General features: G+C 72.5%; 53 protein-coding genes (2 of these 53 only partly in view). 29 read left to right on the forward strand and 24 right to left on the reverse strand.

The window, feature by feature from the left end:
* Together ABD126_RS06710 and ABD126_RS06715 are read right to left on the reverse strand one after the other, a co-directional pair.
* On the reverse strand, positions 1-352 hold the 5' portion of the coding sequence (locus ABD126_RS06710) for an SRPBCC family protein (RefSeq protein WP_343932749.1). The gene continues 356 nt to the left of window position 1, outside the view; 352 of the gene's 708 nt are visible here — the first part of the coding sequence; the start codon lies at positions 350-352; its stop codon lies off the left edge, out of view.
* Positions 352-939 (reverse strand): ArsR/SmtB family transcription factor, encoded by a 588-nt coding sequence (locus ABD126_RS06715; protein ID WP_343932750.1) that lies wholly within the window; start codon positions 937-939, stop codon positions 352-354. Before ABD126_RS06715 ends, ABD126_RS06710 begins: the two co-directional genes overlap by 1 nt.
* A gap of 129 nt (positions 940-1,068) precedes the next feature.
* Here ABD126_RS06715 and ABD126_RS06720 point away from each other — a divergent pair, with 129 nt between their 5' ends.
* The gene (locus tag ABD126_RS06720) at positions 1,069-1,797 is read left to right on the forward strand and encodes a DUF2306 domain-containing protein (protein WP_343932751.1); all 729 of its coding nucleotides are present in this window, start codon (positions 1,069-1,071) and stop codon (positions 1,795-1,797) included.
* Here ABD126_RS06720 and ABD126_RS06725 read toward each other — a convergent pair.
* Positions 1,746-2,237: a methylated-DNA--[protein]-cysteine S-methyltransferase gene (locus ABD126_RS06725; protein ID WP_343932752.1), complete on the reverse strand. Its 492-nt coding sequence runs from the start codon at positions 2,235-2,237 to the stop codon at positions 1,746-1,748. The genes ABD126_RS06720 and ABD126_RS06725 overlap by 52 nt on opposite strands.
* Before the next feature lie 10 nt (positions 2,238-2,247).
* Positions 2,248-3,705: an AlkA N-terminal domain-containing protein gene (locus tag ABD126_RS06730; RefSeq protein WP_343932963.1), complete on the reverse strand. Its 1,458-nt coding sequence runs from the start codon at positions 3,703-3,705 to the stop codon at positions 2,248-2,250.
* Positions 3,706-4,288: 583 nt separating this feature from the next.
* On the opposite strand from ABD126_RS06730, the gene ABD126_RS06735 reads away from it, so the two are divergent.
* Positions 4,289-8,329, forward strand: a complete 4,041-nt coding sequence (locus tag ABD126_RS06735; protein ID WP_343932753.1) for an nSTAND1 domain-containing NTPase — start codon at positions 4,289-4,291, stop codon at positions 8,327-8,329.
* A gap of 243 nt (positions 8,330-8,572) precedes the next feature.
* Positions 8,573-9,064: a DUF2165 domain-containing protein gene (locus ABD126_RS06740; protein WP_343932754.1), complete on the forward strand. Its 492-nt coding sequence runs from the start codon at positions 8,573-8,575 to the stop codon at positions 9,062-9,064.
* Between the two features lie 56 nt (positions 9,065-9,120).
* Here ABD126_RS06740 and ABD126_RS06745 read toward each other — a convergent pair whose 3' ends face one another.
* Together ABD126_RS06745 and ABD126_RS06750 are read right to left on the reverse strand one after the other, a co-directional pair.
* Positions 9,121-10,545: a carboxylesterase/lipase family protein gene (locus ABD126_RS06745; RefSeq protein WP_343932755.1), complete on the reverse strand. Its 1,425-nt coding sequence runs from the start codon at positions 10,543-10,545 to the stop codon at positions 9,121-9,123.
* Positions 10,546-10,648: 103 nt separating this feature from the next.
* Positions 10,649-11,236 (reverse strand): TetR/AcrR family transcriptional regulator, encoded by a 588-nt coding sequence (locus tag ABD126_RS06750; protein WP_343932756.1) that lies wholly within the window; start codon positions 11,234-11,236, stop codon positions 10,649-10,651.
* A gap of 82 nt (positions 11,237-11,318) precedes the next feature.
* On the opposite strand from ABD126_RS06750, the gene ABD126_RS06755 reads away from it, so the two are divergent.
* Both ABD126_RS06755 and ABD126_RS06760 read left to right on the forward strand, forming a co-directional pair.
* Positions 11,319-11,828, forward strand: a complete 510-nt coding sequence (locus tag ABD126_RS06755; protein WP_343932757.1) for an RNA polymerase sigma factor — start codon at positions 11,319-11,321, stop codon at positions 11,826-11,828.
* A gap of 368 nt (positions 11,829-12,196) precedes the next feature.
* Complete coding sequence (locus ABD126_RS06760) at positions 12,197-13,108, forward strand: VOC family protein (protein WP_343932758.1); 912 nt, start codon at positions 12,197-12,199, stop codon at positions 13,106-13,108.
* A gap of 90 nt (positions 13,109-13,198) precedes the next feature.
* On the opposite strand, the gene ABD126_RS06765 is transcribed toward ABD126_RS06760, so the two are convergent.
* Together ABD126_RS06765 and ABD126_RS06770 are read right to left on the reverse strand one after the other, a co-directional pair.
* Positions 13,199-15,571: a helix-turn-helix transcriptional regulator gene (locus tag ABD126_RS06765; protein WP_343932759.1), complete on the reverse strand. Its 2,373-nt coding sequence runs from the start codon at positions 15,569-15,571 to the stop codon at positions 13,199-13,201.
* Positions 15,572-15,579: 8 nt separating this feature from the next.
* Positions 15,580-16,860 (reverse strand): Hsp70 family protein, encoded by a 1,281-nt coding sequence (locus tag ABD126_RS06770; RefSeq protein ID WP_343932760.1) that lies wholly within the window; start codon positions 16,858-16,860, stop codon positions 15,580-15,582.
* A gap of 230 nt (positions 16,861-17,090) precedes the next feature.
* Between ABD126_RS06770 and ABD126_RS06775 the strand changes: the two genes are divergently transcribed.
* The 3 genes from ABD126_RS06775 (at position 17,091) to ABD126_RS06785 (ending at position 21,294) form a co-directional block, all read left to right on the forward strand.
* Complete coding sequence (locus ABD126_RS06775) at positions 17,091-18,023, forward strand: IniB N-terminal domain-containing protein (RefSeq protein ID WP_343932761.1); 933 nt, start codon at positions 17,091-17,093, stop codon at positions 18,021-18,023.
* Positions 18,024-18,130: 107 nt separating this feature from the next.
* A complete protein-coding gene (locus ABD126_RS06780) occupies positions 18,131-19,930 on the forward strand; it encodes a dynamin family protein (RefSeq protein ID WP_343932762.1) in 1,800 nt (599 codons plus the stop codon).
* The gene (locus ABD126_RS06785; RefSeq protein ID WP_343932763.1) at positions 19,927-21,294 is read left to right on the forward strand and encodes a GTPase domain-containing protein; all 1,368 of its coding nucleotides are present in this window, start codon (positions 19,927-19,929) and stop codon (positions 21,292-21,294) included. The genes ABD126_RS06780 and ABD126_RS06785 overlap by 4 nt, the downstream gene beginning before the upstream one ends.
* A 70-nt stretch (positions 21,295-21,364) precedes the next feature.
* Here ABD126_RS06785 and ABD126_RS06790 read toward each other — a convergent pair whose 3' ends face one another.
* Positions 21,365-22,180 carry a LysR family transcriptional regulator gene (locus tag ABD126_RS06790; RefSeq protein WP_343932764.1) on the reverse strand — a complete coding sequence of 272 codons (816 nt, stop codon included), beginning with the start codon at positions 22,178-22,180 and terminating at the stop codon, positions 21,365-21,367.
* A 74-nt stretch (positions 22,181-22,254) separates the two neighbouring features.
* Here ABD126_RS06790 and ABD126_RS06795 point away from each other — a divergent pair, with 74 nt between their 5' ends.
* The gene (locus ABD126_RS06795) at positions 22,255-23,070 is read left to right on the forward strand and encodes a PhzF family phenazine biosynthesis protein (protein WP_343932765.1); all 816 of its coding nucleotides are present in this window, start codon (positions 22,255-22,257) and stop codon (positions 23,068-23,070) included.
* On the opposite strand, the gene ABD126_RS06800 is transcribed toward ABD126_RS06795, so the two are convergent.
* Entirely contained in the window at positions 23,067-23,492 is a 426-nt protein-coding gene (locus ABD126_RS06800) for a nitroreductase family deazaflavin-dependent oxidoreductase (protein WP_343932766.1), read from the reverse strand. The two genes, ABD126_RS06795 and ABD126_RS06800, sit on opposite strands and share 4 nt — an antisense overlap.
* Positions 23,493-23,812: 320 nt before the next feature.
* Between ABD126_RS06800 and ABD126_RS06805 the strand changes: the two genes are divergently transcribed.
* On the forward strand, positions 23,813-24,802 hold the full coding sequence (locus ABD126_RS06805; protein WP_343932767.1) for a LysR family transcriptional regulator: 990 nt from the start codon (positions 23,813-23,815) through the stop codon (positions 24,800-24,802).
* Here ABD126_RS06805 and ABD126_RS06810 read toward each other — a convergent pair.
* Positions 24,799-25,614, reverse strand: coding sequence for an NAD(P)H-binding protein (locus ABD126_RS06810; RefSeq protein WP_343932768.1), 816 nt, complete (start codon positions 25,612-25,614; stop codon positions 24,799-24,801). The genes ABD126_RS06805 and ABD126_RS06810 overlap by 4 nt on opposite strands.
* A gap of 95 nt (positions 25,615-25,709) precedes the next feature.
* Here ABD126_RS06810 and ABD126_RS06815 point away from each other — a divergent pair, with 95 nt between their 5' ends.
* The 4 genes from ABD126_RS06815 (at position 25,710) to ABD126_RS06830 (ending at position 28,757) form a co-directional block, all read left to right on the forward strand.
* Positions 25,710-26,084 (forward strand): winged helix-turn-helix transcriptional regulator, encoded by a 375-nt coding sequence (locus ABD126_RS06815; RefSeq protein ID WP_343932769.1) that lies wholly within the window; start codon positions 25,710-25,712, stop codon positions 26,082-26,084.
* Between the two features lie 152 nt (positions 26,085-26,236).
* Positions 26,237-27,298 (forward strand): gamma-glutamylcyclotransferase, encoded by a 1,062-nt coding sequence (locus ABD126_RS06820; protein ID WP_343932770.1) that lies wholly within the window; start codon positions 26,237-26,239, stop codon positions 27,296-27,298.
* 91 nt (positions 27,299-27,389) lie between these two features.
* Positions 27,390-27,971, forward strand: coding sequence for a DUF4232 domain-containing protein (locus ABD126_RS06825; RefSeq protein ID WP_343932771.1), 582 nt, complete (start codon positions 27,390-27,392; stop codon positions 27,969-27,971).
* A complete protein-coding gene (locus ABD126_RS06830) occupies positions 27,972-28,757 on the forward strand; it encodes an alpha/beta fold hydrolase (protein WP_343932772.1) in 786 nt (261 codons plus the stop codon).
* On the opposite strand, the gene ABD126_RS06835 is transcribed toward ABD126_RS06830, so the two are convergent.
* Positions 28,745-29,491 (reverse strand): SDR family NAD(P)-dependent oxidoreductase, encoded by a 747-nt coding sequence (locus ABD126_RS06835; RefSeq protein WP_343932773.1) that lies wholly within the window; start codon positions 29,489-29,491, stop codon positions 28,745-28,747. The genes ABD126_RS06830 and ABD126_RS06835 overlap by 13 nt on opposite strands.
* 120 nt (positions 29,492-29,611) lie before the next feature.
* On the opposite strand from ABD126_RS06835, the gene ABD126_RS06840 reads away from it, so the two are divergent.
* The 5 genes from ABD126_RS06840 to ABD126_RS06860 all read left to right on the forward strand — a co-directional run bounded on the left by ABD126_RS06840 (position 29,612) and on the right by ABD126_RS06860 (position 34,375).
* Positions 29,612-30,523: a hypothetical protein gene (locus ABD126_RS06840; protein ID WP_343932774.1), complete on the forward strand. Its 912-nt coding sequence runs from the start codon at positions 29,612-29,614 to the stop codon at positions 30,521-30,523.
* Between the two features lie 134 nt (positions 30,524-30,657).
* Positions 30,658-30,918, forward strand: coding sequence for a hypothetical protein (locus ABD126_RS06845; protein ID WP_343932775.1), 261 nt, complete (start codon positions 30,658-30,660; stop codon positions 30,916-30,918).
* 16 nt (positions 30,919-30,934) lie between these two features.
* Positions 30,935-31,186 carry a hypothetical protein gene (locus ABD126_RS06850; RefSeq protein WP_343932776.1) on the forward strand — a complete coding sequence of 84 codons (252 nt, stop codon included), beginning with the start codon at positions 30,935-30,937 and terminating at the stop codon, positions 31,184-31,186.
* Between the two features lies 1 nt (position 31,187).
* A complete protein-coding gene (locus tag ABD126_RS06855; RefSeq protein WP_343932777.1) occupies positions 31,188-33,953 on the forward strand; it encodes an FtsK/SpoIIIE domain-containing protein in 2,766 nt (921 codons plus the stop codon).
* Complete coding sequence (locus tag ABD126_RS06860) at positions 33,950-34,375, forward strand: hypothetical protein (protein WP_343932778.1); 426 nt, start codon at positions 33,950-33,952, stop codon at positions 34,373-34,375. The genes ABD126_RS06855 and ABD126_RS06860 overlap by 4 nt, the downstream gene beginning before the upstream one ends.
* Here the strand turns inward: ABD126_RS06860 and ABD126_RS06865 are convergent.
* The 3 genes from ABD126_RS06865 to ABD126_RS06875 form a co-directional block, all read right to left on the reverse strand.
* Positions 34,372-35,103 carry a hypothetical protein gene (locus ABD126_RS06865; RefSeq protein ID WP_343932779.1) on the reverse strand — a complete coding sequence of 244 codons (732 nt, stop codon included), beginning with the start codon at positions 35,101-35,103 and terminating at the stop codon, positions 34,372-34,374. The two genes, ABD126_RS06860 and ABD126_RS06865, sit on opposite strands and share 4 nt — an antisense overlap.
* Complete coding sequence (locus ABD126_RS06870) at positions 35,096-35,611, reverse strand: class I SAM-dependent methyltransferase (RefSeq protein WP_343932781.1); 516 nt, start codon at positions 35,609-35,611, stop codon at positions 35,096-35,098. Before ABD126_RS06870 ends, ABD126_RS06865 begins: the two co-directional genes overlap by 8 nt.
* 66 nt (positions 35,612-35,677) lie before the next feature.
* Complete coding sequence (locus ABD126_RS06875) at positions 35,678-36,082, reverse strand: GNAT family N-acetyltransferase (RefSeq protein WP_343932782.1); 405 nt, start codon at positions 36,080-36,082, stop codon at positions 35,678-35,680.
* A gap of 34 nt (positions 36,083-36,116) precedes the next feature.
* On the opposite strand from ABD126_RS06875, the gene ABD126_RS06880 reads away from it, so the two are divergent.
* Positions 36,117-36,824, forward strand: coding sequence for a GNAT family N-acetyltransferase (locus ABD126_RS06880; RefSeq protein ID WP_343932783.1), 708 nt, complete (start codon positions 36,117-36,119; stop codon positions 36,822-36,824).
* A 38-nt stretch (positions 36,825-36,862) separates the two neighbouring features.
* Positions 36,863-37,876 (forward strand): NADP-dependent oxidoreductase, encoded by a 1,014-nt coding sequence (locus tag ABD126_RS06885; RefSeq protein ID WP_343932784.1) that lies wholly within the window; start codon positions 36,863-36,865, stop codon positions 37,874-37,876.
* Positions 37,877-38,241: 365 nt separating this feature from the next.
* On the opposite strand, the gene ABD126_RS06890 is transcribed toward ABD126_RS06885, so the two are convergent.
* Both ABD126_RS06890 and ABD126_RS06895 read right to left on the reverse strand, forming a co-directional pair.
* Positions 38,242-39,438 carry an amidohydrolase gene (locus tag ABD126_RS06890; protein ID WP_343932785.1) on the reverse strand — a complete coding sequence of 399 codons (1,197 nt, stop codon included), beginning with the start codon at positions 39,436-39,438 and terminating at the stop codon, positions 38,242-38,244.
* Positions 39,435-41,051, reverse strand: coding sequence for an FAD-binding oxidoreductase (locus ABD126_RS06895; protein ID WP_343932786.1), 1,617 nt, complete (start codon positions 41,049-41,051; stop codon positions 39,435-39,437). The genes ABD126_RS06890 and ABD126_RS06895 overlap by 4 nt, the downstream gene beginning before the upstream one ends.
* Positions 41,052-41,067: 16 nt before the next feature.
* Between ABD126_RS06895 and ABD126_RS06900 the strand changes: the two genes are divergently transcribed.
* Complete coding sequence (locus ABD126_RS06900; protein ID WP_343932787.1) at positions 41,068-41,634, forward strand: TetR/AcrR family transcriptional regulator; 567 nt, start codon at positions 41,068-41,070, stop codon at positions 41,632-41,634.
* Entirely contained in the window at positions 41,631-43,064 is a 1,434-nt protein-coding gene (locus ABD126_RS06905) for a glycerol-3-phosphate dehydrogenase/oxidase (protein ID WP_343932788.1), read from the forward strand. The genes ABD126_RS06900 and ABD126_RS06905 overlap by 4 nt, the downstream gene beginning before the upstream one ends.
* Before the next feature lie 66 nt (positions 43,065-43,130).
* On the opposite strand, the gene ABD126_RS06910 is transcribed toward ABD126_RS06905, so the two are convergent.
* The 3 genes from ABD126_RS06910 to ABD126_RS06920 are packed head-to-tail and all read right to left on the reverse strand — an operon-like array spanning position 43,131 to position 45,523.
* Entirely contained in the window at positions 43,131-44,747 is a 1,617-nt protein-coding gene (locus ABD126_RS06910; protein ID WP_343932789.1) for a WXG100 family type VII secretion target, read from the reverse strand.
* The gene (locus tag ABD126_RS06915; RefSeq protein WP_343932790.1) at positions 44,744-45,052 is read right to left on the reverse strand and encodes a type VII secretion target; all 309 of its coding nucleotides are present in this window, start codon (positions 45,050-45,052) and stop codon (positions 44,744-44,746) included. Before ABD126_RS06915 ends, ABD126_RS06910 begins: the two co-directional genes overlap by 4 nt.
* A gap of 18 nt (positions 45,053-45,070) precedes the next feature.
* Complete coding sequence (locus ABD126_RS06920) at positions 45,071-45,523, reverse strand: YbaB/EbfC family nucleoid-associated protein (RefSeq protein WP_343932791.1); 453 nt, start codon at positions 45,521-45,523, stop codon at positions 45,071-45,073.
* Positions 45,524-45,716: 193 nt separating this feature from the next.
* On the opposite strand from ABD126_RS06920, the gene ABD126_RS06925 reads away from it, so the two are divergent.
* The 5 genes from ABD126_RS06925 to ABD126_RS06945 all read left to right on the forward strand — a co-directional run bounded on the left by ABD126_RS06925 (position 45,717) and on the right by ABD126_RS06945 (position 49,833).
* On the forward strand, positions 45,717-45,974 hold the full coding sequence (locus tag ABD126_RS06925; protein ID WP_343932792.1) for a helix-turn-helix transcriptional regulator: 258 nt from the start codon (positions 45,717-45,719) through the stop codon (positions 45,972-45,974).
* Between the two features lie 19 nt (positions 45,975-45,993).
* The gene (locus tag ABD126_RS06930; RefSeq protein WP_343932793.1) at positions 45,994-46,905 is read left to right on the forward strand and encodes an ABC transporter ATP-binding protein; all 912 of its coding nucleotides are present in this window, start codon (positions 45,994-45,996) and stop codon (positions 46,903-46,905) included.
* A complete protein-coding gene (locus tag ABD126_RS06935) occupies positions 46,902-48,089 on the forward strand; it encodes an ABC transporter permease (RefSeq protein ID WP_343932794.1) in 1,188 nt (395 codons plus the stop codon). Before ABD126_RS06930 ends, ABD126_RS06935 begins: the two co-directional genes overlap by 4 nt.
* A 67-nt stretch (positions 48,090-48,156) precedes the next feature.
* Positions 48,157-48,936: a hypothetical protein gene (locus tag ABD126_RS06940; protein WP_343932795.1), complete on the forward strand. Its 780-nt coding sequence runs from the start codon at positions 48,157-48,159 to the stop codon at positions 48,934-48,936.
* Between the two features lie 27 nt (positions 48,937-48,963).
* Positions 48,964-49,833, forward strand: a complete 870-nt coding sequence (locus ABD126_RS06945; protein ID WP_343932796.1) for a hypothetical protein — start codon at positions 48,964-48,966, stop codon at positions 49,831-49,833.
* Here ABD126_RS06945 and ABD126_RS06950 read toward each other — a convergent pair.
* From ABD126_RS06950 to ABD126_RS06965, 4 genes are all read right to left on the reverse strand, one after another.
* On the reverse strand, positions 49,823-51,094 hold the full coding sequence (locus tag ABD126_RS06950; protein ID WP_343932797.1) for a cryptochrome/photolyase family protein: 1,272 nt from the start codon (positions 51,092-51,094) through the stop codon (positions 49,823-49,825). The genes ABD126_RS06945 and ABD126_RS06950 overlap by 11 nt on opposite strands.
* A 117-nt stretch (positions 51,095-51,211) precedes the next feature.
* On the reverse strand, positions 51,212-52,525 hold the full coding sequence (locus tag ABD126_RS06955; protein WP_343932798.1) for a citrate synthase: 1,314 nt from the start codon (positions 52,523-52,525) through the stop codon (positions 51,212-51,214).
* A gap of 271 nt (positions 52,526-52,796) precedes the next feature.
* Positions 52,797-53,732: a carbohydrate kinase family protein gene (locus tag ABD126_RS06960; RefSeq protein WP_343932799.1), complete on the reverse strand. Its 936-nt coding sequence runs from the start codon at positions 53,730-53,732 to the stop codon at positions 52,797-52,799.
* Positions 53,729-54,328: a TetR/AcrR family transcriptional regulator gene (locus ABD126_RS06965; RefSeq protein WP_343932800.1), complete on the reverse strand. Its 600-nt coding sequence runs from the start codon at positions 54,326-54,328 to the stop codon at positions 53,729-53,731. The genes ABD126_RS06960 and ABD126_RS06965 overlap by 4 nt, the downstream gene beginning before the upstream one ends.
* Positions 54,329-54,441: 113 nt before the next feature.
* On the opposite strand from ABD126_RS06965, the gene ABD126_RS06970 reads away from it, so the two are divergent.
* On the forward strand, positions 54,442-55,383 hold the 5' portion of the coding sequence (locus tag ABD126_RS06970; protein ID WP_343932801.1) for an acyl-CoA dehydrogenase family protein. It continues 201 nt past the right edge of the window; the window shows 942 of its 1,143 coding nt (coding positions 1-942); the start codon lies at positions 54,442-54,444; its stop codon lies beyond the right edge, outside the window.

The following is a 55,383-nucleotide window of genomic DNA, read 5'->3' on the forward strand; positions in this document are numbered from 1 at the left end:
TCGCCTCGAACTCGTCGTGCCAGTCGTCGCCGGGCAGGAAGCCGCTGACCACCATGCGCAGCACGGTGCTGCCGTGGTCGCGGCCCTCGATCAGGAACTCGTAGGCGAGCTTGCGGCCGTCGGGCGCGGGTTCGCCGCCGTAGGCGAGGTGCTTGCCGGGCTCCCAGCCGGTGATCGGGTGCGCCGGCTCGTAGCCGCCGAACGCGCCGCGGATCGTCGCGCCCGGCTCGACCTCGTTGCGGCCCATGAACCACGAGTCGATGCCCGGGCCGGTCGCGATGGCGTCCCACACCTGGTCCGGCGTGACACCGGCCAGCTCGACCTCGTTGACCTCTTCGAACGCGTGGCCCATCAGGACTCCTTGGGGACGCTGGGGTGGACGGCGACGACGACGCGGTGCGGGCGCCCGCCCTCGGCCGTCTCGTCGTGGTACTTGGCGACCAGGCCGGCGACGGCGGTCGCGAGCTCTTCGGCGAAGGCCGCGCGGTCCCGCGCGGAGGCGAACCGGACCTCGCCGTCGATGGCGAACGTGGCGACCTTCTTGCCGGCCTGGGAGGCGCCGGTCAGGAGGTTCCCGACGTCCTTCACCAGCCGCGCCGCGACCGCCAGCAGCCACCGCGCGGACAACCGGTCCGGCGACCGCTCGGGGTCGGGCTGCACGGCGGCGAGCGCGACGGGGGAGATCACGTAGGAGGCGGCGGTCGCGCGCATGACCCGCTCGGTCATGTTGCCCTTGCGGCGCTCCTCGGCCAGCTCGACCAGGCCGTGCTGTTCGAGCGTGCGCAGGTGGTAGTTGACCTTCTGCCGGGGCAGCCCCACCTTGGCCGCCAGCGTGGTCGCCGAGCCGGGTTCGACCAGCTCGGCCAGCAGTCGCACCCGCACCGGGTCCAACGTCACCTCGGCCGTAGCCGGGTCCTCGATCACCGCCACTTCAAGCATGGGAGAACCTTCGCACCGACAAGCTGTGTTGTCAAGACAACTGAAGTTGTCGGTGGCTGACGCGGGTCGCCCGCCGCTCGTCAGCGTTCGGTGCGCGGCCCGTCAGCCTCCGCCGCCAGAGTCGGGCGCATGGTGCACACACAGGGGAAGAAGACGTGGTGGCGGCGGCCGTGGGTGGTGCCGCTCGGGTTCCTGGTCCTGCTGTTCGTCGCGTTCTCGCTGCCGCCCTACCTCAGCGGCGACCGCGCCCGGTCGCGCGTGCCCGACCCGGGCTACGACTGGTACTACCCGGCCCTCGTCGGGCACGTGGTCCTCGCGACCGTCGCGATCCTGACCGCCGTCCTGCAAATCTGGCCGTGGTTCCGGCAGCGCCACCCGAAGTGGCACCGGTACGCCGGCCGGGCCTACGTCTTCGCGGGCGTCCTGCCCGGCGGGGCGCTGGCGGTGGTGATCGGCGCGGTGAGCCCGTTCGGGCCGGTCAACGCGCTGGGCAACGTCCTCATGGGCACGCTGTGGCTCGGCTTCACCGTCACCGCCCACCGCCGGGCCCGCCAGAAGCGCTACGTCGAGCACCGGCGGTGGATGCTGCGCAGCGCCACGCTGACGTTCTCCATCATCACCAACCGGCTGTGGGCCGTCGCGATGATCATCATCCTGCCGTCGTTCAAGGACACGGCGTTCGGCGGCAGCGAGGTCGCCCTGATGCAGGCGACCTCCGCCATCTCCGCGTGGATGGGCTGGGTGCTGCCCTTCCTGTTCGTCGAGTGGTGGCTGGAGCGCGACGTCACGCGCAAGCAGCGCCGCGTTCAGCGGCCGGTGGAGGAGGCCAGGGTCGCGGTCTCGAACGCCAGCAGCTGACGCTTGCGGTCGATGCCGCCGCCGTACCCGGTCAGGTCGCCGGTCGACCCGACCACCCGGTGGCACGGCACGATGATCCCGACCGGGTTGCGGCCGTTGGCCATGCCGACGGCCCGCGCCGCCGTCGGCCGCCCCACCGCGGCGGCCAGCTCGCCGTAGGACACCGTCTCCCCGTACGGGATCGAGCACAGCGCCCGCCACACGGTCCGCTGGAACGGCGTCCCCAACAGGTCCAGCTCCAGCTCGAACGTCGTGCGCGTGCCCGCGAAGTACTCCTCCAGCTGCGCGACCACGTCCGCGAACGGCGCGGCGTCCACCGGCCCGAACGACTCGTCGTCGGGCCGGTACCGCTGGTCGGTCATGTAGAGCCCGGACAGCACGCCGTCCGTGGCCACGAGCGTCAACGGGCCGACGGGGCTGTCGACCGTGGTGTGGGTCATGGGGGTCCTTTCACGCGGGCAGCCGGTTGACCTCGTGGTCACCGGTCGCCCAGAGGTGTTGGACGGCGTAGGCCCGCCAGGGGCGCCACGCTCGTGCGCGCTCGACCAGCGCGCCGGGGGTGTCGGGCAGCCCGAGGTGCCGCGCGGCCAGCCGCACGCCCAGGTCGCCCGGGATGAACGCGTCCGGGTCGCCCAGCGCCCGCATCGCGATGACCTCGACGGTCCAGGGGCCGAACCCCGGCAGGGCCAGCAGGTCCGCGCGCGCCTTCGCCCAGTCCGCGCCGACGCCCAGGTCCAGCGCGCCGGACGCCAGCGCCCGCACCAGCGCGGCGAACGCGGTCTTGCGCGCCCGCGGCATGGCCAGCACGGCCGGGTCCAGCTCGGCGAGCTGCTCGGGCGTCGGGAACAGGTGGGTCAGGCCGTGGTCCTCGACCGGGGTGCCCGCGGCGGCCACGACCCGCGCGGCGTGCGTGCGGGCGGCGGCGGTGGACACCTGTTGGCCCAGCACGGCGCGCACCGCGAACTCGGCGGCGTCCACGGTCCCCGGCACCCGCCGGCCCGGGTCCTTGGCGACCAGCGGTTGCAGCACCGGGTCGCTGCCCAGCAGCTCGTCGACGGCGACCGGGTCGGCGTCCAGGTCCAGCATGCGGCGGCACCGGGCGATCGCGAGCGACAGGTCCCGCAGGTCGGTCAGCGCCAACTGGCACGCCACGTGGTCCGGTTCGGGCCGCAGCGACACCACCGCGTGCCCGTGCGGGGTGCGCATGGTCCGCCGGTACGCGCCGTCGCGCCACTCCTCCACCCCCGGCACGGCGGTGGCGGCCAGGTGCCCGAACAGGTTGTCCGGGCACAGCGGCGCGCGGAAGGGCAGCCGCAGCGACAGCGCCCCGGGCGCGGCGGACGGCGCGGACCGCCGCATCCGCAGGTCGGTGGGGGACATCGCGAACACCGCGCGCACGGTCTCGTTGAACGCCCGGACGCTGGCGAACCCGGCGGCCAGCGCCACGTCCGCCATCGGCAGCCCGGTCGTCTCGATCAGCAGGCGGGCGGTCTGCGCGCGCTGCGCCCGGGCCAGCGCGAGCGGTCCCGCGCCGAGTTCGGCGAGCAGCTGCCGCTCCACCTGCCGGACGCTGTACCCGAGCCGCGCGGCCAGCCCGGGGACGCCCTCGCGGTCCACGACGCCGTCGGCGATCAGGCGCATGGCCTTGGCGACCGAGTCCGCGCGGTGGTTCCACAGCGGCGATCCCGGACTCGCGTCCGGGCGGCACCTCTTGCACGCGCGGAATCCCGCTTGTTGGGCCGCCGCCGCACTCGGGTAGAACCGCATGTTCTCGACCTTCGGCGGCGCCACCGGACAACTCGGCCGGCAATAGATCCGCGTGGTGAGCACCGCGGTGAAGAACCACCCGTCGAACCGCGCGTCCTTGGACTGCACGGCTCGAACACAACGTTCGGCGTCTTGGTGCACGGCATCCAGCATCGGTCAACGCCACGCCGTTGGCTGGCGGAAAAGCGACATGAAGACAACGCCCGGCCGCGCCGCACGCCGTTGTGCGACCGCCGGCCTCAGGCGTGCAGGGGAGCCGCGAGCCTGGCCAGTGCGACCAGGTTCACCTCGGCCCGCTCCCGGTCGTGCGCGTCGAGCACGGTCCGGAGGATCGGGCACACCCTCGACTCCCCGGGGCAACCCCGGTCGTCACGGTCGGTGACCGGCGCGGGGCCGGTCGTCCGCGGCTCAGTCCCGGTCGGCATGGCAGGTCGCCGCGCCGTTCCACCGGCCGGGCCGGTTCTGTGCGCCCCGCTGAGAAGACCCCCAGGACTCCTCAGCGGCGAACGTTCTGCCACTCGCGTTAGTTGCCTGCGAAACCACTTCGACCGGTCCCTTCGCACAACCTGGCGACGTCAGCGACAACGTCACGCGCAGCTTGGCAGCGCAAGTCGTTAGGGTGGACTGCCCGGTGTCGCACCGGTCCACAAACGACCTGTTCACGCGCTCTCAGCCGGTTTTCCGGTCCGGAACTCGCGCAACCCGACGAGGAGGTCCGCCGCGGATGGCTGGTTCTGGTCAGGGGGCGGGTCCCCGTGCCGTTTTCGCGGAGCGGTTCGCGCTGCTCTACGCCGCGGCCGGCGACCCACCCCTGAAGCGGGTGACCGAGTCGGTCGGCCGCGCCCGGCGCACCGACGACCGGGGCCGCCCGGTCCGGGCCACCGCGCAGCGGGTCAGCGACTGGCGGCGCGGGCGCAACGTGCCCGCCCGGTTCCCGGCACTCTCGGTAGTGCTCGAAGTGCTCATCGGCGAGGCGCGCAAGGCCCGGCCCAAGCCGACCGTGCCCGGCCTGTACGACCTGGAGGCGTGGCGCGCGCTGTGGGAGGAGGCGCTGGCGAGCCCCGCCGCGTCGCCCGAGGACGAGGACCCGCCGAGTTCCGACGAAATCGGCGTGTGCCCTTACCGCGGCCTCGCCGCATTTCAACCCGAGGATTCTTCGTGGTTTTTCGGCCGGGAACGCAGCACCGCCGCACTGGTGTCCCGATTGGGCGCCGCGGTGGACACCGGGGGAATTGTCATGTTGGTCGGCGCCTCGGGCGCCGGCAAATCGTCGTTGGTGCGCGCGGGCGTGATCCCGTCCATTCGTGACGGCGCATTGGCGGTGCCCGGTTCGGAGAAATGGCCGTCGATCGTGCTGACGCCCGGCGCGGACCCGGTGAAAGAACTCGTCGGGCACGTCCCGGAACTCGCCGAGGTCCTCGACCCGGCGGCGGCGGACCCGCCGGAGCACCCGGCGGAGACGTTCGTCGGCCAGTCGATGATCGGGGTGCTGCGGTTCGCGGGGCGCATCCGGGACGCGTTCGCGGCCCACGCGGCCAACCACGGCGGTGACCGGGTGGTCGTCGTGGTGGACCAGTTCGAGGAGGCCTTCACGCTGTGCCCCGACGAGGGGCTGGTGCAGCTGTTCGTGCAGGCGCTGCACGCGGCGTGCACGCCGGCGATCCCCGGCGGCGACGCGCCCGCGCTGGTCGTGCTGGGCGTGCGGGCCGACTTCTACGGCCGCTGCCTGGCCTACCCGGAGCTGGCCGACGCGTTGCAGGACCGGCAGATGGTGCTGGGGCCGATGACCTCCGCCGAGCTGCGCGAGGCGGTGTCCCGGCCGGCCAAGGCCGCCGGGCTCCAGCTCGAACCGGGCCTGATCGAGCTGATGCTGCGCGACCTGGGCGTGCGCAGCGGGCGCGCGCCGGGGCGGGCGTCGCAGGGCGCGTACGACGCGGGCGCGTTGCCGCTGCTCTCGCACGCCCTGCTGGCGACGTGGCAGCGCCGCGCGGCGGGCAAGCTGACGATCTCCGGCTACCGGGCGGCGGGCGGCATTCAGGGCGCGGTCGCGGCGACCGCCGAACGGGCCTGGGCCGACCTCGCGCCGGAAGCGCAGGCGGCGGCCCGCCCGCTGCTGCTGCGCCTGGTCCGGGTCGGCGAGGACACGCAGGACACCCGACGCCGGTCCACCCGGCACGAGCTGGTCGAACAGGCCCCGAACCGCGCCGCCGGCGAGGAGGCCCTGGAAGTCCTGGCCCGGGCCCGCCTGGTGACCCTGGACGCCGGTTCGGTCGAGATCACCCACGAAGCGCTGCTCCAGGCGTGGCCCCGGCTGCGCAGCTGGATCGACCAGGACCGCGAGGGCCAGCTGCTGCGCCAGCGGCTGGAGGAGGACGCCGCGAGCTGGGCGCACCAGGACCGCGACGCGTCCCTGCTCTACCGGGGCGCCCGGCTGGAGACCGCGCGGCACTGGGCCGACGCCGCCGGCCCCGGTGGGCTGACCGGGGTCGCGCAGGACTTCCTGGCCGTGTCGACGCAGTACCGCAGGCGGGCCCTGTGGGGCAGGCGCAGCGCGGTGTCGGTGGTCGTCGTGCTGGCGATCATCGCGATCACCGCCGCCGTGCTGGCCGTGCGGCAGCGCGACGACGCCGTGTTCCGGCAGGTCGTGGCCGAGGCGGACCGGCTGCTGGAGACCGACCCGTCGCTGTCGGCCCAGTTGGACCTGGTCGCCCACCGGATGCGGCCGGAGGACCGCGAGGTCTACACCCGCGTCCTGTCCACCCAGGGGTTGCCGCTGGCCACGCACCTCGCCGGGCACCAGGGCGCGGTGTACCTGACGTCGTTCTCGCGCGACGGCAACACCCTGGCCACCGCGTCCTACGACAACACGGTCCGCCTGTGGGACCTGCGCGACCGCGACAACCCGAAGCCCCTCGGGACGCCGCTGCGCGCGCACAAGAGCTGGGTGAGCTCGGCGGTGTTCAGCCCCGACGGCAAGACCCTCGCCACGGCCAGCGACGACGGCACCGTGCGGCTGTGGGACGTCACCGACACCAGCCGCCCGCGTGCGCTGGGCCAGCCGCTGGACGGCGACAACGGCACGGTCTACCTGGTCGCGTTCTCCCCCGACAGCCGCACCCTGGTCACGGCCAACGAAGACCACACCGCCCGCCTGTGGGACGTCACCGACCCGGCCGCGCCGCGACGCCTGGGCGAGCCGCTGGGCCACCACACCGGCCAGGTCCGCTCGGTGGCGTTCTCCCCCGACGGGAAGCTCCTGGCCGCCGGCGGCGACGACCGCACGGTGGTGCTCTGGGACGTCTCCGACCGCGACGCCCCCACCCCGGTCGGCTCCCCGCTGACCGGCTACGACGGCATCGTCCGCTCGCTGGCGTTCTCCCCCGACGGCCGCACCCTCGCCACCGGCAGCGACGACAAGACCATCCGCCTCTGGGACGTGACCACCCCGACGTCACCGGTCGCCCTGGGCCGCCCGGTGGCCGACCACACCGGCCCGGTCTGGTCCGTGGCGTGGCACCGGGACGGCCGCGTCCTGGCTTCCGGGTCGGCCGACGGCACCGCCCGCCTGTGGAACGTCACCGACCCCGCCCACCCGTTGGCCGTGGGCCACCCCCTGACCGGCCGGAACGGCACGGTGTACGCGGTCGCGTTCAGCCCCGACGGCTACACGCTCGCCACGGGCAGCCAGGACAGCGCCGTCCGCCTGTGGTCCCTGCCCCGGACCGTGCTGGTGGGCCACGCGTCCCGGACGGTGGGCCCGGTCTTCACCCCCGACGGCAAGCGCATGGTCACCGGCAGCCGCGACCGCACCATCAGGGTGTGGGACCTGACCGACCCGCAGGCCCCCCGCAGCGCCGTGTCCACGACCACCCCCGACGAGGCGGGGGTGTGGGGCCTGGCCCTGAGCGACGACGGCACCACCCTGGCGTCCGTCAGCGACAAGGCCGTCCGCCTGTGGGACCTGACCGACCCCCGCACGATCACCCCGCTGGCCGCCCCCATGACCCTCAACACCCGCTACACGGCACCCGTGGCCTTCCGCCCGGACGGAAAAGTCCTGGTCACCGGATCGGACGACGAGTCGGTCCAGCTCTGGGACCTGAGCGACCCCAAGAACCCCCGCCAGGCGGGCAAGCCCTTGGTCGGCCACACCGGCTACGTCCACTGGGCGGCCTTCACCCCGGACGGGAAAACGCTGGTGACGGTGAGCGCCGACCAGACCGTCCGCCTGTGGAACGTCTCCGACCCCGGCGCCGCCCAGCCCCTGGGCCAACCCATGACCAGCCACACCGGCGCCATCCGCGCCGGCGCCCTGAGCCCCGACGGCAAGACCCTGGCGACCGCCGGCGACGACAAGACCATCCGCCTCTGGGACCTGACCACCCCCGCCAAGGCCAAACCGCTAGGCGACCCCCTGACGGGCCACGTGGAGGCGGTGGTGGCGGTGACCTTCAGCCCGGACGGCAAGACCCTGGCGGCCGGCGGCGACGACCGGACCATCAAGCTGTGGAACGTGACGGACCGGCTCCTCCCGACCCCGATCGGCCAGTCCCTGACCGGCCACGACGCCGGCCTCCACGACGTCCGCTTCTCACCACAGGGCAACTTCATCGCCTCCACGAGCCTCGACACCACGGTCCGCGTGTGGGACTTGGAGCCGAACGACGCGATCAACCGGATCTGCGCGAAGGCGAAGGGCGTCCTCCCAGAAGACCAGTGGCGCAAACACCTGCCCCAACTCGACTACCAACCCCCCTGCCCCTGACCCCCTGCCCCTGCCCCCTGCCCCTGACCGGACCGGCGGAAGCGGCGGACGACGGCACCCCGCTCGGCGGCAGCCAGCGGCGGGGGCCCGCGCCGGGCAGCGGCAGCCGGCACCTGGGGCAGACGCCGGCGGAAGTAGTGGTCCGGCAGCGGCGGTGCGGCGTTGGTGTGGGTGTGTGGTTGGCCGTAGGTTGTGACAAGTATTGGCATGGACTTCGCAGTGGTTGTCACTAAGTTGCGAAGCATGCGTCTACTTGGTCGGGTGGGGAGCCCGCAGGCGGCGGTCGCGGTGCTTGTTGCGATCACCGGTGTTTACATGGGTCTCGTGGTCTTGGGGAACGTCACCGACTACGGGACCAACCGCGCGTTCGTCGAGCACGTGTTCGCGATGGACACGACCTTCCAATCTCCGAACACGATGTACCGCGCGATCACCAACCAGACCGTGGTCACCATCGCCTACGTCCTGATCATCATCTGGGAGGCCGTCACGGCGGTGGTCCTGTTGGCCGGGTTCGTGGCCTGGCTGCGCGGGCGGACGGTTGTCGCTCGGCGGCTGTCGTCGCTGGGGTGGGTCATGCAGGTGTTGCTGTTCGGCGGCGGGTTCATCGTCATCGGTGGCGAGTGGTTCCTGATGTGGCAGTCGAAGGACTGGAACGGGTTGACGGCGGCGTTCCAGAACTTCGTGGTCGCGGCGGTCGGGCTCATCCTGCTTCACTCGTCCACAAAGGACTGAGTGGTGCGTCGGGGGTCGCCGCCTGGATGGCGGCGACCCCCGAACCGGCCGGCCGGTCAGCGGGTGGTGATCGCGTCCCAGAACGGGAGGCGGTGGGCTGTCGCGAAGTCCGTGGGGCCGGTGTTGTCGGGGGCCAGGGACTGGACGTGGTTCCCGTTGGCGAACGCGGGCCAGGTGGGTAGGCCTTCGGTGTTGGGATCTCCGGTGCGGGCGAAGGTGGTCCAGTAGCGGATCATGTTGTCCGCCAGGGGGTTCGGTGTCGTGCTCGGGAACAGGTAGTCGATGTCCGAGTGGTGCGTTGCGCCGTGCGGGGTCGCGGTCGGGTCGGCGAACTCGAAGGCGTAGGTGGCGGTGTGGGCCGACAGCAGGCGGTGTTGGCGCCACGTCGCCCTGGCCCACACGCGGTCGGTCAGGACCTGGGACCACGCCTCGGTCGGGGTCGCGAAGGCGGACAGCGGGTACTCGGCCTCGACGGCTGGGGCGTGATCACCGAAGGACTTGGTCAGCAGGGTTTTGTAGTCGTCCGCGGAGACCTCGCCGCGGAAGAGGTCCACGATGCCTCGGTGCTCGTTCTTGGTGGAGCCGGAGAGGACCGGTACGCGGGCGAACTTGCCCTGGGCCAGGAGGTCCGGTGGCAGGTCGTCCACGCCCAGCGGCTGGAAGATGTTCATCACATGCGGGTGTTCCAGGAGCTTCTCGGCTGTCAGTGCGCGCAGGCAGGCCAGGTCGGCACAACCCAGTTCGGCGGCGGTGGCCTGACCCAGGGCCTCCACCTCGCGTCGGTCGCGCCAGCCCAGCCACGGCAGGGCGTCCAGACCTGGGTACCAGGCCTCGGCAGGCAGGTCCATCAGCGCGAAACCGCTGTGCATGATCGCCTTGTCGAACAGTCCGTGCGACTCGGGCGACACCAGGTGCGCCGCCACCGCTGTCGCGCCGTAGGACACGCCGAAGACCGTGACGTTCTCCGGGTCGCCGCCGAACGCTCGCGCGTTGCGCCGCACCCAGTCGAGCGCGGCCCGCTGGTCCTGGAGGCCGAAGGTGCCGGAGCCGGCCAGGCCGGGCAGCCCGAAGCCGCCGAACACGCCCATCCGGTAGTTGATCGTCACCACGACGACGTCGCCGCGCACGGCCAGCCGCGACCCGTCGTAGAGGTGGCCCGCGCCCACGGCACCGTCGCCGTGGATCCACACCATGACCGGCTTCGACGCCGCACCGCCGGTGGGTGTGGCGACGTTGAGGAAAAGGCAGTCCTCGTCGGTCGACCTGGTGTCCGAGTAGGACGACCCGACCTGCGGGCACGGGTTGCCCGGCTTCGTCGCGTCGCGCACGCCGTCCCACCGGGCGACGGGGGCCGGCGCGCTCCACCGGAGGTCGCCCTTCGGCGGCGCGGCGTACGGGATGCCCTGGAAGAGGACGTGGTCGGACTTGACCACGCCGCGCACGTCACCCGTGTCCGTGGTGGCTGTGTCCTGTCGTTGCATGGTGCTCCCCCCGCATGCGGTCAGCAGCAGTACCGCGGTCAGTGCCAACGTCCCCCGACGCATGTCTCCCCCAACGTGTCTCGCCCAACGTGTCTCGCGCAGCTCAGCCCGGCGGCTGGTGCGCCCGTGCGGTCGCGCGTTCCACCAACGTGAGCAGTTCGCGCTCGCAGAGGTCGAGGTCCAGCGCCTCGTCCTCGGCCGCCCTGGCCAGCACCCCGTTGCGCAGGGCCAGGACGAAGATCGCCATCGTGTCCGCGTCGAACTCCCGGAACTCCCCGGACCGCTGCCCCTCCCGCAGCAGGTCGGCCATGCGCCGGTGGTCCTCGTCCCGGCCCCGTACCGAGACGTGCGGTCGGACCTGCATCAACGCGACCGTGTGGGACCGGTGGGCCCGCATGAACCGCAGGTTCGCCACGAGGAACGCCCGCAGTTCGCCGGCGACCGTGTCCGAGCGGTCCAGGAAGCCCATGACGAAGTCCGCGTACCGCCGCAGGACCTCGGCGTAGACCTCGTCGACCAGTTCCTGCTTGCCCTTGAAGTGGTACGAGATCAACCCGGTGCTGCTCAGGCCGGCGCGCGTCGCGATCTGCTTGAACGACGTCGCCGCGTAGCCCAGCTCGGCGACCGTCTCGATCGCCGCGCCGACGATCTGCGCCCGCCTGGCCTGCTCCGTCACCGACTTTGCTCGCACGAGCAAAAGTTAGCACGGACGAGCAAGATTTTCACCCGTCACTCCCCGTCGGAGTTCCGGCCTCCCGACCGACGATGGGGGTGTGAGCGATCCGCAAGCCCGCCCGGACCCGGCGTTCGCGCTGCTGGACGTCTACGACGCAGCGCTGCCGCAGGTGTACGGGTACCTGCTGGCGCGGTGCGGCAGCAGGGCGCAGGCGGAGGAGTTGACGTCGGAGACGTTCCTGGCGGCGGTGCAGTCGGCGCGCAGCGGTGGCCCGGTGAGCCCGGCTTGGCTCATCGGGATCGCCCGGCACAAGCTGGTCGACCACTGGCGGCGGCGGGAGCGCGAGGAGCGCGGACTGCGCCTCGCGCACACCGAGCCGGACGTCGAGGACCCGTGGGACGAGCACATAGACGCCATCCAGGCCCGCGACACCCTGGCCGGGTTGAGCCAGACGCACCAGTGCGTGTTGACGCTCCGGTATGTCGACGGCCTGCCCGTGCCCGAGGTGGCCGAGCTGATCGGGCGCACCGTCCACGCGACCGAGGCGCTGCTGGTGCGCGCTCGGGCCGCGTTCCGCCGGGCCTACCCGGGAGGCCGCCATGAGTGAGCTGCGGTTCGGGGCGGTGTCGGGTGTGGTGTGGCCGGCGGCGGTCGGCGGGCGGTGCGGGAACTCGGCGACCGGCGGGCGGCCCGGGCGAACGGTGGTTGGCCGGCGTGGGCGAGCGGTGGTTGGCCGGCGTGGGGAGTCGGCGAGTGGCCGGTGTGGGGAGTCGGCGAGTGGCCGGCGGTGCGCGAAGCCGGCGGCCGGCCCGCAACGTCGGCAGTCGGCGAGCCGGCAGCGCACGGATTCGGCGGCCGGCCCGCAACGTCGGCGGGCGGCGGCTGGCGGGCGGCGTGGACAGTCGGCGGCCGGCCTGCGGGGCGGGATGTCGGTGGGTGTTCGGGTCGGGTTCGGGTGGCTGGTCGGGGGTTGTGATGAGTGATCCGTTCGACGCCCTCTACCTGCCGCAGCGGCCCGTTGAGCCGGACGCCGGGTTCGCGGAGCGCCTGCGTGAGCGGTTGGAACGAATGGTTCTGTTGGGAGAGGACATGAGCACGACCGAAGCGGCGCGGACCGAGTACTCGACAGTGACGCCCTACCTCGCGTTCCGGGACTCCCGGGCCGCGATCGAGTTCTACGTCGACGTGTTCGGCGCGGAGCGGCGGGGTGAACCGATCGTGATGCCGGACGGGTCCGTCGGGCACGCCGAGATCGCCATCGGCGGCTCGGTGCTGATGCTGGCCGACGAATCGCCCGAGTACCACCACCTCGCCCCCTCCGACACCGGGGTGCGCCCGATGCACCGGGTGCAGGTGGAGGACGTGGACGGCGTGGTCGAGCGCGCTCGGGAACGGGGCGCCGAGGTGTTGCGGCCGGCCGCCGACACCGGGCACGGGTACAGCGGGACCATCCTCGACCCCTTCGGGTACCGGTGGATGGTGGCCGCCCGGACCGGGGCAGGGCGGAGCGGTGACGCGCAGGGCGGCCGAACGCCGAGCGGTGGGGAGAGGCTGCCGCACGGGCACGTTGGCTACCACACATTGGTGGTGCCCGACGACGAAGCCGCCAAGCGGTTCTACGGCGCCGTGCTCGGGTGGACCTTCCCGCCCGGACGCGTGGAGCGCGGCTGGGGGATCGAGGGCGCGGGGCTGCCGATGTCGGGGCTCTGGGGCGGCCAGGGCTGGACCGGGTGGAAGCTCATGTACGCCGTGGACGACTTGGAGGCCGCGCTGGAACGGGTGCGCGCGCACGGTGGCACCACGCGCGAACCCGAGGCGCAGCCCTACGGACTGGCCGCCGAGTGCACCGACGACCAGGGCGTCGAGTTCTGGCTCTGGCAGCAGTGAGGAAGCGGGCGGTGAGGGCAGTGATCGAGTCATGAGTCCATGTTCGAACAGGTGTTCGAACATGGCAAGATCACTTTCGAGTGAAACGGGCTAGCCGAGGATCTGGCGGAGCTGGTCCAGCAGCTCCGCCCGGCTCGTGCAGCCCAACCGCTGGCGCATGCGGGCCATGTGGTGTTCGACGGTCTTCGCCGAGATGAACAGCCGGTCCCCGACCTGCTTGTAGGTCAACCCGCCGACCACCAGCTCGGCGACCTCGCGCTCCCGGTCGCTGAGCTTGCCCGCGTCCACGGCCTCGGCCACCGGCTCGGCGGGCTTGCGCGCCGCGCCGACGGGCCGCCCCTGCAACAGCCGCGCGCAGTCGAGCAACCGCACCATCGCCTGCCGGTCGGACGTCCTTATCGCCGCCTGACCGGCCAACCGCGCCGCGTCCCACCACTGCCCCGCCGCGTGCAACCCGCGCGCGGCCGACTCCACCAGGTCCGGGTCCACCTTGCCCGCCAGCACGTCCAGCCAGCTCTCGGCGGCGGCGGAGACCAAAGCCCCGTAACGACTCCGGTCGCGGAAGGACGCCAACGCGGCGGCGTGCTCCTCGGCCACCGACGTCTCCTCCGCGATGATCGCCGCGTGCAACCCCGCCCAGTGCAGCGGAACGGCCCACAGCGGCGGATCTCCCAGCTGCCGCAACAAGGTCCGTGCCGCGGTCAGGTGCGGGGCCAAGCGGTGCTGGTCGCGCAGCCGGGCCGCCGCGGCGGCGAACTCACCGAGCGGCAGGAACGTGTAGAGGTCCACCGGATGCCGCAGCACGGCCTCGCACGCCTGGTCCCACGTCCGCTTCAACGCCGCCAGGTCGCTGTTGCGCCGCGCCACGCCGATCTCCAGCGCCACGGCGAAGATCCAGTCGCGCGGCTCCAACGGGCGCCCGACCTTGCGCAGGAGCACCAACGCCTCCCTGGCCTGCGCCAGGTTCCCCTGCACCATCGCGATCCACGCCCGCAGCAACCGGTGCCGCACGTCCATCAGCACACCGCCGAGGGACGTCGCCACCGCGCGTTCCAGCACGGACTCCGCGACCGACAGCTCACCGCTCTGCATCGCCACCAACGCGGCCAGCGCGGCGGGCGTGTCCGGCAGCAGCACGGCCCGCCCAGCGGGTTCCAGCAACGCCGCCGCGCGCACCAAAGTGGACAGTGCCGCCGTCGCACTCCCGGTGACCGACTCGACAACGCCCTGCGCCATCAGGGAAGCGCCACCGTCGAGCATCGTCGGCGGCGCGACCGGCAGCGTCCCGGACGGCAGCCGACCCGTGCCCACCTGCCCGACCACGGCGAACGCGGTGGACGTGGCGCTGGGCGACCACCGGTGCAACTCGGTGCTGCGCGCCAACTGCCCCCGGTGGGCCAAGGCGATCGCGGCCACCTCGGCCGCCGCGCCCCGGTGCTCCTGGTCGCCGCCGGAAATCACCCGGTCGGCCAGCCGCAGCGCCGCGTCCAGGTCGCCGGACATCGCCGACGCCGCCGCCTGCCGGACCGCCACCTCGGCGGACGGCGTCCCGACGGCCGCCAGCAGCCGCGCGGACAGCGCCGGGTCGGTGGGCAGCGCCTCGCGGGCCGCCGCCTGGAACGCCGCTTCCACGGCCGGGCCGCCGACCCCGGTGCCCAGGAGGGGTTTGACCAGGTCGAGCACGGGTCCGCCGGACCGCAGTTGCAGCTCGGCCAGCTTCTGCCGCACGGCGATCCGCCGGTCGGTGCGGCTCAGCGCCGCCACGGCCACGCGGGCGACCGGCAGCAACGTCCCGTCCGGCGCGAGCAGCCCGGTGGCGCGACCGGCCTCGATCACCTCGCCGACCGCGTCCACGTCCTTGCCCAGCAACGCGCTGAGCAGGTCCAACCGCAGCGCGGCACCGGCTTCGGCGGCGAGCAGGAACTTCTGCACGTCCGCGTCCAGCCAGTCGAGGTCGGCTCTGAAGGACGCGACCACCTCGGCGGTGATCTCCGGCGCGTTCAGACCGGCCAGCCGCGCCACGAAGCGCGGGACGCCGCCCGTCTGGTGGTGCACGAAGTCCACCAAGGCGCGGCTAGACGCGGGCAGCACCGCCTTCACCTGCTCACGGGTGAACGCTGACGGCATCAAAGGCGCACGCACACGTCCCAACGACTCCGCCAACGCCGCCAAAGCGCGCGACCGGGGCCACGGCCGGTATGCGACGACGATCCGTGTGTTCCCTTGTTCCACCATAGAACGCAAGGACAACAGCTCGTTGTCACCCAACAGGTGGGCGTCGTCCACGATCGTGGCTTCAACGCCGGCGGCCCGGTAGGCGCGCTCGATCTCCCGCAGCATGGTGGTCTTGCCGTACCCGCCGGGCGCGAGGACGCCGAGCCGCAACACCGCCTCGGGCGCCGCGGCGATCCCGTCCAGCACGCTGCGGGCGTCCGCGTCCAACACCGGTCGTTCGGTAGTCATGCGCAGGCTCAACGGCCGTCCTCTGAGTCTTGTGCGTCGCGGGAACGGCGTCGTCCCCCGGTCACCGCGAGCCCCCGCACGACGCGCTTCACGGAGCGCCGTTCGGGCAGGTCCAGCGGGGTGATGTCGATCGGCGGGCGCGGCGGCGGAGCCGTGAAGTCGGTGTCGGGGACGTCCATGTCGCCCACGGGGAAGCGCAGCAACGGGTCGTCGTCCCGGACCAGCACCGACGTCTCGATGGGTTCGTTGTCGTCGGGTCCGAGCAGCATGTGCCGCCCGGCGAGCGCGGCGCCCTTGACGGCGGTCGTCTCGGGGGCGGCCTCGAAGACCACCCGTCCGGGGAGCAGGGACGAGATCAGGGGGATGCGGGTGCTGCCGCCGACCAGCACGGTGGCCTCCAGCGGCGTGCCCCGGACGACTCGTTCGAACACCGACACGGCCTGCTCGACCGACGACCGGATCAGCTCGTCGAACTTCGCCCGGCTCAGTGGCACGTCCACTCGTCCGGACGGCAGGTGCACGGGGATGGCGGTCTCGAACGTGCCGGACAGCACTCGCTTGGCCGCCTCGCAGTCGCGCCGCAGCCGCCCGTAGAGGCCGCGGGTGCGCGGGTCCTGCGGGTCCAGCTCGGTGAACGCCCGGCCCAGCTCGGTGCGGACGTGCCCGAAGACGAGGTCGTCGAAGTCCACGCCGGCGTCCTGGTCGGGGCTCTCGGCCCAGGCCACGACCTCGAACGGGCGGACCACGGCGGCGCTGAACGCGTGGCTGCCCAGGCTGAACACCCCGACCGGGCCGCGCGCGAACGAGTGACCGGCCGCCGCGGCGAGGGGTTCCGCGAGCAGGGTCGCGTTGTCCAGGCCCATGACCCGCAGGGCCTGGTGCATCAGCCCTTTGTGGTGCGCACCCCACCCGACCGGGTGACTGAGCACGATCCGTTCCGCCCGTTCGCCCTCCCGGGCGGCGACCTGGCCGGCCACCCAGCTGACCATGAGCGCGGTCAGCTCCTCGGCCGTGAACGGCTCGTCGCCCAGGACGACCGGCACGCCGTCGCCGACCCGCGCGGCGAAGCCGGTGGCGGTCCACCGGGGGTCGCCGGGCTCGCCCACCGCGAACGTCCCGTCCGCCGTGAGCTGCAAGGACGACGCCACGCCACCGCCCGGTCCGCCCAGGCCGACGACCTCCGGCTCGGCCCGTCCGGCGCCACCGAGGCGGCACAGGGCGGCGGCGGTGCGGGTGGTGCCCACGTCGACCCCGAGGACGTACGGCAACTCACCAGCCTCCTCTTTCACCTGGTCGGGGTAGCGCTGGACGGTTCGTACACGGGCTACCAACGGGTCACAAGCGCATCCCCTAATCCCCTAGGGAGTGAACGAGAACCACCCCATCGTGGTTGCGGCATCTACTGGGAGTAATCCCCGATGGCTTCGAATCCCCCGGTCAATACCTTGATCGGCATGGCGGGACCCACCCCTGCCGGTCCACGCCTCCCCGCGACCTATCTAGCCAGGAGAATTCGATCATGGGCACCAGCCCCAACACGCTGCACGACTTCGTCCTCGACCTGCTGAGCAACCCGACCGCGCTGGCCGACTTCCAGGCCGACGCCGAGGGTGCCCTGGCCGCCGCGGGCCTGAGCGACATCAGCGCTCTGGACGTGCAGGAGGTCCTCCCGCTGGTCCTCGACTACGTGCCCGCCGGGAGCCTGCCCGCTCTCGACGGCGCGCTGCTCAACGAGCTGCCGCTGGACGCGACGGACGCCCTGGGCGCCATCGGCCAGCTGCAGGCCGTGGCCCAGCAGGTGGCCCTCTCGGGCGTGTCCGGCTCGTCCGACGTGAACCTGGCGGCGGCGGGCGCGCTGAGCGCCGACGCCAGTGGCCTGGAGGTCTTCGGCGGCATCTCCGGCTGGGGCCCGGTGGGCGACGTGGCGGGCTCGCTCGACGCGTCGCTGTCCGGCGACTTCTCCGCGGTGGGTGACGTGACCGGCACCCTGGACGGCACGCTCGCCACCGCGGGTGGGGTCACCGACCTGGCGACCGGCTCCCTGGACGGCGCCCTCGCCACCGCCGGCGGAGTCACCGGTGCGCTGCCGGCCGCGGAAGGCCTGACCAGCCCCGCGTTCGGCGCGGTCGACACGCTGCACGGCGTCGTCGACAGCTTCGGTGGCTTCGCCGGCACGGTCGCCGGCAACGTGACCACGAACCTCGGCAACCTCGACGCCGGCGGCCTGACCAAGGCCCTCAACGTCGACGGCGTGACGGGCCTGGCCCACGGCGACGCGTCGCCGGAGCGCGTGGTCGACACCGTCGAGGACACCGCGGACGGCGTCATCGGCACCGCCGGCCTGGCCAGCACCGTCAACCACGTCGGCGCCGTCAACGCGCCGCTGCTGGGTGTCGGCCTGAACGACGTCCCGCTGATCGGCGGCGGCGACATCAGCGACGCGCTGTTCTGAGTCGCTGATCAAGACTGATCCACCACCAGGGGGCCGGCCCTGTCCAGTGGACAGGGCCGGCCCTCTCTTTCACCTCACCGGGTGAACACGGCACACTCTTCCGGGTGATGTCCGCACCCTGGCTCGACGTGCTCGACGACACGATCCGGTCCTGCGCCGCCCACAACCGGCCGGACCTGGCCGAACGACTCCGCGAGAAGCGCGCCCGCCAGCTCGACCCGAAGCTGCGGGTGCTCGTCCTGGGCGAACCCAAGCAGGGCAAGAGCCAACTGGTGAACGCCCTGGTCAACGCCCCGGTGTGCGCGGTCGGCGACGACGTGACCACGACCGTGCCGACGTTCGTCCACCACGCCGAAACCCCCAACGCGGCCCTGGTCAGGACGATCGCGAACACCCCCACCGAACGCATCCCGGTGCCCATCGACCAGCTCGCCAGCCAGGTCAGCGCCGGGCACACCGGCGAACTGCTGCGCGCCGAGGTCGGCATCCCCCGCGCCCTGCTCACGTCGGGGCTTGTGCTGATCGACACACCCGGGGTGGGCGACCTGCGCCCCGCCCACACCGCGAGCACGTTCACCGCGCTGCTCCAGGCCGACGCCGTGCTGATGGTGTCCGACGCCACAGCCGAGCTGACCGCGTCCGAACTGGAGCTGCTGCGGCAGGTCGTGGCGTCCTGCCCGAACGTCACCGTCGTCCTCACCAAGATCGACATCGCCGCCCAGTGGCGCCGCGTGCTGGAGCGCAACCGCACCCACCTGGCGCGCGCGGGCGTGGCGGCCAAGCTGATCCCGGTGTCGGCGGCCCTGCGGCTGCGCGCCGCCAAGACCGGCGACAAGGCGCTCAACGCCGAGTCCGGGTTCCCCGAGCTGCTGGAATGCGTGCAGCGCGACATCGTCGCCGCCGCCGACGTGCTGGCCCGCCGGTCCGTCGCGGCCGTCGCGGCGGGCGCGATCAAGCAGCTCGTCGCGCCGGTGCGCGAGGAGCTGACCAACGACGGTTCCAAGAGCACCCAGCACACCATCGCGGCGTTGAACGAGGCGCAGCGCCGCATCGACGAGCTGCGCCGCCGGTCCGCGCGCTGGCAGACCGTGCTGTCCGACGAGATGGCCGACCTGGTCTCCGACATCGAGTACGACCTGCGCGAACGGACCCGGCGGATCCTGCGCGAGGTGGACAAGACGTTCGAGACCGCCGACCCGGCCCTGGGCTGGGAGCAGTTCGAGCGGTGGCTGGAGGACAACCTCACCGAGGCCGCGACGCAGAACTTCACCTGGTTGATGGACCGCGCCGAGTGGGTGGCGGAGAAGGTCGCCCGCAGCTTCCCGGTGCGGCGCGACGACCTGCTGCCCGAGTCGATCTTCCCGGCCGACGTGCTCGACCGGGTGTCCAAGATGGACAAACCGACCATCGAGCGGTTCACCGTCGCGCAGAAGCTGTTCACCGGCCTGCGCGGCTCCTACGGCGGCGTGCTGATGTTCGGCCTGGTCACCAGCCTGGCCGGGATGCCGCTGATCAACGCGATCTCGTTGGGCGCGGGCGCGTTGTTCGGCGGTAAGTCCATCCTGGACGAGTCGGACCAGCGGCTGAAGCGCCGGCAGGCCGCGGCGAAGGTGGCGGCGCAGCGGCACGTGGACGACTTCTTCATCAAGTTCAGCAAGGACTTCCGGGACGCGGCCCGGCACATCCAGCGCAGCCTGCGCAACCACTTCAGCACGTTGGCCGAGGAGTTGCAGGAGACGCTGCTGGAGTCGGCGCGCGGGGCGCGGCGGGCCGTGCAGGACGACACCACCGAACGCGAGCGCCGGGTCCGCGAGGCGCGCCACGAGCTGGACCGGCTCGTGCAGCTCTACCAGCGGGTGCAGGCGCTGGCGGGCGGGCACACGCCGCCGTTGGGGATCAGCGCGTGACGCTCGTCGACGAGGTGTGGGCGCTGCTGGAGGACGCGCTCGCGGTGTACCGGGACAGCCCGCGCGCGGTCGCGTGGCTGCGCGGGCACCAGGCGCGGTTCAGCGAGCCGGTGCGGGTGGCGGTCGCGGGCGCGCCGCGGACGGGCAAGTCCACCGTGGTCAACGCGGTGATCGGCGAGGAGTTCGTGCCCACCGGGACGTTCACCTGGTACCGCGACGGCGTGCAGGCGCGGGCGACGGTGGGGCCGCACGAGGTGCCCGTGGTGCGGCGGGACGGGCGGGCGTTCATCGACGTGCACGACGTCGACCGGGTGACCGTGGAGTGGCCGTCGCGGTCGCTGCGGGACCTGACGCTGATCGACACGCCCGGTGACGCGCCGGTCGAGCAGGTGTACGGCGAGGCCGACGCGGTGCTGTTCCTGACCAGGCACATGCACAGCACGGACCTGCGCTACCTCCAGACCGCGCACGACCACCCGGTGGCGCGGTCGGCGCCGGTGAACACGGTGCTGGTGCTGGCGCGGGCGGACGAGATCGGCGGCGGGCGGATCGACGCGCTGTCGTCGGCCAAGCAGATCGCGCGGCGGTACCGGCGGGAGGCGCAGGTCCGGCCGTTGTGCCAGAACGTGGTCGCGGTGGCCGGGCTGCTGGCGGTGGCGGCGCGGACGTTGCGGGCGGAGGAGTTCGCGGCGCTGGCGGCGCTGGCGTCGTTGGCGCGCACGGAGTTGGAGGACCACCTGCTGTCCGCGGACCGGTTCGTGGGCGCGGACTTCCCGGTGCGGCTGGACCCGGCGGTGCGGCGCGGGCTGGTGGAGCGGTTCGGGATCTTCGGGGTGCGGCTGACGACCACGTTGATCCGGCAGGGGTTCGACACGCAGGTGAAGCTGACCGCGCAGCTGGTGCAGCGCAGCGGGTTGGGCGAGCTGCGGGAGTCGATCGGGCTGTACTTCGGCGAGCGCGCGGAGGTGCTGAAGGCGCGGTCGGCGTTGCTGGGGCTGGACGTGGTGCTGCGCAACGAGCCGCGGCCCGGTGCGGCCGGGTTGGCGGTGGCGGTGGAGCGGGTCCTGGCGTCGGCGCACGACTTCCGGGAGCTGCGGCTGCTGGCGGCGTTGCAGGGCGGGCGGGTGAAGCTGCCCGGGTTGGACGACGAGGCGGCGCGGCTGGTCGGCGGGCTGGGGACGTCGCCGGTGGCGCGGCTGGGGATGGAGTACGAGCCGAGCGAGGTGGAGCTGCGGCACGTCGTGCTGGACACGTTGGGGCGGTGGCGGGAGCAGGCGGCGAGCCCCGCGCTGGACAACGGGCAGCGGCGGGCGGCGGGCGTGGTGGTGCGCAGCTGCGAGGGCATGTTGGCCGCGCTGGGCTGAGCTTGGGAGGGGTTAGGGCCGGCCGCCGGCCCCGATGTCCATTGTTCCAGGGGGGTACGACAGAAATCGGTCAGGCGAGGGCGTCGGCGACGGTGCGGACGGCGGCTGACGGGGTTCGGCGGGGGTCCGTGACCAGGTAGAGGGTGGTGTCCGGGAGTTCTCGGACTCGTTGCAGGGTTCCCGCGTCCAGTTGTTCCGCCACCGCCACGCGCGGCAGGACGGACCAGCCCAGGCCCGCCATCACGCACGAGCGCACGGCCTCGATGCTGCCGAACCTGGTGATGTTCGGCGTCGCGGCCAGGTCGCGGACGAAGCGGTCCGTGTAGGAGCAGCCTTCCTCCAGCAGGAAGTAGCGCTCGTCCACCGGGACGCCGGGAGCGGCGACCAGTTCGATGGGTTCCACGCCGATGGCGTTGACCTTCAGGCCTGGCGCGGTGACCGCTTCCTCCAGGACCAGAGCCAGGTCCAGGGCTCCCGTGCGGACGCCGGCGATGGCGGCGCGGGTGCCCACCGGGGTCAGGTGGACGGTGATGCCCGGCCAGCGCAGCGCCACGTCGGCTATCCGTTGAGGCAGGCGGTAGGCGCAGACGGATTCCGGGGCACCGATTCGGACATCGCCTTCGACCTCGCTGCTCCCCCGGACGGCGTCGCGCAGGCGTTGTTCGGCCACCAGGACCTCGCGGGCGTGTTCCACCGCCCTGCGGCCGGCTTCGGTCAGGCGGGCGCCGCTCGGCAGTCTGTCGAACAGGCGGGCTCCGAGGTGCCGTTCCAACGCTTTCACCTGGCTGGTCACCGTGGACTGCACCAGGTGCAGCTCCGCCGCGGTGGCGGTGAAGCTGCCGGTGCGGGCCAGCACCAGGAGGGTGCGGAGGAGGCGGGTGTCCATGTATCGACAATACCGATTGGCCTCATCGGTGAGAATCGTTGGATTCGATGGCTGCCGTGCCGCACTCTGGTGGCATGACCGACGTGCTCCGCTACAGCGCCTTCACCACCGACCCGGCCGGCGGGAACCCCGCCGGTGTCGTCCTCGACGCTACCGGGCTGTCCGCCGACGCGATGCTCGCCATCGCCGCCGAGGTCGGCTACTCGGAGACCGCCTTCGCCGTCCCGCGCGCCGAGGCGGGCGAGTTCGACGTCCGCTACTTCAGCCCGCTGGTCGAGGTCCCGTTCTGCGGGCACGCCACGGTCGCCACGGCCGTCGCGCTCGGCACCACCGGCACGCTGCGGTTCCACACCCCGGCCGGGCTGGTGGAGATCGAGGCGGGCGACGGCGTCGCGACCCTCACCAGCGTCCCGGCGTCCTCCGCGCCGGCGCCGGAGGAAGACGTCGCCCAGGCGCTGGCGGCCCTGCGGTGGTCGCCGGAGGACCTCGACCCGCGCTACCCGGCGCACTGGGCGTTCGCCGGCGGGCGCCACCTGGTGCTGGCGGCCGGGACCCGCGCCCGGCTCAAGGACCTCGACTACGACTTCGACGCCCTCGCCGACCTCCTGCGCGCCAACGACGCCCTCACCGCGCAACTGGTCTTCCAGCGCGAGGACGACGTGTTCGACGCGCGTGACCCGTTCCCGGTCGGCGGGGTCGTGGAGGACCCGGCCACGGGCGCGGCGGCGCTCGCGTTCGGCGGCTACCTGCGCGCGCTGGGGATGGTGACCGCGCCGCGCACGATCACCATCCACCAGGGCGTGGACATGGGCCGGCCCAGCGAGCTGACCGTGGACGTCCGGCCCGACGACGCGCGGGTGCGGGTCACCGGCGCGGCCGTGCGGATCTAGGCGCGGTCCAGGACCACGACCGGGATCTCGCGGTCGGTCTTGCGCTGGTAGGACTCGTAGTCCGGCCACACCTCGTTCATCAGCGCCCACAGCTCGGCCCGCTCGTCCCCGGTGGACGTGCGGGCCGTCGCCGTGAACTCCTCGTCGCCCACGCGCACCCGCACGGTCGGGTCCGCGACCAGGTTCTTGTACCAGGCGGGGTGGTCCGGCGAGCCGCCGTAGGACGCGACCACCACGTACGAGTCGCCGTAGGGCTGGTAGATCAGGGCGGTGCGCCGGGGCTGACCGGACTTCCGGCCGGTCGTGGTCAGCAGGAGGGTGTAGACCCCCGGCCGCCACTCGTGGCCCTTCTCGCCACCGGATTCGACGTATTCGCGGATGTGCTTGTTCACCCAGCCGACGGGGCTGTCCACTACTGCCATGCCCGGGACGCTACCCAGAACGCGGCGAGGCCGCCGGTCGCTACTCCGCAGTCACGACCGGCGGCCCGCAACGGGGTGGGGACGTCCGCCTCGCACCCCCTCGGCCACTCACCGGCTCCCGGGCGTCCCCCGGACCAACCGCCCGCGTAAACGGGGTCCGGATCGCTCGTCGGGACGGGAGGGCCACAGCTTCCACGCGTCTGTTCCTAGTAGATCTGGCTGGCGCGACGCATCTCTTCCTCTCCACTGCACGGGGACTTCGCCAACTATGGCGGCAGTGAGGGGTGGCGGCTCATACAAAAGGGGGATAGAAGAGCGTTATGCCCGAGCTTGAGCTGCGCCACCTCCGCGCGGTCTGCGCGATCGCCGAAGAAGGCAGCCTCACCAAGGCCGCGACCAGACTGGGCCTGACCCAGCCGGCGATGAGCGCCCAGTTGAGGACCGTGGAACGCATCGTGGGCGGTCGGCTCTTCGACCGCACACCCGGCGGCAGCGTGCCCACGGACCTGGGCAAACAGGTCGTGGGCACGGCCCGGCTGGTGCTGGACGAGGTCGAGCAGCTGGTCAGCCTGGCCAAGGAGCGGACCCGCGACCGGACGCCCGGACCGCTCATCGCCGGCGGCGTGCCCACCCTCTTCTTCGGCCACTTCGTGGAGGAACTGCGCCGGACGATCCCGTGCTCGGAAGTCCGCACCGAGATCATGCCGGGCGGTTCGGACCTGCTGGAGCTGCTCGTCTCCGGCCAGGTGCACCTGGGCGTGCTGGACCGCTTCGAGGGCATGGAACGGCGGGAGCTGCGCGGCCTGGAGATCCGGCGGCTGATCAGCGAACCCCAGTTCGTCGCGCTGCCCGAGTGGGACCCGTTGGCCGGGCAGGACGAGGTGGAGCTGGGCCAGCTGGCCGACCGGGACTGGGTGACGCCGCCGGACGAGCTGGTCGGCAACCGGCTCCAGATGTTCAACGCGTGCGCGGAGGCGGGGTTCACGCCCCGGCTCACCCACCACGTCAACGAGGCCTCCACGGCCAGGGGCCTGGTCGCCAACGGCGCGGTGTCCTTCGCGCTGCCGATGAGCCGCAGCGGCGACGGCATCGTGATCCGGCCGTTGAAGGGCGCGCCCCTGATGGTGGACCTGATGCTGGCCACCCGGCGCGAGGGGCCGGCGGCGGGGCGGGCGCACGACGTCTTCGCCTGCGCCGCCCGCGCCTACAAGGCCGTGCTGCCCCGGAACCCCGTCTACGCGAAGTGGTGGGCGGAGAACCCCGGGGCGCACGCCGAGATCGATGCGGCCCTGCTCGTGGCGGGCAACTAGGCCAGCGCCGCGCGCACCGCGTCCTCGACGGGCGTGGCCGCCCGCCCGATCAGCTTCTCCAGGTCCGGGCGGACCTCGGCCAGCGCGCCCGCGGCGATGCCGACCTCGATGTCGGCCAGCAGTTCGGCCAAGAACGGCGGCAACCCGAAGCCCTCCAGGCCCGCGACCCGCTCCGCCTGGCTCACCCGCTGGTGGACGGTGCCGGCGAGGGCGGCCAGCTCGTCGAAGCTCCAGGCGCGCGGCCCGGTCAGCTCGTACCCGGTGTTCTCGTGGCCCTCGGTGGCCAGCACGACGGCCGCCGCCAGGGCGAGGTCGTCGCGGGACGCGCTGGCGATGCGGCCGTCGCCCGCCGCCGTCACGACGGGGCCGTGGCCGAGCGTGCCGGTGTAGTTCTCGTGGTACATGCCGTTGCGCAGGAAGGTGAAGGTCAGGCCGGTCCCGCGGATCAGGTCCTCGGTCGCCTTGTGCACCTTGGCCAGGCCGAGCGGGGACGTGTCGGCGTCGGTGACCGACGTGTAGACGATGTGCCGCACGCCCGCCGCCACCGCCGCCGCCACGGCGTTGCGGTGCAGGCCGATGCGGACCTCGTCCGGGCCGTCGGCGGAGACCAGCAGCAGCTTGTCCACGCCCGCGAACGCCGATGCCAGGGTCTCCGGGCGGGCGAAGTCGCCGTGGCGGACGTCCACGGGCAGGTCGGCCCGGTCGGGGTTGCGGACGGACACGGCCAGGTCGGCGGCCGGGAGCCGGTCGAGGGCGTGCCGGACGATCAGGGAACCGAGGTGGCCGGTCGCGCCGGTGATCAACGTGGTCATGCCGGCAACGCTAGGAGCGGCGCTAACTATTCGTAAGTACCTACCTTCGAGTGGGGTACTTACTAAATGGGAAGCGTGCAGGTAGAGTCATTGAGGTGGCGACCGAGGGTGACGTGTATGACCGCAACTGCCCCTCGCGGGTGATCGCGAACCACGCGACCGGGCAGTGGGGCAGCCTCGTGATGGGCAAGCTGCTCGACGGGACCAAGCGGTTCAGCGAGCTGCGCCGCGAGGTCGCGGGCGTGAGCGAGAAGATGCTGGCGCAGACCCTCCAGGCGCTGGAGCGCGACGGTCTCGTGCACCGGGAGGTTCACCCGGTCATCCCACCGCACGTCGACTACTCGCTCACCCCACTGGGTACTCAAGCGGCGGAACGGATCAGGGGTCTGTTCACGTGGATCGAGGACAACCTGCCGCACCTCTTGGCCGCACAGGACGCCTACGACGCCCGACGCGCCGAGAACGTGTGACCGATCACGTTCATACCTCGGATCTGAATCGCTCCAAGTGCAGTCTGGAACGCCAGCAAGTTCACTCGAACGGCCGAAATACATCGGGTGTTTTCTGTCGGCGAAAACCCAACACGACGTGAATTCCATGTGAGCTTTGCCAGAATGGGGTCATGACGCAGCCCTTCACGGACGATAGCCACCCGGCCGAGCCCTACCCGGGCGCTCGGCCGGGACACTGTTTCGTGCACGTCGACGGCGCGGGGTGGCCGGTCACACCGGACCCCGGCGCCGACTCCGGCTGGCGGGTCGCGCCGGACGGCCGGGACCTCGACGAGTGGCTCGCCGACCACGGCGAACCACCGTTGGCGGGCCGGATGCCGGTGCTGGCCTACGGCTCCAACGCCAACCCGGCCAAGGTGACGTGGCTGCGCGAGGAACTCGGACTGACCGGCCCGGCGGTCGTGCTCCGAGCCCGCTGCGAGGGGTTCGCCGCCGTGTGGGCGGCCGGGCTGCGCGCCCGCGACGGGCAGCGCCCCGCGACCCTGGCCGCCGCGCCCGGCGTCGAGGAGGAGCACGCGGTGTGGCTCGCCACCGCCGAACAGCTGCGCGTGCTGGACCGCTGCGAGGGCCGGGGCCTGCGCTACCGGCTGGTGCGCGTGCACACCGGGCGCGTCACCCTGTTCGACGGCGCCGTCGTGGACTCCGTGCTCGCTTACACCGGCGCCGGCAAGCGGCGGATGCCGCTGCTGGTCAACGGGCGTCCGGTGCGCTGCGCGGACGTGGACCAGCGGAGGGCGTGGACCATGGGCGGACGGCCGGCGGACGGCGACGGCCTCGACGTGACGCCGGTGCACGGCGACCCGAGCCCGGACGACTGGCCGGACCGGCTGTTCGTCTACGGCACCCTCCAGCCCGGCATGAGCGCGTGGCGCCTGGTGGAGCCGTTCGTGACCGGCGACCCCGAGCCCGCGCGGCTGCCCGGCAGCCTGCACGACACCGGCGCGGGCTACCCGGCGCTGCGGCCGGGCGACGGCCCCGGCGTCCCGGGGCACGTGCTGCGCCTGGAGAACCCCGAGGACGCGCTGCCGGTGCTGGACGAGTACGAGGGCGACGAGTACCGCCGCGTCCGGGTCACCATGCCCGACGGCCGGGTGTGCTGGACCTACCTGTGGACCTCCCCCGTGGACGGCATGCCCGTCCTGCCGCACGGCTGGGTCGAGAACCGTCCGTGATGCGCCCGATCCGGTGAACCTTTCCCCACCGCACCCAACCGACCGGCGGCCGGGTACGTCCTCCTGGTAGGACCACGACCAGGAGGTGGACATGAGGCGACTCCTCGTGGGTTGCGGCGCCCTGGTGGCGCTGGCCGCGTGCGGCAGCCCGCAGCAGGCGGCCGACCAGCAGTCCCTGCCCCTCACCCCGTCCTCGACCAGCTCCGCCGCGCCCGTCCCGCCGACGTCCCCGACGACCGCGGCCACCCCCGCGGTCGCCCGGTGCACCGCCGCGACGCTGAGCGGCAAGGTGGAGCCGACCGACGCGGGCGCGGGCAACCGGTACGGCAAGTTCGTCGTCACCAACACCGGCCAGGCGGTGTGCACGCTCAACGGCTACAGCGGTTTCCAGTTGCAGGACGCGAGCGGCCGGCCGGTGCCCACAGACCTCCAGCGCACGCAGAACCCCGGGCCGTCGCCGGTGGTGCTGACCCCCGGCGCGAGTGCGGCGGCCAACCTGCACTGGAACGTCGTGCCCTCCGGTGACGAGCCGGTGGACAGGCCGTGCCGGCCGGAGGCGTCCACCGCCGCCGCCATCCCGCCCGACGAGACGCAGCCGATGAGCGTGGCGTGGGGCCTGGGGCCGGTGTGCGGCGGTGGGAGGATCGAGATCAGCGCGTTCTACGCTGCATAGGTGATCGAGTCCAACGTCCCCGGCCACGCCGGGGAACTCGCGGTCCGGACCTGGCCCAACCTCGACGCCTCGTGGCTCGCCGTGCTGGTGCACGGCCACGGCGAGCACGGCGGGCGGTACGGGCACGTGGCCGACCGACTCGTCGCCGCGGGCGCGCTGGTGGTTGCCGCCGACCACGTCGGGCACGGCGGGTCCGAGGGCGAGCCGGTGCTGGTCACCGACTTCGACGGCGTGGTGGCCGACGTGGGCGCGGCGGTCAGCTCGGCCGCGTCCGACCTGCCGACCGTCCTCGTCGGGCACGGCCTGGGCGGTCTCGTCGCGACCCGGTACGCGCAGGTGAACCCGTTGGCCGCCTTGGTGTTGTCCGCGCCGCTGCTGGGCACCTGGCAGGGCCTGGACGTGCTGTCCCTGCCGGAGATCCCGGACACGCCGGTGGACCCGGACCTGCTGTCGCGCGACCCGGAGGTCGGCAAGCAGTACGCCGCCGACCCCCTGGTCTGGCACGGTCCGTTCAAGCGGGCCACGCTGGAGGCCGTGGAACGCGGGCTGGACGAGGTGAACTACGGCCCGACCCTGGAGCACCTGCCGACGCTGTGGCTGCACGGCGACGACGACGAGCTGGTGCCCCTGGCCGACACCCGCACCGGCACCGACCGCGTGCGGGGCCTGCTGTTCGAGGAGCGCATCTACCCCGGCGCGCGGCACGAGCTGTTCAACGAGACCAACCGCGAGGAGGTGCTGGACGACGTGGTCGCGTTCGTCCAGCGGGTGCTTCACCAGAGCTGATCGGTCGGGCGCACCAGGATCTCGTTCACCGACACGTGCTCGGGCTGGGTGACGGCGTAGAGGACGGCGGCGGCGATGTCGTCGGCCTGGAGCTGGCGCATGCCGGTGATCCGGTCCTCCAGCGCGTTCTTGGCGTTCGCGTCGGTGATGTGCTCGCGCAGCTCGGTCTCCACCACGCCCGGCTCGACCACGACGACGCGGACACCGTCCCCCGCGACCTCCTGGCGCAGCGACTCGCTGAACGCGTTGAGGCCGAACTTGGTGGCCGCGTAGACGGCGGCGGTCGGGCGAGCGCCCCGGCCGGCGGTCGAGGAGATCTGGACGATCGCGCCGCGGCGCTCGACCAGGTGCGGCAGGGCGGCGTGGGTGAGGTACATGACGCCGAGGAGATTTGTCGACACCATCCGCCGCCAGTCCTCGGTGTCCGCGCCCAGGACGTTGCCCAGCAGCATGACGCCGGCGTTGTTGACCAGCACGTCCAGGCCGCCGAACACCTCGACGGTCCGCTCGACGGCGGCCCGGCAGGCGGCCTCGTCGGTCACGTCCAGCTCCAGGGCCAGCACCTTGACCCCCTCCTCGGCCAACCGCGCCTCCACCGCGGCCAACCGCTCCACCCGCCGCGCGGCGACGACCACGGACGCCCCGGCCCGCCCGAGCGCGACCGCCGTCGCCTCGCCGATCCCGGAGGACGCCCCCGTCACCAACGCGACCTTGCCCTGAAGGTTGTTCGTCATGGCCACAGCAAATCGGCTGGAGCGCACTCCAGGTCAAGTTCGGCCGCAAGCACTTCGGGGCATGCGGCCGAACGGGCGGCGTGCGGGCGTCCGCGTGGTTCGTGGACAATTCGTGCTGCGATGGTGGGCGAAGACCTGGAGCTGCTGATCACCGTGGTGGTCGCGGCCGATGACGAGCGGCAGGCGCGGACCGCCTGCGCCGGGCTGCTGCGGCGGGTCGGCGGGCGGGTCGTCGGCGCCGGGGACTGCTCCGACGAGGAGCCCGGGTGCTGGTCGGTGACGGTGTCGCTGGTCAGCGGCGAGCGGGCCACGCAGAACGTCGCCGGCGCGCTGGCCCGGGCGGTGCGGACGTTCGTGCGCTCGCTCGGGGACGACTTCCCCACGCCGCGCGTCGCGTGCGAGCCGCCCACCGCGTGGACCGTGCTGGAGGACCAGCCCCTGCTCGACGGGCTCGTCCCGGGCGCGGAACGGCTGCTGATCGAGGCCTGGGCGGGCGGCGACCCGCAACGCCGCCCAGAACCCGAGCAACCAGAACCCGACCAACCAGAACCGGAGCGACCAGAACCCGGGCTACCGGAACCCGGGCAACCGGGAACCGGGCAACCCGCGAGAACCGCCGAAACCGCGAAAAACGGGGTCGATGCGCCGGTTGCCGACGTTGAGCCGCCGGTTGGCGGGGGTACCCGGCTGCTGTTGCGGGTCGACGTCGCCGCCGACCGGTCGGCCGGGGCCGAATGGCAGGCGCGGGCGGTAGCGAGTCGGGTCGTGCGGAGTGGCAAGATCACCCGAGTGGCTCCACATGAGCACCTACTCCGCGTGCACGTCGATCTCGGGTCGAGTGTCGATTCGCCCACGGTCGCGCTACTCGACGCGGTCTCGTCGCTGGGCCGAACGGGGTGGACGCCCGTGGAGTGGTCGGGCGAGTCGGCGGTAACGCGCTGGTCAGCGGCACCCGTCCCGAGCAGTGGGATCACTGCCATGGAACTGTCCGCGACACCGGCCTCGGCATTCGTGTGGACGGCGCCCGACTGAGATCAACGACGCTAATCCGATCGAGTGGGTTTCCGATGCCACCCGGTCAGCCGATCTTGCTTGTGAATCGTGAAACTTTCGGTACTACTTTCAACTATAGGAACTCCAGCGTTGTGGGAGGGGTCGGGACCGACATGGCCAGCATCGAAGAGGTCCGCGCCGCGATCGCCCAAGCCGTCGACAAGGCGGGGCAGAGCGCCCAAGCCCTGCAACAGGCCGCCGACCTGGCCGAGGACGCCCAGGCACTGCTGAGCACCGCCACCCAGGGCAGCGCCCAGGCCGACGTCGAGCAGGCCAACAGCCAGTTCGCGGAGGTCGTCAGCGGCGTCACCGACCTGCAGAAGTTCCTGGCCGCCGGCATCTCGCAGGCCGAGAACATCAACTCGCGGCTCTGAGCGTGCGGGCCGTGACGTGACGTCGGTCGCCGAGGTGCGGCTCGCGCTCGAACAGAGCTGCGAGCTGCTGCGTGACGCCTATCGCAGTGTCCGCGAGGCGCAGAGCGCGTTGGACGAGGCGATGGACATCCTCACCGAGGCGGGCGCGAACCACCCGGAACCGCTGGTGCCCGCCGGGTTCGCCAAGGCGCGGGAGAAGTTCGCCGACGAGCTGGACCTCATCGTCCGCAGCCTGGACGTCGTCCAGCGCCTGGCCGTGGAGCTGTGACGTGAGCAGGCGCGACGAGCGGCGGCGGAAGGTCGAGGGCTCCTTCGAGGAGTTCCGGGACGCGGTCGCCGCCGCGCTGGGCAACGCCTCGCGCGAGCTGCGGCAACTGGTGGACGAGCGCGCCCGGGACATGTTCGAGGTGATGCTGCGCGGCGAGGGCGTCGACCGTGCGATGGCCGACCCGGTGCTGGCGAAGGCGTTGAAGAACAAGGCCTTCGAGCAGCAGCTGGCCCAGGCGCTGGTCGACCGGGTGAACGCGTTCCGGGAGTGGTCCGAGCGCGGGCCCGACCAGTTGACCGCGCTGGTCAACGCGGTCGCGCCCGGACCGGCGTCGTGGCCGCCGGAGTCCTGGCTGGGCACGCCCGGCACGGCCGACGGCAGCGAGGGCGTGCCCGAGCTGTGGCGCATCGGCACCGGCGTGGTGCGCGGCGCGCCCGAACCGCGGTCGTTCCCGGTGGCGGTGCCGCTGCTGGACCACTCGCACCTGCACGTGGCCTCCACGCCGGACAGCCGGCCCGCGGCGGACGCGCTGGTGGAGAACCTGCTGCTGCGCCTGGTCAGCCACTTCCAGCCGGGCCTGGTGCACGTCCACGTGTGGGACGTCAACCAGCTCACCGGCTCGCTGCCGGGCCTGTACCCGCTGACCCGCGCGGGCCTGCTCACCGTGCACGACCCGGCCCGCCCGCAGGAGCTGCTGGACGAGCTGTCCGACCACATCCGCCGCGTGCACACCGGCGTGCTGGTCGAGGGCCACCAGTCGGTGCGGTCGGTCGGCGGGCGGCGCACCGAGCCGTGGCGGGTGGCCGTGCTGTTCGGCAACCGCCAGGTGCTCAAGGAGGAGCACCAGCAACAGCTGCAACGGGTGGCGCGCAACGGGTTGGCGTGCGGCGTGCAGCTGATCATCGTGGACATCCCGGTGACGGTGAACTCGCCGATCGAGACCGTGACCATCCACCCCGACCAGACCGCCACCTGCACGATGACCGGCAAGAACGTCGTGGTCACGCTGGACCCGCCGTTCTCCCGCACCGCCGTGCCCCGCGCGTGCGCGGCCATCGCGGACAAGCGCGAAGAGCGCCGGATGCGGCTGAGCACCTTCAAGGACCTGCTGCCCGAGCAGTTCTGGCAGGAGAGCTCCGCGTCCGGGGTCGTCGCCCCGGTCGGCTACCACGAGGGCGAGCCGGTGCACGTGGCGCTGGGCGACACCTCGCCGCACGCCCTGATCGGCGGGCCGAGCGGGTCGGGCAAGACCAACTTCCTCTACGCGCTGCTCGGCAGCCTCGCCGCCCGGTACCACCCGGACGAGCTGGAGCTGTACCTGCTGGACTTCAAGGAGGGCGTGTCGTTCGCGCAGTTCGCGCCGGGCCGCAAGGACCCGACGTGGCTGCCGCACGCGCGGCTGGTCGGCGTGAACGTCAACACCGACCGCGAGTTCGGCGTGGCGCTGCTGAAGTTCCTGGCCGACGAGATGCGCCGGCGGGCGGACGCGGCCAAGCGGCACGAGGTCACCAAGCTGGAGCAGCTGCGCGAGGAGGACCCGGAGGGCCGGTGGCCGCGGATCGTCGCGGTGATCGACGAGTTCCAGTACTTGTTCGGCGAGCGCGACAACGTCACCGCGCAGGCCACCCAGCTGCTGGAGGACGTGGCGCGGCGCGGCCGGTCGCAGGGCATCCACCTGGTGCTGTCCAGCCAGGACGTGTCCGGCATCGAGGGGTTCTGGGGCAAGTCGGCGATCTTCGAGCAGTTCACCGTGCGGATCGCGCTGCCCAAGGCGCGCCGGGTGCTGGCCGAGCCCGCCAACGACGCCGCCGTGGAGCTGCCGCGCTGGCACGCCGTGGTCAACCACGAGTCCGGGGTCCGGCCCGGCAACGAGATCGCGCGCATCCCGGACACCACGAGCAAGGGCACGTTCGACGTGCTCCAGGCCGAGCTGCACCGCCGCCGCCCGCCGGAGCTGGACGAGCCGATCCTGTTCGACGGCAGCAAGGTGCCCGCGTTGCAGTCGCTGCCGGACTTCCAGTCGCTGCGCACCGGCGACGCGAACCCGACCGTGCTGCTGGGCCAGGTGATCGACGTGGCGGGCAGCGCGGCGAAGGTGCGGTTCCCGCGCACCCCCGGGCGCAACATCGCGGTCATCGGCTCGCTGCCCGAGGACGCGGCGGGCGTGCTCGGCGGCGCGGCGCTGTCGTTGGCCCGCCAGCGGGAGCCCGGCGAGGCGCGGTTCAGCCTGGCGTGCCTGGCCGAGGACGCGTGGCCGTACGCGGAGAAGCTGTGCAAGCAGTTGCAGAACGCGGGCCACTCGGCCGACCTGTTCGGCCTGGAGGGCATCCGGGCGCTGCTGGACTCGACCGCGGCCCGCCTCACGGCGTCGGTGACCGGCGGGACCGGCGCGCCGCTGACGCCCCACTACCTGGTGGTGTACGCGGTGGACGCCGCGCACACCCTGCTGGAGAACAAGGATCCCACCACTCGAACGTCCGGAGTGGACAGTCTGCGCACCGTGCTCAAGCACGGCCCGGAGAACCGCACCCACCTGCTCGGGTGGTGGCGGGGCGTGCAGCGGCTGAAGAACAGCCTGCCGCCGGGCCAGTACGACGACATCGGCGCGTGGCTCGCGTTCGACGTGCAGGGCAAGGAGTTGATCTCGTTCGGTCCGGAGCAGGTCATGTCGTGGTCCCCGCGACCGCACCGCTGCCTGTTCTTCGACCGCTTCGAGCACTCCCGACCGCAGGTGGTCATTCCGTTCGACACCGGGGAGGAATCATGATCAGCCACGCCTCTGTCGTGCCCGCGCAACGCAGTGGGGACGTCGTGCCGGAGGTGGAGGCGGTCTCCGCGGTCGAGCGGTACAAGGAGATCGTGGCGCTGGCGGACGAGTCGGTGCGGCGCATGCGCGAGGTGGACCACCAGCGGGTGGTGGAGGCGCTGGACCGGCTGGTGGCGTCGCAGGACCGCATGGCGGAGGCCGTGGAGCAGGAGATGCTGACCCGCGTCGGCGTGACCCTGCTGTGGGAGTCGGCGCTGGACCTGCTGTGGGACGAGCGCTGGCTGACCATGAAGCCCCTGCCCAACCCGGACGAGTCCGTCCCACCGCGCCCGCAGGGGCACTACAACGGCATGATGGAACTGGCCCACCAGCGCCTGGAGGACTCCCTCCAGAAGCGCACGCTGTTCCGCAAGGGTTCCTAGGCCAGGATCGCCACCATCTCCAGCGCGAAGAACGCGAACACCGCCGCCGTGATACCGAGCACGGCGTACAGGATCGTGTTCTTGGCGCTGGTGATGCTGCCCTGGTCGCCGGCGGACACCACGTAACGCAGCCCGCCCACCACCAGCATCAGCACCGACACCGCGGCCACCGCGAACGAGAGGGTGGTCAGGAACGGCAGAAGCGCGCCGGCGCCGTCGCCGAACCGCTCCGCGACGCCCTCGAACACCCGCACGGCGAAGACCCACACGGCGGTGAGCAACCCGAACAGCAAGCCGACCGGCAAGAGCCCCAGCACCACGGTGACCACCCGTCGCGCCACGACCCGGGCGCTCCGTACCCGGCGGGCGATCCACCCGGCCGGTTTCCGGGTCATCGTGACGAGCAAGTCGACCACCGAGGTGGCCACAGTGGGCAGGACGATGAACATGGCCGCGACGAGCTTCGTGACCCGCCCGGGGTAGTTCTCGATCTCCTTCTCCCACGTCTCCCTGCGCGCCTGGACCACCTGGGCGTCCGCCGCACGCCACCGGGCGGCGAACCCGACCAACCGCTCCTGCAACCACGTCGAGAGTTGCATGAACTCCTCCACGAACAGGCCGGCCACGAACCCGGAGACGAAGTTGTCGCCGCCCGTCACCCACACCAGCCCGCCGATGACCGAGCCGATCAGCAGCCCCCTGAGCAGCCGCCGCAGCCGCTCACGCATGTCCGTGCCCCCGCTCGGCGCCGAAGCAGTAGAGGTGGGCGTACGGGAGGCTGCGACACGCCGTCCGGTCGGGCACGGTGAAGCAGTACGACAACAGCCGCACCGGCCCCCGTGCTTCGGCGGCCACCTTCGCCGCCAGTTCCGCCATGCGCTCCTGCCGCAGGAACACGTACACCAGGTCCGCTTCGGGCAACGGGTGGCGGCGGTAGTCGCCGAACCGGACCGACACGAGGTCCCGCCGGGACCACAGCACGGCTTTGGACACCGCCCACAACACCGGGTTGACCTCGTAACCGATGCCGCGGACGCCCCGCGCCGCCGCGGCGCGCAGGAACCGGCCGTCACCGCACCCCAGGTCGACGACGGTCTGGCCGCGCTCGATGCCCGAGAGGTCGAGCAGCTCTTCGCGGTGGCGGCTCAAGGTGGGCAGGTAGGGCGCGCCGAGGTACACGGGCATCGCGAAGCACGACGCCGCCAACGCCACCGCCGCCCAAGCCCACGGGCCCATGCCCACCACCAAGAGGTCTGACGGACGACGGTCGCAGGCGCGGGTCGGGCGGTCAACCTGGGCGTACTAGAACGTCCAGCTCAGCGACACGGTGGCTTCGGTGTCGGCGTTGGCACGGGCGTAGGTGGCCAGGGCCGCGGTGTTGTCGGGTTCGGTGGCGGTGAACGCGCCGTAGCAGCCGCGTTCCCTTGCCAGTGCCAACAGCGCCTCCACCAGGGCCGTGCCGATGCCCCGGCGCTGGTGGGACTCGTCCACGCCCAGCTCGTACAGGAACATCTCGGTGCCCTTGTCCGGGTGGGTGGTCTCCACGCCGGACACGAAGCCCGCCGGCTCGTCGCCCACGTACGCGATGAGCAGGTGGTGGCGGTCGTCCGCGAGGAACGCCCTGGTCGCGTCCGCCTTCGGCGGGTCGTCGAAGAGGTGTGCGGCGGCCATCACGTCGTCGTGGGAGGTCACCCGCCGGATCTGCATGCGGGCGAGGGTAGTGCTCGACCATGATGCGGTCATGCGCGTTTTGCACACCCCGGACGAGGTCGCTGCGGCGAACCCGGACCCGCTCGTCCGGTGGGCCGCCCAAGCCCTGCTCCCCGGGCGCGGCGGTGCGGCCTGGGCGCACGGCGGCGCGGTGGCCGTGCACGCCCCCGGCCTGAACCGGCACGACCGGCTCGTGCTCGCCGGCCCCGCGGACGACGTCGCGGCCCTCCTCGACGCCCACCACCGCCCCGGCCGGGCCGCCCTGGTGACCGCGGAGACCGCCGCCGCGCTGCCCCGGTTCCCCGCGAAGGCGACGTTCGGCTGGATGGAACGCGCCGGCACGCTCACCCCGCCCGGCGGCGTCCGCTGGCTGCACGAGGACGAGTGGGACGACGTCGAGGCGCTGCTGCGCAAGGCCAGCCCGCACTCGTACGTGTGGCCGCGCGAACGCGGGCCGCGCCGGTGGGCGGGCATCCACGACGGCGCGACGCTGGTCGCGGTGGCGGCGGACGCCTGGTCCGCTCCGGGTATCGGCTTCCTCGGGGGCGTGGCCACCCACCCCGACCACCGGGGCCTGGGCCTGTCCACGCGGATCTGCGCGTTCGTCGCGGGCACCCTGCTGGCCGAGCACGGCGAGTGCGCCCTGATGGTGGACGCCGCCAACGCGCCCGCGATCAGGGTCTACCACCGCCTGGGCTTCACCTACCGGGCCGTGACGGCGCTCAAAGACCCGGCCTGACGGGAACACGCGGGCGTCCCCCGGCGGTTGCACCGGTCATGATCGTGCCCAGCACCGCGCAGGAGATCCGCTTGGCGTCCCGCCCGAAGGGCTTCCCGACGCCGGAGAACTTCGAACTGGCCGAGGTGGAGGTCCCCACGCCCGGCGACGGCCAACTCCTGGTCCGCAACGCCGTGATGAGCGTCGACCCGTACATGCGGGGACGGATGAACGACGCCAAGAGCTACGTCCCGCCGTTCGAGCTGGGCGAACCGCTGGACGGCGGCGCGGTCGGCGAGGTCGTCGCCTCCAACGCCGAGGGCTTCGCGGTGGGCGACACCGTGCTGCACGGCCTGGGGTGGCGCGAGTACGCCCTGCTGGACGCCGCGCACGCCACCAAGGTGGACCCGACCGCCGCTCCGCTGGGGGCGTACCTGGGCGTGCTGGGGATGCCGGGCATGACGGCGTACGCCGGCTTGGTGGAGGTCGCGGCGTTCAAGGAGGGCGATGTCGTCTTCGTGTCCGGCGCGGCCGGGGCGGTCGGCCAGGTGGCCGGCCAGATCGCCCGCCTGAAGGGTGCGAGCCGGGTCGTCGGCAGCGCCGGCACCGACACCAAGGTGGAGTACCTGGTCGAGGAACTGGGCTTCGACGCGGCCTTCAACTACCGCAACGGCCCGGTCCGCGACCAACTGGCCAAGGCCGCGCCGGACGGCATCGACGTGTACTTCGACAACGTCGGCGGTGACCACCTGGAGGCGGCGCTGGACGCCTTCAACCTCTACGGCCGGGCAGCCCTGTGCGGGGCGATCTCGGTCTACAACGACACCGAGCCCCAGCCCGGTCCGCGCAACCTGTTCCTGGCGGTCGGGAAGCGGCTGACGCTGCGCGGCTACCTGGTGGCGGACCACGCGCACCTGCGGGAGCAGTTCGTGCGCGAGGTCGGCGGCTGGGTGGCGTCGGGCGAGCTGAAGTACGACGAGACCATCACCGAGGGCGGCGTGGCGAAGGCCCCGGAGGCGTTCCTGGGCATGCTGCGCGGCGAAAACCTAGGCAAGGCCCTAGTCACCTTCTAACCCTCCACCCACTCCCGCCCCACACCACCCCCGCCCCCACACCACCCCCGCCCCCGCACCACTCCCGCCCCACACCACTCCCGCGCGCAGCGCGGACCGCTTTTCGCCAAGCGCAGCGCCCACGGGAAGGGCCTCGGTCTCCCTCCGTACGGCCTGGGCGCAGCCCAACCACGGATCGCCGGGGTCGGCCTGAAAAGTTTCGCGAGGAACGAGCGAAAGTTTTTTGGACGACCCCGGCGATCCGTGGTTGCCTCCGGCAGGCCGTGCGGAGGGAGACCGACGCCCTTCCCCTCCGGGGGCCTGCCGCGCGGCGAGCGCCGCTTTTCATCTTGAGAGCGCGAAGCGCGTCCGCTCGGAACAAAAGCTCAGACGAGCTGACCTTCCGCCGCCACCACCCGCCCGGCATGCACCACAAGAGTCCGCGGCGCACGATCCATAACCGCCGCCGTAACCGTATCCCCAGGCACCACAACAAGATCAGCCGGCGCACCCTCCACCAACCCCAACGTCCGACCCACGACCGCCGCCCCACCCCGAGTGGCGATGTCCACGCACATCTCGATCAACGCATCCGGCCGGAACCCGTTGCGGTAAGCCAGCTGCCACGTCCGGTCGAGCATGTCGCCGTTGCCGTACGGCGACCAGTAGTCGCGGATGCCGTCCTGCCCCAGCCCCACCCGCACGCCCGACCACCGCAACTGCCGCAACGGCAGCGGGTCGCGCACCCCCGGAGCCACCGTCGTCACCGCAACGTCGTGCTCCGCCAACAGGTCCACCAACTCGCGCTGCCGCTCACCATCCACAGTGGACAGCGCAAAAGCGTGGCTGATCGTCACCTTCCCGCGCATGTCCAACGCGGCCACCCGCTCGCAGATCAACTCGATCTGGAACGCGCCCAACGACCCGGCGTCGTGCAGGTGCACGTCCACACCCCGCTGGTGCTTCTCCGCCAACCCGAACACGACGTCCAGGTGCTTCACCGGATCGCGGTCGTACCCCGCCGGGTCCAAGCCGCCGACCAGGTCCGCACCCGCCCGCATCGCCGCGTCGAGCAACTCCGCGGTGCCCTTCTCGCGCAGGACGCCGCACTGCGGGAACGCCACCACCTCGACGAAAGCTCGTGCAGCGTGCGCCTCCCGAGCCGCCAGGACGCCTTCCAGCTTGGCCAACCCCGAGTCGACGTCCACCTGGGCGTGGCTGCGCACCACCGTCGCGCCGCCCGCGATGGTCCGGCCCAGGGTGTGGGTGGCCCGTTCGGACACCGACCGCTCGGCGGTGCGCCAGTTCCGGCGGTCGTTCTCGATCAGGTCCGCCAGGCCGCTGCCCGCGCTGTGCGGGCGGAACGGCAGGCCGAGGCGCGTGGAGTCGAGGTGGGCGTGGGCGTCGGTGAAGGCGGGCAGCAGGACGCCGCCGCCACCGTCCACCTCGGGCACGCCCGGCGGGGCGGTCAGCCCCGGCCCGAACGCCTCGATCAGTCCACTTGAGCAGAGAACGTCGACCGCGGGCACGTCAAGGCTGTTGGGCCACGGCCGCACGGAGCGGATCAGCAGGTCACCGGTCACCCGCCCGAAACTATCCCGCCGGGGATGAGCTTGCCAGGGTTGAGCACGCCCGTGGGGTCCAGCGTCCGCTTGACGGACGCCAGCACCGCCACGCCCAGCGCCCCGATCTCCGCCTCCAGGTACGGGGCGTGGTCGGTGCCCACCGCGTGGTGGTGGCTGATCGTGCCGACGCCGCTGATCGCCTCGCCCGCCGCGGCCTTGGCCACCTGCCACTGCCCGACCGGGTCGTCGGCGTCCCGCGCGGCGAGGACGGTGAAGTACAGGGACGCGCCGGTCTCGTAGGCGTGCGAGATGTGGCACATCACGATGCACTCGCCCAACGCGTCGCGCAACGCCTCGCGCACCGACTCCCGCAACCGCGAGATCCGGGACCAGTGCGTCGCCGTCTCCAACGTCTCGACGCACACGCCGACCTCCATCAGCGCGTCGCGCTGGCGCGGCCCGTTGAACCGGCCGTGCCGCCACGCCTCGCCGAGCGGCTTGCCCAGCGACACCGCCCGCAGCCCGCGCACCGTCTCCCGGCGACGCCGCTTGACCTCCGCCTCGGACGCCCCGTGCCAGCCGAGGACCAGCAGGCACGGCTCCTTGAGCCCCCGCCCGCGCAGGTAGCCCTTCAACGCCGCGGTCTTCCAGCCGCCCGCCAGCGACAGCGACACCTCGGTCTCGTCCACATCGGACAGCCGGGTCACGTCCGCGAGCACCCGGCGCTGCGCGAGCCGCCGCACGGCCGACGCGCCGCGCTCCCAGCCGTCCACCACGAAACCCTCGTAGCGCTCGACCACCGACCGCGGCCGGACCCGCAGGGACACCTCGGTGAGCACGCCGAACGCGCCCTCGCTGCCGATCACGAGCTGCTTGAGGTCGGGTCCGGCGGCCGACGCGGGCGCCGCGCCCAGCCGCCACTCCCCGACCGGCGTGGCCAGCCGCACGCCCTCGACCATGTCCTCGAACCGGCCGTAGCCCGACGACGCCTGCCCGGCGGACCGGGTCGCGGCGAACCCGCCGATGGTGGCCCGCTCGTAGGACTGCGGGACGTGCCCGATGGTGAAGCCGTGCGGCGCGAGCAGGCGTTCGGCCTCGGGCGCGGGCAGGCCGGCTTGGAGCACCGCGATGCGCGACACCGGGTCCACGGACACGAGCTGGTCCAGCCGCACCAGGTCCAGCGCGATCACCGACGCCTTGTCCCCGCGCACCGCCGCGACGCCGCCGACCACGGACGTGCCGCCGCCGAACGGCACCACGGCCACGTCGTGCTCGGCGCACACCCGCAGCACGTCGGTCACCTGCTCCGGCGTCGCGGGCAGCACCACGGCGTCGGGCACGGCCAGGTCGCCATCCCCGCGCTGCCGCAGGAGGTCCAGGTAGGACAGACCACCGGCGCGCCCCAGCCGGGAGTCGCGGTCGACCCGCACGAAGCCTGGCCCGACGACGGCGTCCAGCGCCGTCCGGGCGTCCGCCGCGAGGGACGACCCGGGCACCTCGGGCGCGCGGGCGGGGGTCCGCACGTCGCCGAGTCCCGTGCGCTGCCGGAGCAGCTTGAGTGCGTGCGGCGGCAGCTCGGCCGTCGAGGGGGTCCACCTGCCCCGGAGGGTGTGGTCGATGCGCTCGGTCACCGCTACAGTGTGACACATGACGTCCCAACGTCACAGTGATGACGCACTCCTCGACGCGGCCCGCGACTGCGTGGTCGAGGTCGGTGTCCGCCGCACCACGCTGACGGACATCGCCAAGCGCGCCGGCGTGAGCCGGATGACCCTCTACCGCCGGTTCCCGGACGTCCGCACGCTCGTGCGCGCCCTGATGACCAGGGAGTTCACCGCTCTGCTGGCCCGCGTCGAGGACCCCGGCGGCACCGCGCGGGAGCGCCTGGTCGGCCGGGCCATCGCGGGCATCCGCCTGCTGGCCGCCGACCCGCTGATGCGCCGCGTCCTGGACCTGGACGCCGAGCTGATGCTGCCCTACCTGGTGCAGCGCCTGGGCAGCACGCAACGCCTGATCGAGGCGTTCCTGCTGGGCGAGGTCGAGGCCGGCCACGCCGACGGCTCGATCCGCCCCGGCGACCCGCGCGCCCAGGCCCGCCTGGTGCTGCTCACCACCCAGTCGATGGTGCTGTCGGTCCGCCCGGCCACCACCGACCTGGACTTCGACGCCCTGCTGGCCGAACTGGCCGCCTTCCTGAACGCGGCCCTGTCGTGAACACCTCCCTCAACGCCGCCCGCCGCCGCCGCGACCTGACCGAGGTGGCCGAGAAGACCGTGGACCTGCTCGTGGTCGGCGGTGGCGTCACCGGCGCCGGCGTGGCCCTGGACGCCGCGTCCCGGGGCCTGGACGTGTGCCTGGTCGAGGCCCACGACCTGGCCTTCGGCACGTCCCGGTGGTCCAGCAAGCTCGTGCACGGCGGTCTGCGCTACCTGGCCCAGGGCGAGGTGGGGCTGGCTTATGAGAGCGCGGTCGAGCGGGGCGTCCTGATGACCCGCACCGCGCCCCACCTGGTCCGCCCGCTCCCGCAACTGGTCCCGCTGCACGGGAAGTCCACCGACCCGGTGGTCATGGCCGGCCTTCAAGCGGGCGACGTCCTGCGCCGCCTGGCCCGCACCCCGAGCCGGGTCCTCCCCCGCCCGAGGCACGTGCCCGCCGCGGAGGCGCTCGCGCTGGTGCCGGGCCTGAACCCGACCGGCCTGCGCGGCGGCCTGCTCGCCTACGACGGCCAACTGGTGGACGACGCCCGCCTGGTGGTCGCCCTCGCCCGCACCGCCGCCGGCCACGGCGCACGCGTCATCACCAAGGCCAGGGTCACCCGCCTGGACACCGGGACCGCACACGTCACGGACACCCTGACCGGCGAGACGCTGACCATCCGCGCGAGGGCGATCGTCAACGCGACCGGCGTGTGGGCGGGCAACCTGGTCGACGTGGCGCTGCGCCCGTCACGCGGTTCGCACCTGGTCCTGGCCGCCGACACCCTCGGCCTGACGCGGACCGCCCTGACCGTGCCGGTCCCCGGCACCCGCAACCGCTTCGGCCTGGTCCTGCCCCAGCAGGACGGCCGCGTCTACGTGGGCCTGACCGACGAACCGGTGGACGGGCCGGTGCCGGACGTGCCGACCGTGCCGGAGTCCGATGTGGACTTCCTGCTCGGCATGGCGTCCTCGGTCCTGCGGCGGACGCTCACCCGGGCCGACGTGCTGGGCGCGTTCGCCGGCCTGCGGCCCCTGCTGGACACCGGCGGCGGTCCCAGCGCGGACCTGTCCCGCCGGCACGCGGTGCTGACCAGCGACGGCATCACCACGGTGGTGGGCGGCAAGCTCACCACGTACCGGCGGATGGCGGCGGACGCGGTGACCGCGACCGGCCTGACCATGGCCCCGTGCCGCACGAAGTCGCTGCCGCTGGTCGGCGCGGGCCGGGCGGACGGCCCGGCGCACCTGGTGGCCCGGTACGGCACGGAGGCCCGCGAGGTCGCCGAGGTCGGCGAAGTCGCCTGGGCGGTGCGCCACGAAGGCGCGCTGGACGCGGACGACGTGCTGGACCGCCGCACCCGCACCGGACTCGTGCCGGCCGACCGCGCGCGCCGGGAACCCGTCGTGCGGCGGCAGGTCGCCGAGGAACTCGCCGCCCTGTCCTGACAAGCGGAAGGGGGACCTCCCGCCCAGGAGGTCCCCCTTCCGGTCCGAGTGACCGGGGTCAGCCGGTCATTCGCCGATGATCGGCTTCGCGGCCTTCGGCGGCTCGTCGATCAGCGGCTCGCCTTCCAGGCGCACCTTGCGCTGGTGGTCCTTGCCGTCGCCCTGGCCGCCCTGCGGCGCCATCGGGGGCATCATGCCGCCCATCATGCCGCCGCCCATGCCGCCCTTGCCGCCACCGGGTGCGCCGCCCATCGCGCCGCCGCCGCCCGCCGCGGGCGAACCCTGGGGCAGGACACCGGAAGCGCCACCGGCCTGGAGCGTCTGGCCGGCGCCGCCGCCACCGGAAGCGCCCATCCCACCGCCGCCGAAGCCACCGGGGACGCCGCCGCCACCGCCGCCGAAGCCGCCACCACCGCCACCGCCGGAGGAGGTGGGCAGGTCGGGCGTCGAGAACGGCCGAGCCGAAGGCACGTAAGGCGTCGAGGTGTTGGTCGCGTAGGTCGTGTCCCGCACCGGGCCGCCGTTGGGCGTGGTGGGCGGCGTGACCCGCGGGCCCGACGCCGCCGGGACCCACCGGCCCGGCTCCCAGTGGCCGCCCGCGTTCGCGCCGCCGCTGCCGCCGCCACCGACCTGCGGGGGCCGGTTGACCGTGCCGGAACCGCCCGGGGGGTAGCCGCCGGAACCGCCGGAGCCACCGCCCCAGCCGCCGTCGGTCGGGCTGCCGCCCAGCGTCGGCGGCCGGCTCACCTGCGGGCCGCCACCGCCGACCGCGCCGCTGGTGTGGGTGCCGCCGCCACCGCTGCCCGAGGTGTAGCGGTCGTTGGCGCCGCGGTCCATCTCGTTGAGCTGGCCCTCGGTCAGGCCCAGGCCGCCCGAGGACGGGCGCGAGCCGGCGCCGCCGCCCGCACCGCCACCCTTGTTGGAGTGGGTCATCGCGGTGATCGCCTGGAGGATCTGCTTGGCGGTGTTGATGATCTGCACGACCTGCTTGATCAGGTCGATCAGCTTCTTCAGCGAGTTGCCGAGCTTCTGCAGGAAGTCGGCGAGCTTCTTGGCGTAGTTGCACGCCATCTGGATGATGTCCGCGATCGCCGCCGCGATGGACGCGCCGAAGGTCAGCCAGGACACCGACAGCCACTGGATGATCTTCATGACCATGTCCGACACGGCCTTGCTGATCAGGTCCATGATGGTCTTGCGGACCTGCGCCACCAGCTCGCCCGCGCCCTTGGCCGCGTTGGAGATGCCGTGCGCGGCCTTGCTCAGCGTCTCCAGGCCGGAGGCGTGCTTCTTGGCCGCCGCGCGGTAGCCGTCGGCCGAGCGCCCCCGCCAGCCGCGGGTCTCCTCGACGGCCGTGCGCCGGTAGTCGGCGACGATGCCCTCGATCTGCTTGGCCGCGGACGCCCAGTCGCTGGACATCTTCTGGATCGCCTGCGGGTTGCCCAGCAGCGCGTCGAACGGCTCGCGCAGGAAGTCCACGTGCTGGATGGCCCAGCTGAAGCCCGCGGACAGGAAGCCCGACAGCGGGTTGGAGGCCATGCCGACGATGCTCATCGCGGTGTTGGCCATGCCCAGGCCGGCCTGCACCCAGTCGCCGCGCTCGACCGCCGCGACGGTGCCCTGCACGTCGCCGATCAGGTGGGACGGGTCGCGGCCCTGCGTCGTCGCTGCCTGGGTGCTCATCCGCGTGCCTTTCCGTTGAACCCGAAGGCGTTGTCGAGGTCGACGTTCTCGTAGAGGTCGGCGACCTCGCGCAGGCCCTGGCACATGTCGACGATCGTCTCGGTGGCCTGGCCGAAGATGTCCTGCGACTGGCCCGCCGACTGGAGCAGGAAGGAGGCCAGGAAGGAGCCGAAGACGCCGAAGGCGTCGGTCGACAGCGATGGGTCGGCGGTCTTGGTGGCCGAGAGCATCCGCTGTGCGAGCTGGTCGACCGTGCCGGCGTGGGCCCGGATGTCCTCCGGGCTCACCTGGAACGACACGAACATGGTCCTCTACCCCCTGGCTCAGGCCATCACGTCGGGTGGGTTGGTGAAGTACTCGTCATCGGGCCTGGTGTCTCGACGCTCCAGCTCGGACTCCGGTTCCGCCTCGTCCGTGCCGTCACCCGAATAGCCGTTGGGCATGTTCGCCTTGACGAAGTCGAGGGCCGGGCTGTCGCCGACGAACTCGGTCATGATCTGCACGACCTGGCCGGCGGCGTTGCGCTGCGCCTGGGCGACGGCGGTCATGATCGCGCCGGAGATGCGCTCCGGGTCCTCGCCGCGCAGGCCGGGGCGCAGGATCAGGTTGGTCAGCGCGCCGGACGCGTTGACGCTGACCGTGACCAGGCCGTCCGGGGAGGTCGCGCTGCCGCCGACGTCACCGAGCTGCGCCTTGGCCTGCTCGGCGTTGTGCTTGGCCTGCTCGATCTTCTGCCCGTACTGCGCGAGCCACTGGTCCGGCTCGATCGGCTCCATAAGTCCCCTCCAGACGACGCCGGGTTTGCGGCCCGCGACACATTCGACCGGTCGACCATCGATTCGGTTCCGGGCAACGTATCGTTTCACCGAATCGTGATTTCCGACCCCGCCTGCCTTGGATACCGCCGTTCGGCCTATTGTGTGAATTGTTTACTTGCCGTTCTGTTGGGTTTTCGCAACACTTCGTAGCATGAGTCCGGCACGCCGGGACGTCGAACAGCGGATCCACAACCGGATCCGGGTGCTGCGGGTCGAGCGGGGGATGACCAGGGTGGGTCTGGCGCGGGCGGTCGGGGTCAACCCCCAGACCATCGGCGCGCTGGAGCGGGGCGACCACTACCCCGGCCTGGACCTCGCGCTGCGGATCTGCGAGGTGTTCGGCCTGCCCGTGGAGGCGGTGTTCAGCCGCGAGCCGTTCGAGCCGCTGTCCACGCGGGTGTACGGCTGATCAGGAGAGAGAGGCACGCGTGGCACAGGGAGTGCTGGAGATCGACCGGGTCTCCAAGCGCTACGGTCCGGTCGTCGCCCTGCGGGACATGACCTTCGACGTGCGCGCCGGCGAGCTGTTCGGCTTCGTCGGCAGCAACGGCGCGGGCAAGACGACGACCATGCGGATCGCGCTGGGCGTGCTGGCCGCCGACGCGGGCGAGGTCCGGTGGAACGGCGCCCCCGTCACGCTGGAGACCCGCCGCCGGATCGGCTACATGCCCGAGGAGCGCGGCCTCTACCCGAGGATGAAGGTGCTCGACCAGCTGGTGTACCTGGCCGAGCTGCACGGGATGCGCGGCGGCGCGGCGCACCGGTCGGCCGAGGACTGGGTCGCGCGGCTGGGCCTGCGCGACCGGCGCGACGACGAGGTGCAGAAGCTCAGCCTGGGCAACCAGCAGCGGGTGCAGCTCGCGGCGGCGCTGGTGCACGAGCCGGACGTGCTGGTGCTCGACGAGCCGTTCTCCGGGCTGGACCCGGTCGCGGTGGACGTGATGAGCCAGGTGCTGCGCGAGAAGGCCGCCGCGGGCGTGCCGGTGGTGTTCTCCAGCCACCAGCTCGACCTGGTGGAGCGGCTGTGCGACCGGGTCGGCATCGTGCGCGCCGGGTCGCTGGTCGCCTGCGGGACGGTCGAGGAGCTGCGGTCGGGCGGCAGCGCCCAGCTCGTCGTGCACGCGCCCGGCGCGCCCGGCGGGTGGGCCGACGGCCTGGCCGGCGTGCGCACGGTGGCCGTGGACGGCCCGCGCACGACCCTGGAGCTGGGCCCGGACGCGGACGACCAGGCGGTGCTGCACGCGGCCCTGGCCACCGGGCCGGTGCACGAGTTCACCCGGCGGCGGCCGACGCTGACCGAGCTGTTCCGCAGCGTCGTCACCGAGGAGCACGCGGCATGAGCGACCCCACCCCCGGCCGGGCCGTCTTCCTGGTGGCCCGGCGGGAGTTCCTGACCAGGGTGCGCACGCGGTCGTTCGTCCTCGGCACGCTGGTGATCATCGCCGTGCTGGCCGGGTACGTGCTGCTGCAGACGATGCTGATCGAGCGGTCCGACCGGGACACCGTCGCGTTGAGCGGCCAGGCGACCGTGCTGGCCGAGCCGCTCAAGCAGACCGCGAAGTCGTTCGGGCGCGACCTGGTCACGGTGGACGTCGCGGACGTGGCGGCGGCCGAGGAGCAGGTGCGCGCCGGCGAGGTGGACGCCCTGGTGACCGGCGCGCCGGACGCGCTGCGGGTGGTGGTCAAGGACCGCCTGGACGACGAGCTGCGCAACTCCATCGACCTGATCGTCAAGCAACAGGTGCTCAACGCCCAGCTCGCCGAGGCGGGCCTGGACCCCGCGACCGTGGCGCGCAACGTGGAGAAGGCCGGCGTCGAAGTCGTCGCGCTGCAACCCGACGACGACCGGCAGGGGCAGCGGTTGGCGATCGGGCTGGTCATCGCGGCGCTGCTGTACTACTCGCTGCTGGTCTACGGGACGATGGTCGCCCAGGGCGTGGTGGAGGAGAAGTCCAGCCGCGTGGTGGAGATCCTGCTCTCGACGCTGCGGCCGTGGCAGCTGCTGCTGGGCAAGGTCGTGGGGCTCGGGCTGGTCGGGCTCGCGCAGCTGGTGCTGATCGGGGTCACCGGGCTGGTGCTGGCGTCGGTGTCCGGGATCATCGACGTGACCGGCGTGGCGGGCGGCGCGCTGGCGACCGGCGTCCTCTGGTACCTGCTCGGGTTCTTCCTCTACGCGACGGTGTTCGCGGCGGCGGCGTCGCTGGTGTCGCGGCAGGAGGAGCTGCAGTCGGTGCTGACGCCGATCAGCATGGCGATCGTCATCGCGTTCGTGGTCGGCATCAACCTGATGATCCAGGACGCGTCGGACTCGCTGGTGGCGGTCCTGTCGGTGCTGCCGCCGTTCGCGCCGATCCTGATGCCGGGGCGGATGGCGATGGGCGTGGCGCCGACGTGGCAGGTGGTGCTGGCGGTGGTGCTGGCGCTCGCGGCCATCGCCGCCATCACGTGGCTGGGCGGCCGGGTGTACGCCAACGCCGTCCTGCGCACCGGGGCGCGGGTGCGCCTGCGCGACGCCCTGCGTTAACCCGTTCGGGGGATACCGGCTAATCCCAGCAGCGCAAACGCCGATCTCACGGGTGAACGCACCCTGCGTGAGGGAGGCGATCGCCATGGCGGCGAAGTGCCTGGTCGCCCTGTGCGCGCTGGCGCTCGCGGCCTGCGGCGGCCCCACGCCCACCGCCCCGCCCAGCGCCACGACCACCACGGCCACCGGGTTCATGACCACGGACTCGACCCCGCCGGCCACGACCACGACGAGCACCGCGGCGGGCGGGCGGCTGACGATCACCATCGGCACGGCCCGGCTGGACGGCAGCACGCCCAACGGGTCGCCCTGGGGCGAGCGCCCGCCGGTGTTCGACCTGTTCACCGACGAACCCACCCAGCTCGACTGCAAGGCGTTCGCCTGGAGCGACCAGACCTCGGCGCCCATCACGGTCGTCGGCGTCGCGTTCTCGAACGGCACGGTCGCGCACTCGTCCCAGGCGTTCGACCGGTGCGAGCAGACGGGCGCGGAGGTCGACTGCCGGGGCCACACGTTCGCGCCGCCCAACAGCGACAGGCCCAAGTGCGGCGTCCCCGTCATCGCGCGGAAGCCGCCCGGGGACCGCGCGCAGACCACCGTGACGCTCACCTTCCGGGCCGCGTGCTCGTCCGCCGCCGCCAAGCCGTGCGACGACGCCCGCGTGGTCGAACAGGGACCGTCGGCCGCGCAGCCGGTGTTCCTCGAATGGACCTACAGCGAGACCCTGACGACGGTGTGGCACCCGTGCACGACGGAGGAGCACGACGACGGCTGCCCTTCGGACGAGACCACCACGGACCCGCCGGACACCACCACGACCGCCGAGCCGACCCCGACGACGTCGTGATGGCGGAGTCGTGATGGCGGAGTCGTGATGGCCAAGTCGGAGGTCGGCCTCCTGGACCGGGTCCAGTCGTTCGCGGCCATCGCCGCGCCGACCACCCTGGCCACCGCGCTGCTGTTCTACTTCGGCCACGTCGCCACGCTCACCCGCTACCGGTACTTCGGCGTGGACCTGGGCGCGCTGGACCTCTCCACCGCCGAACTCCTCCTGCTCGGCACCGAGGTCGTCTTCCCGCCGCTCGCGGGCCTGCTCCTGCTGGCGATGGCGGGCCTGCTCGCCCACCGGGCCGTCCGCCTGCTGCACCGCGTCCGCCGCGGGCGCTGGGCGCGGGTGGTCGGCGTGGTCCTCGTGGCGGTGGGGGCGGTGGCGTTCGGGCGGGCGGTGGTCGGGGTGCTGTTCCTGAGCGTGTCCCGGCACGAGACGCCCGGCCTGACCGCCGTGTGCCTGGGGCTGGGGCTGCCGCTGGTCGCGTACGGGCTGTGGGTGCACCGCGGTGGCCCGCCGGCGCGGCGGCGGACGCCGTCGGAGCTGCTGTTGCTGACCGCGTTGACCGGCATGGTCGTGCTGGGCCTGTTCTGGGCGACCAACATCTTCGCCGGCGGGTTCGGGCGCGGCCGGGCGGTGCAGGACGCGCGCGAGCTGCACGACCGCCCGGTGGTGGTGCTGGACCTGGCGCAGCCGCTGTACCTGCCCGAGGACCTCCCCGGCGTGCACCAGTTCGCGCTGCCGGCGCAGGAGGGGCACCCGTTCCGCATCCGGTGCCAGGGGCTGCGGTTGCTGACCGAGGCGGGCGGGCGGCTGTTCCTGGTGCCCGAGCGGTGGGAGGACGGCGCGCGGACCGTCGTCGTGCCCTACGACAGCGAGGTCCGCGTGCAGTTCCTGCCCGGCGCTAACCCTTGATCGCCGCGTACCGGGCCAACGCGACCGCCCGCTCGTGGGCGTGGTCCACGACGGGGTCGCGCGGCTGGTGGACCCCGCGGCCGGGCACGTCCCGCAGTTCCGGCAGGTACCGGCGGACGTAGTCCCCGTCCGGGTCGAACTTCTCCCCCTGGGTGACGGGGTTGAACACGCGGAAGAACGGCGCGGCGTCGGTGCCCGTGCCGGCGACCCACTGCCACCCGTGCTGGTTGGAGGCGAGGTCCCCGTCCACGAGGTGCTTCATGAAGTGCCGGGCGCCCCACCACCACGGCAGGTGCAGGTCCTTCACGAGGAAGCTGGCCACGACCATGCGGACCCGGTTGTGCATCCAGCCCTCGGCCAGCAGCTGCCGCATCCCGGCGTCCACGAACGGGTACCCCGTCCGCCCCTCGCACCACGCCGCGAACCGCTCCCGGTCGAGGTCCAGCTCCATCCGGTCGAACCGGCGGTCGAGGTTGCGCCGCGCGGATTCCGGTTGGTGCCACAGGACGTCGGCGTAGAAGTCCCGCCAGGCCAGCTCCGACCGGAACGCCACCGAACCCTTGTCCCGCCCCAGATCCGCCAGCAGCGTGCGCGGGTGCACCACACCCCAGCGCAGGAACGCCGACATCCGGCTGGTCCGGTCGAGGTCGGGCCGGTCGCGGTCGTCCGCGTAGCCCGGCAACCGCTCGTCCCGGAACTTCTCCCACAGTTCCCGGACGTCCGGCAGCAGGTCCCCGTCGGGCAGCCGCTCGCTCTTCGCCGGCTCGATCCAGTCCACAGTGGACTCGTCCGTCTCGGCCGGCGCGCGCCACCCGTGTTCCGCCCAGGCTTTGCGGAACGGCGAGAACACGCGGTACGGGCTGCCGTCGCCCTTGAGGACCCGCCCCGGCGTCACCGCATAAGGGGACCCGGCCCGCACCAGCTCGACGCGCTCCCCCACCGCCTCGTCGCGTTCGCGCCCGTACGGGCCGGCGTCGGCCGACACGTGCACCGAGGACGCCCCGACGCTTGCGGCGATCTCGGGCACCACCTCGACGGGGTCCCCGGACACCACCATGAGCCGGCCGCCCAGCTTCGCGTCCAACGTCCGCAGGCACCGGAACAGGAAATCCACGCGCGGTCGTCCGGCGACCTTCAGCAGGCGGGGGTCGAGCACGTACAGCGCGAGTCCCCGCGACGCCCTTTCGACGGCGGCGAGCAACGCGGGGTGGTCGGCGACTCGGAGGTCACGCCGGAACCAGACAACGGTCGCGGAATCCACAACGGAACCATAAAAGCGCTCCCACCACCGTGCACGACAGAAAGCCCCGGGAATGGCGCCGGAACGACAAAGGCCCGCACCCCTTCAGGGGCACGGGCCTGCCGACGTCGGGATCCGTCAGCGCTCGGTGACCGGGACGTAGGCGCGCTCCGGCGAGCCCACGTAGATCTGGCGCGGGCGGCCGATCTTGGTGGCCGGGTCCTTGATCATCTCGCGCCAGTGGGCGATCCAGCCCGGCAGGCGGCCCAGGGCGAACAGGACCGTGAAGAACTTCGTCGGGAAGCCCATCGCCCGGTAGATCAGGCCCGTGTAGAAGTCCACGTTCGGGTACAGCTTGCGCTCGATGAAGTAGTCGTCCGCGAGCGCGGTCTCTTCCAGCTTCTTCGCGATGTCCAGGAGCTGGTCGTCGGCGCCCAGCTTGCCCAGGATCTCGTCGGCGGTCTTCTTGATGATCGCGGCGCGCGGGTCGTAGTTCTTGTAGACCCGGTGGCCGAAGCCCATCAGGCGGACGCCGTCCTCCTTGTTCTTGACCTTGCGGACGAAGGCGTCGACGTCGCCGCCCTCCGCCTTGATCTTCTCCAGCATCTCCAGCACCGCGCTGTTCGCGCCGCCGTGCAGCGGGCCGAACAGGGCGTTGATGCCGGCCGAGATGGAGGCGAACAGGTTGGCCTCCGACGAGCCGACCAGCCGCACCGTCGAGGTGGAGCAGTTCTGCTCGTGGTCGGCGTGCAGGACGAACAGCAGGTCCAGGGCGCGGACCAGGTCCGGGTCCACGTCGTAGGGCTCGGCCGGGAAGCCGAACGTCATGCGCAGGAAGTTCTCCACCAGGCCCAGGGAGTTGTCCGGGTAGAGGAACGGCTGGCCGACCGACTTCTTGTAGGCGTACGCCGCGATGGTCGGCACCTTCGCCAGCAGCCGGATGGTGGAGATCTCGACCTGGTTGGCGTCGAACGGGCTCAGGCTGTCCTGGTAGAACGTGGACAGCGCGGACACCGCGGAGGACAGCACCGGCATCGGGTGCGCGTCGCGCGGGAAGCCGTCGAAGAACCGTTTCAGGTCCTCGTGCAGCAGGGTGTGCCTGCTGATCTTGGACGAGAACTCGTCCAACTGCGCCTGCGTCGGCAGCTCACCGTAGATCAGCAGGTAGCTGACCTCGATGAAGTTCGAGCGCTGGGCGAGCTGCTCGATGGGGTAGCCGCGGTAGCGCAGGATCCCCGCGTCACCGTCGATGTAGGTGATCTCGGACGAACAGGACGCGGTGTTGACGAAGCCGCTGTCCAGGGTGACCAGGCCGGTGGTGGCCAGGAGCTTGCCGAGATCGATACCGGGCGCACCCTCGGTGGCCGGTACTACCTTCATCTCGTGCTCTCCGCCCTGATGGCGCAGCGCGACGGTACGGGTGTCGTTCGGCGCAGTCGTCGCGTCGGGCATTCAGAGTCCCTCTCACGCTAGGGCGGGGTGGCCCCGTGCGGGTTCTCGCACGTCAGGGCGCGCGGACGTGAGGTGTCCCCGCACCGCAGCACCACCCCGTTGGGGTCCTGTCAGTTGTGCCACGCTAGTCGGCGGACAACCCGCTCCACAGCCGCGGCATGAACCGATTCTGCGAGATGGGACCGGCATCACACCTGGATGCACGGTGGCTAGCGTGCATCCCCCACCGTAGCCCTTTTGCGGTGTTTCTCCACATCAAGTGGGGTGAGAGCTAGGTCATCCCCAGCTCGCGTTTGAATGGCGGTTCCGCGCCGGCGCGCGAGCAGGTAATGGCCGCCGCCGCGCCCGCGTACGCCAGCGCCTCCGCCCATTTCCCGGCGCCCAGTCCGCGGACGGCCTCGGTGGACAGGGCGTCGTGGTGGTGCAGCCACGCCAGCAGCGCGCCCTGGACGGTGTCGCCCGCGCCGATGGTGTCCACCACGGTGACCGGGGTCGGTGGGACGTGGATCACGTCGGTCGCGGTCAGCACGGCGAGACCCTCGCCACCCCGGGTGAGCACGACCGCCGCCGGGCCCGCCGCGAGCCAGTCGCGGGCGAGGGCCAGCACGTCGGCCTCGGGGGCGTCGTCGGGCAGCTCGGCCAGCCAGCGGGCGTCGTCGACGGACACCTTGAGCAGGCCGACGTGCGGCAGCCACGAGTCGTAGCGGTCGCGGTAGGCCAGCGGGTCGCGGATGAGGCCCGCCCGGATGTTCGGGTCGAGCACGGTCAGCGCGCCGCGCTCGGACTCGCGCCACAGCACCCGCTCGTAGGTGCTCGCGCCCGGCTCCAGGACCAGCGACAACGTGCCGAACGAGACGGCGCGGACGTCGCCGGGCAGCGGGCCGGGGTCGGTGACCTGCCGGTCGGCGGTGCCGTCGACGTAGAAGGAGTACCGGGCGGAGCCGTCCTCGGCCAGGCCCACCACGGCCAGGGTGGTCGGCTCGGGGCCGCGCTGGACCAGCTCGGTGCGCACGTTCGAGGCGTGCAGCCGCTCCACCAGCCGGTCGCCGAACAGGTCGGTGGAGATCCGGGACAGGAAGCGCACCGGGGCCTCCAGCCGACCGGCGGCGACCGCCACGTTGTACGGCCCGCCGCCCAGCCGGGGCGCCAGGTGGCCCTCCGGGGTGGGCACGAGGTCGACCAGCGACTCTCCCGCGACGACGATCACGCCTCGCTCCGTTCTCTGCGCAGCCCGTCCAGCAGCAGTTCGCCCAACGCGGTGAACGCCTCGGCGTCGGTCACCCCGGCGCGGCGCGTGAGGACGCCGGTCTGGATGCCCTCGATGAGCAGCCCTGCCATCTCGGCGATGAGCGTGGCATGGACTTCGCGGAACACGCCTTCCCGGACGCCTTCCTGGATGAACGAACGGATCCGCTCGGCGGCGGCCCGGGCGTTGCGCTCGTAGGTGGACCGGGTGGGCGCGAAGGCCGACACATCGGCGATGAACTGGGCGGACGCCCGTCTGAGCTCCTCGGCGGCGCCCGCCAGGTAGGTCCCGACTCGGGCACGCACATCGCCGGTTTCGGACACGCGCTGCTCGATGCGCTCGGCCGCGCCCTTGAAGTACCGCCCGACGACGCGGACGGCGAGCTGCTCCTTGCTGGCCGCGAGCGCGTACAGCGTGGACTTCGAGCAGTGCAGGCGGGCGGCCAGGTCGTCCAGCGTGAAGTGGGCGAACCCCTCGGCCAGCACGAGCTGCTCCAACCTGCCCAGCAGGTCGACCTGCCGGGGCGTGAGCGGCCTGCGCGTGATCGAGGACGTCATGGCGGAACTCTGTCACACTCCCTGGCGACAGTACTGGCGTACGTCCTACAGTACTGCCACCAGTACTTGCCGGGTCGGGTCACGAGCCCGGCCGCCGTAGTCGGAGGTCGACGATGCCCGCCGAACGCCTGCTGCCCACCACCGAGGCCGAGGACCTGCTCGCCCTGGTCCGCGAGATCGCCCGGGAGGAGCTGGCGCCGCACGCGGCCGAGGCGGAGGAGCACGAGCGGTTCCCGCGCGACAAGTTCCGGCTGCTGGGCAAGACCGGCCTGCTGGGCCTGCCGTACCCGGAGCGGTTCGGCGGCGGTGAGCAGCCCTACGAGGTCTACCTGCAGGCGCTGGAGGAGATCGCGTCGGCGTGGATGTCGGTCGGTGTCGGCCTGTCGGTGCACGTCATGTCCAGCTACGGGCTGGCCACCTTCGGCACCGAGGCGCAGCAGGAGAAGTGGCTGCCCGACATGCTCGCCGGCGACCTGCTCGGCGGGTACGCGCTGTCGGAGTCGCACGCGGGGTCCGACGCGGGCGCGCTGTCCACGCGGGCGGTCAAGCAGGACGACCACTACGTCGTCAACGGCACGAAGGCGTGGATCACGCACGCCGGCGTCGCCGACTTCTACACCCTCATGGCCCGCACCGCCGACACCGGCGGCCGGGGCATCTCCTGCTTCCTCGCGCCCGGCCGCGCCGACGGCCTGTCCGCCGCCGCGCCCGAGCGCAAGATGGGCCTGACCGGATCCGTCACCGCGCAGCTGCGGTTCGAGGACGTCCGCGTGGACGCCGACCGCCTGGTCGGCGCGGAGGGCGACGGCCTGAAGATCGCACTGTCCGCTTTGGACTCCGGCCGGCTGGGCATCGCCGCGTGCGGCGTGGGCCTGGCGCAGGCGGCGCTGGACGAGGCGGTGGCCTACGCCAAGCAGCGCACCCAGTTCGGGCGGGCGATCATCGACTTCCAGGGCCTGGAGTTCCTGCTGGCCGACATGGCGGCGGCGGTGGAGTCGGCGCGCGCCACCTACCTGGCGGCGGCGCGCCGGCGGGACCGCGGGCTGCCGTTCACC

Source organism: Saccharothrix mutabilis subsp. mutabilis (genome assembly GCF_039521145.1).
Classification (GTDB): domain Bacteria; phylum Actinomycetota; class Actinomycetes; order Mycobacteriales; family Pseudonocardiaceae; genus Actinosynnema; species Actinosynnema mutabilis.

Excerpts from the sequence above, each read along its gene's own strand:
- ABD126_RS06715 (WP_343932750.1), bottom strand. The coding sequence starts at position 939 with ATGCTTGAAGTGGCGGTGATCGAGGACCCGGCTACGGCCGAGGTGACG.
- ABD126_RS06720 (WP_343932751.1), top strand. The coding sequence starts at position 1,069 with ATGGTGCACACACAGGGGAAGAAGACGTGGTGGCGGCGGCCGTGGGTG.
- ABD126_RS06725 (WP_343932752.1), bottom strand. The coding sequence starts at position 2,237 with ATGACCCACACCACGGTCGACAGCCCCGTCGGCCCGTTGACGCTCGTG.
- ABD126_RS06735 (WP_343932753.1), top strand. The coding sequence starts at position 4,289 with ATGGCTGGTTCTGGTCAGGGGGCGGGTCCCCGTGCCGTTTTCGCGGAG.
- ABD126_RS06740 (WP_343932754.1), top strand. The coding sequence starts at position 8,573 with ATGCGTCTACTTGGTCGGGTGGGGAGCCCGCAGGCGGCGGTCGCGGTG.
- ABD126_RS06745 (WP_343932755.1), bottom strand. The coding sequence starts at position 10,545 with ATGCAACGACAGGACACAGCCACCACGGACACGGGTGACGTGCGCGGC.
- ABD126_RS06760 (WP_343932758.1), top strand. The coding sequence starts at position 12,197 with ATGAGTGATCCGTTCGACGCCCTCTACCTGCCGCAGCGGCCCGTTGAG.
- ABD126_RS06765 (WP_343932759.1), bottom strand. The coding sequence starts at position 15,571 with ATGACTACCGAACGACCGGTGTTGGACGCGGACGCCCGCAGCGTGCTG.
- ABD126_RS06775 (WP_343932761.1), top strand. The coding sequence starts at position 17,091 with ATGGGCACCAGCCCCAACACGCTGCACGACTTCGTCCTCGACCTGCTG.
- ABD126_RS06780 (WP_343932762.1), top strand. The coding sequence starts at position 18,131 with ATGTCCGCACCCTGGCTCGACGTGCTCGACGACACGATCCGGTCCTGC.
- ABD126_RS06790 (WP_343932764.1), bottom strand. The coding sequence starts at position 22,180 with ATGGACACCCGCCTCCTCCGCACCCTCCTGGTGCTGGCCCGCACCGGC.
- ABD126_RS06795 (WP_343932765.1), top strand. The coding sequence starts at position 22,255 with ATGACCGACGTGCTCCGCTACAGCGCCTTCACCACCGACCCGGCCGGC.
- ABD126_RS06800 (WP_343932766.1), bottom strand. The coding sequence starts at position 23,492 with ATGGCAGTAGTGGACAGCCCCGTCGGCTGGGTGAACAAGCACATCCGC.
- ABD126_RS06805 (WP_343932767.1), top strand. The coding sequence starts at position 23,813 with ATGCCCGAGCTTGAGCTGCGCCACCTCCGCGCGGTCTGCGCGATCGCC.
- ABD126_RS06810 (WP_343932768.1), bottom strand. The coding sequence starts at position 25,614 with ATGACCACGTTGATCACCGGCGCGACCGGCCACCTCGGTTCCCTGATC.
- ABD126_RS06820 (WP_343932770.1), top strand. The coding sequence starts at position 26,237 with ATGACGCAGCCCTTCACGGACGATAGCCACCCGGCCGAGCCCTACCCG.
- ABD126_RS06825 (WP_343932771.1), top strand. The coding sequence starts at position 27,390 with ATGAGGCGACTCCTCGTGGGTTGCGGCGCCCTGGTGGCGCTGGCCGCG.
- ABD126_RS06835 (WP_343932773.1), bottom strand. The coding sequence starts at position 29,491 with ATGACGAACAACCTTCAGGGCAAGGTCGCGTTGGTGACGGGGGCGTCC.
- ABD126_RS06840 (WP_343932774.1), top strand. The coding sequence starts at position 29,612 with ATGGTGGGCGAAGACCTGGAGCTGCTGATCACCGTGGTGGTCGCGGCC.
- ABD126_RS06845 (WP_343932775.1), top strand. The coding sequence starts at position 30,658 with ATGGCCAGCATCGAAGAGGTCCGCGCCGCGATCGCCCAAGCCGTCGAC.
- ABD126_RS06860 (WP_343932778.1), top strand. The coding sequence starts at position 33,950 with ATGATCAGCCACGCCTCTGTCGTGCCCGCGCAACGCAGTGGGGACGTC.
- ABD126_RS06865 (WP_343932779.1), bottom strand. The coding sequence starts at position 35,103 with ATGCGTGAGCGGCTGCGGCGGCTGCTCAGGGGGCTGCTGATCGGCTCG.
- ABD126_RS06870 (WP_343932781.1), bottom strand. The coding sequence starts at position 35,611 with ATGGGCCCGTGGGCTTGGGCGGCGGTGGCGTTGGCGGCGTCGTGCTTC.
- ABD126_RS06875 (WP_343932782.1), bottom strand. The coding sequence starts at position 36,082 with ATGCAGATCCGGCGGGTGACCTCCCACGACGACGTGATGGCCGCCGCA.
- ABD126_RS06880 (WP_343932783.1), top strand. The coding sequence starts at position 36,117 with ATGCGCGTTTTGCACACCCCGGACGAGGTCGCTGCGGCGAACCCGGAC.
- ABD126_RS06885 (WP_343932784.1), top strand. The coding sequence starts at position 36,863 with ATGATCGTGCCCAGCACCGCGCAGGAGATCCGCTTGGCGTCCCGCCCG.
- ABD126_RS06900 (WP_343932787.1), top strand. The coding sequence starts at position 41,068 with ATGACGTCCCAACGTCACAGTGATGACGCACTCCTCGACGCGGCCCGC.
- ABD126_RS06910 (WP_343932789.1), bottom strand. The coding sequence starts at position 44,747 with ATGAGCACCCAGGCAGCGACGACGCAGGGCCGCGACCCGTCCCACCTG.
- ABD126_RS06915 (WP_343932790.1), bottom strand. The coding sequence starts at position 45,052 with ATGTTCGTGTCGTTCCAGGTGAGCCCGGAGGACATCCGGGCCCACGCC.
- ABD126_RS06920 (WP_343932791.1), bottom strand. The coding sequence starts at position 45,523 with ATGGAGCCGATCGAGCCGGACCAGTGGCTCGCGCAGTACGGGCAGAAG.
- ABD126_RS06925 (WP_343932792.1), top strand. The coding sequence starts at position 45,717 with ATGAGTCCGGCACGCCGGGACGTCGAACAGCGGATCCACAACCGGATC.
- ABD126_RS06935 (WP_343932794.1), top strand. The coding sequence starts at position 46,902 with ATGAGCGACCCCACCCCCGGCCGGGCCGTCTTCCTGGTGGCCCGGCGG.
- ABD126_RS06945 (WP_343932796.1), top strand. The coding sequence starts at position 48,964 with ATGGCCAAGTCGGAGGTCGGCCTCCTGGACCGGGTCCAGTCGTTCGCG.
- ABD126_RS06955 (WP_343932798.1), bottom strand. The coding sequence starts at position 52,525 with ATGCCCGACGCGACGACTGCGCCGAACGACACCCGTACCGTCGCGCTG.
- ABD126_RS06965 (WP_343932800.1), bottom strand. The coding sequence starts at position 54,328 with ATGACGTCCTCGATCACGCGCAGGCCGCTCACGCCCCGGCAGGTCGAC.